Source organism: Methylobacter sp., assembly GCF_023227905.1.
Classification (GTDB): domain Bacteria; phylum Pseudomonadota; class Gammaproteobacteria; order Methylococcales; family Methylomonadaceae; genus Methylobacter_A.
Genome location: NZ_JALOCF010000004.1, coordinates 115,344 through 157,016, shown reverse-complemented (window position 1 = coordinate 157,016; position 41,673 = coordinate 115,344). Strand labels below are relative to the sequence as shown.

At 49.8% G+C, this 41,673-nt stretch carries 39 protein-coding genes and 3 tRNA genes (1 of these 42 cut by a window edge); 13 read left to right on the top strand and 29 right to left on the bottom strand.

All coding sequences use genetic code 11. The features are described from left to right. Both trxB and aat read left to right on the top strand, forming a co-directional pair. A partial coding sequence (trxB, locus tag M0R47_RS03075; protein WP_292550146.1) for a thioredoxin-disulfide reductase occupies positions 1-835 on the top strand: 835 nt, incomplete at its 5' end. 58 nt (positions 836-893) lie between these two features. Then, positions 894-1,589 (top strand): leucyl/phenylalanyl-tRNA--protein transferase, encoded by a 696-nt coding sequence (gene aat / locus M0R47_RS03070; protein ID WP_292550143.1) that lies wholly within the window; start codon positions 894-896, stop codon positions 1,587-1,589. A gap of 7 nt (positions 1,590-1,596) precedes the next feature. Here the strand turns inward: aat and M0R47_RS03065 are convergent, their stop codons facing one another. Beyond that, positions 1,597-3,111 carry an HDOD domain-containing protein gene (locus M0R47_RS03065; RefSeq protein ID WP_292550140.1) on the bottom strand — a complete coding sequence of 505 codons (1,515 nt, stop codon included), beginning with the start codon at positions 3,109-3,111 and terminating at the stop codon, positions 1,597-1,599. An 859-nt stretch (positions 3,112-3,970) separates the two neighbouring features. Here M0R47_RS03065 and fusA point away from each other — a divergent pair. Next, complete coding sequence (gene fusA / locus M0R47_RS03060) at positions 3,971-6,055, top strand: elongation factor G (RefSeq protein ID WP_292550137.1); 2,085 nt, start codon at positions 3,971-3,973, stop codon at positions 6,053-6,055. 442 nt (positions 6,056-6,497) lie between these two features. Here the strand turns inward: fusA and M0R47_RS03055 are convergent, their stop codons facing one another. Then, the gene (locus M0R47_RS03055; protein ID WP_292550134.1) at positions 6,498-7,160 is read right to left on the bottom strand and encodes a protein-L-isoaspartate(D-aspartate) O-methyltransferase; all 663 of its coding nucleotides are present in this window, start codon (positions 7,158-7,160) and stop codon (positions 6,498-6,500) included. Continuing rightward, positions 7,157-7,909 (bottom strand): 5'/3'-nucleotidase SurE, encoded by a 753-nt coding sequence (surE, locus tag M0R47_RS03050; RefSeq protein ID WP_292550132.1) that lies wholly within the window; start codon positions 7,907-7,909, stop codon positions 7,157-7,159. Before surE ends, M0R47_RS03055 begins: the two co-directional genes overlap by 4 nt. Before the next feature lie 74 nt (positions 7,910-7,983). Here surE and M0R47_RS03045 point away from each other — a divergent pair, with 74 nt between their 5' ends. Next, positions 7,984-8,535, top strand: a complete 552-nt coding sequence (locus M0R47_RS03045) for a Smr/MutS family protein (protein ID WP_292550129.1) — start codon at positions 7,984-7,986, stop codon at positions 8,533-8,535. A gap of 25 nt (positions 8,536-8,560) precedes the next feature. Here M0R47_RS03045 and M0R47_RS03040 read toward each other — a convergent pair whose 3' ends face one another. The 14 genes from M0R47_RS03040 to rnr form a co-directional block, all read right to left on the bottom strand. Next, positions 8,561-9,619: a phosphotransferase gene (locus M0R47_RS03040; RefSeq protein ID WP_292550126.1), complete on the bottom strand. Its 1,059-nt coding sequence runs from the start codon at positions 9,617-9,619 to the stop codon at positions 8,561-8,563. A gap of 86 nt (positions 9,620-9,705) precedes the next feature. Further along, entirely contained in the window at positions 9,706-9,912 is a 207-nt protein-coding gene (locus M0R47_RS03035) for a SlyX family protein (RefSeq protein WP_292550123.1), read from the bottom strand. A gap of 8 nt (positions 9,913-9,920) precedes the next feature. Continuing rightward, positions 9,921-11,300: an oxygen-independent coproporphyrinogen III oxidase gene (hemN, locus tag M0R47_RS03030; protein ID WP_292550171.1), complete on the bottom strand. Its 1,380-nt coding sequence runs from the start codon at positions 11,298-11,300 to the stop codon at positions 9,921-9,923. Continuing rightward, on the bottom strand, positions 11,300-12,550 hold the full coding sequence (ccmI, locus tag M0R47_RS03025) for a c-type cytochrome biogenesis protein CcmI (RefSeq protein WP_292550168.1): 1,251 nt from the start codon (positions 12,548-12,550) through the stop codon (positions 11,300-11,302). The genes hemN and ccmI overlap by 1 nt, the downstream gene beginning before the upstream one ends. Before the next feature lie 2 nt (positions 12,551-12,552). After that, a complete protein-coding gene (locus M0R47_RS03020; RefSeq protein ID WP_292550119.1) occupies positions 12,553-13,011 on the bottom strand; it encodes a cytochrome c-type biogenesis protein in 459 nt (152 codons plus the stop codon). Beyond that, positions 13,011-13,541: a DsbE family thiol:disulfide interchange protein gene (locus tag M0R47_RS03015; protein ID WP_292550116.1), complete on the bottom strand. Its 531-nt coding sequence runs from the start codon at positions 13,539-13,541 to the stop codon at positions 13,011-13,013. Before M0R47_RS03015 ends, M0R47_RS03020 begins: the two co-directional genes overlap by 1 nt. A gap of 89 nt (positions 13,542-13,630) precedes the next feature. Beyond that, entirely contained in the window at positions 13,631-15,562 is a 1,932-nt protein-coding gene (locus tag M0R47_RS03010) for a heme lyase CcmF/NrfE family subunit (RefSeq protein ID WP_292550113.1), read from the bottom strand. 2 nt (positions 15,563-15,564) lie between these two features. Continuing rightward, positions 15,565-16,008, bottom strand: a complete 444-nt coding sequence (gene ccmE / locus M0R47_RS03005; protein WP_292550111.1) for a cytochrome c maturation protein CcmE — start codon at positions 16,006-16,008, stop codon at positions 15,565-15,567. A 3-nt stretch (positions 16,009-16,011) separates the two neighbouring features. Next, positions 16,012-16,170 carry a heme exporter protein CcmD gene (ccmD, locus tag M0R47_RS03000; RefSeq protein WP_292550109.1) on the bottom strand — a complete coding sequence of 53 codons (159 nt, stop codon included), beginning with the start codon at positions 16,168-16,170 and terminating at the stop codon, positions 16,012-16,014. Then, positions 16,170-16,931 carry a heme ABC transporter permease gene (locus M0R47_RS02995; RefSeq protein ID WP_292550106.1) on the bottom strand — a complete coding sequence of 254 codons (762 nt, stop codon included), beginning with the start codon at positions 16,929-16,931 and terminating at the stop codon, positions 16,170-16,172. Before M0R47_RS02995 ends, ccmD begins: the two co-directional genes overlap by 1 nt. Before the next feature lie 124 nt (positions 16,932-17,055). After that, the gene (gene ccmB / locus M0R47_RS02990) at positions 17,056-17,730 is read right to left on the bottom strand and encodes a heme exporter protein CcmB (RefSeq protein WP_292550103.1); all 675 of its coding nucleotides are present in this window, start codon (positions 17,728-17,730) and stop codon (positions 17,056-17,058) included. Further along, on the bottom strand, positions 17,730-18,353 hold the full coding sequence (gene ccmA, locus M0R47_RS02985) for a cytochrome c biogenesis heme-transporting ATPase CcmA (RefSeq protein WP_292550100.1): 624 nt from the start codon (positions 18,351-18,353) through the stop codon (positions 17,730-17,732). Before ccmA ends, ccmB begins: the two co-directional genes overlap by 1 nt. 15 nt (positions 18,354-18,368) lie before the next feature. Then, positions 18,369-19,115, bottom strand: a complete 747-nt coding sequence (rlmB, locus tag M0R47_RS02980) for a 23S rRNA (guanosine(2251)-2'-O)-methyltransferase RlmB (protein WP_292550097.1) — start codon at positions 19,113-19,115, stop codon at positions 18,369-18,371. Further along, on the bottom strand, positions 19,112-21,349 hold the full coding sequence (gene rnr / locus M0R47_RS02975; RefSeq protein WP_292550093.1) for a ribonuclease R: 2,238 nt from the start codon (positions 21,347-21,349) through the stop codon (positions 19,112-19,114). The genes rlmB and rnr overlap by 4 nt, the downstream gene beginning before the upstream one ends. Positions 21,350-21,598: 249 nt before the next feature. On the opposite strand from rnr, the gene M0R47_RS02970 reads away from it, so the two are divergent. Together M0R47_RS02970 and M0R47_RS02965 are read left to right on the top strand one after the other, a co-directional pair. Further along, a tRNA-Leu gene (locus M0R47_RS02970) sits at positions 21,599-21,685 on the top strand. Positions 21,686-22,440: 755 nt separating this feature from the next. Then, positions 22,441-23,328 (top strand): GGDEF domain-containing protein, encoded by an 888-nt coding sequence (locus M0R47_RS02965; RefSeq protein WP_292550090.1) that lies wholly within the window; start codon positions 22,441-22,443, stop codon positions 23,326-23,328. Positions 23,329-23,399: 71 nt separating this feature from the next. Here M0R47_RS02965 and rluB read toward each other — a convergent pair whose 3' ends face one another. The 5 genes from rluB to M0R47_RS02940 form a co-directional block, all read right to left on the bottom strand. Beyond that, entirely contained in the window at positions 23,400-24,218 is an 819-nt protein-coding gene (gene rluB / locus M0R47_RS02960) for a 23S rRNA pseudouridine(2605) synthase RluB (protein ID WP_292550165.1), read from the bottom strand. A gap of 28 nt (positions 24,219-24,246) precedes the next feature. After that, positions 24,247-24,912 carry an SMC-Scp complex subunit ScpB gene (gene scpB / locus M0R47_RS02955; protein WP_292550087.1) on the bottom strand — a complete coding sequence of 222 codons (666 nt, stop codon included), beginning with the start codon at positions 24,910-24,912 and terminating at the stop codon, positions 24,247-24,249. A gap of 109 nt (positions 24,913-25,021) precedes the next feature. Then, positions 25,022-25,858, bottom strand: coding sequence for a ScpA family protein (locus M0R47_RS02950; RefSeq protein ID WP_292550084.1), 837 nt, complete (start codon positions 25,856-25,858; stop codon positions 25,022-25,024). Between the two features lie 72 nt (positions 25,859-25,930). Further along, on the bottom strand, positions 25,931-26,590 hold the full coding sequence (locus M0R47_RS02945) for a site-2 protease family protein (RefSeq protein WP_292550082.1): 660 nt from the start codon (positions 26,588-26,590) through the stop codon (positions 25,931-25,933). A 10-nt stretch (positions 26,591-26,600) separates the two neighbouring features. Continuing rightward, a complete protein-coding gene (locus M0R47_RS02940; protein ID WP_292550080.1) occupies positions 26,601-27,224 on the bottom strand; it encodes an L-threonylcarbamoyladenylate synthase in 624 nt (207 codons plus the stop codon). A 439-nt stretch (positions 27,225-27,663) separates the two neighbouring features. Here M0R47_RS02940 and M0R47_RS02935 point away from each other — a divergent pair, with 439 nt between their 5' ends. Continuing rightward, positions 27,664-29,085, top strand: a complete 1,422-nt coding sequence (locus M0R47_RS02935) for a glycoside hydrolase family 30 beta sandwich domain-containing protein (RefSeq protein WP_292550078.1) — start codon at positions 27,664-27,666, stop codon at positions 29,083-29,085. 341 nt (positions 29,086-29,426) lie between these two features. On the opposite strand, the gene M0R47_RS02930 is transcribed toward M0R47_RS02935, so the two are convergent. The 7 genes from M0R47_RS02930 to M0R47_RS02900 form a co-directional block, all read right to left on the bottom strand. Then, a complete protein-coding gene (locus tag M0R47_RS02930) occupies positions 29,427-30,701 on the bottom strand; it encodes an alpha/beta fold hydrolase (RefSeq protein WP_292550076.1) in 1,275 nt (424 codons plus the stop codon). A 346-nt stretch (positions 30,702-31,047) separates the two neighbouring features. Beyond that, complete coding sequence (locus tag M0R47_RS02925) at positions 31,048-32,202, bottom strand: hypothetical protein (protein WP_292550074.1); 1,155 nt, start codon at positions 32,200-32,202, stop codon at positions 31,048-31,050. Between the two features lie 238 nt (positions 32,203-32,440). Next, complete coding sequence (locus M0R47_RS02920; protein ID WP_292550072.1) at positions 32,441-32,656, bottom strand: type II toxin-antitoxin system HicB family antitoxin; 216 nt, start codon at positions 32,654-32,656, stop codon at positions 32,441-32,443. A gap of 278 nt (positions 32,657-32,934) precedes the next feature. After that, a complete protein-coding gene (locus M0R47_RS02915) occupies positions 32,935-36,099 on the bottom strand; it encodes a hypothetical protein (protein WP_292550070.1) in 3,165 nt (1,054 codons plus the stop codon). A gap of 204 nt (positions 36,100-36,303) precedes the next feature. Further along, positions 36,304-36,379 (bottom strand) — tRNA-Phe (locus M0R47_RS02910). 30 nt (positions 36,380-36,409) lie between these two features. After that, positions 36,410-36,485 (bottom strand) — tRNA-Phe (locus M0R47_RS02905). A 60-nt stretch (positions 36,486-36,545) separates the two neighbouring features. Next, complete coding sequence (locus M0R47_RS02900) at positions 36,546-37,184, bottom strand: DUF4126 domain-containing protein (RefSeq protein WP_292550067.1); 639 nt, start codon at positions 37,182-37,184, stop codon at positions 36,546-36,548. 165 nt (positions 37,185-37,349) lie between these two features. Here M0R47_RS02900 and hslV point away from each other — a divergent pair, with 165 nt between their 5' ends. The 6 genes from hslV to ubiB all read left to right on the top strand — a co-directional run. Next, a complete protein-coding gene (hslV, locus tag M0R47_RS02895) occupies positions 37,350-37,898 on the top strand; it encodes an ATP-dependent protease subunit HslV (RefSeq protein ID WP_292550064.1) in 549 nt (182 codons plus the stop codon). Positions 37,899-37,902: 4 nt separating this feature from the next. Beyond that, a complete protein-coding gene (gene hslU, locus M0R47_RS02890) occupies positions 37,903-39,228 on the top strand; it encodes an ATP-dependent protease ATPase subunit HslU (RefSeq protein ID WP_292550061.1) in 1,326 nt (441 codons plus the stop codon). A gap of 65 nt (positions 39,229-39,293) precedes the next feature. After that, the gene (locus tag M0R47_RS02885; RefSeq protein ID WP_292550058.1) at positions 39,294-39,683 is read left to right on the top strand and encodes a DUF971 domain-containing protein; all 390 of its coding nucleotides are present in this window, start codon (positions 39,294-39,296) and stop codon (positions 39,681-39,683) included. A gap of 54 nt (positions 39,684-39,737) precedes the next feature. After that, on the top strand, positions 39,738-40,481 hold the full coding sequence (gene ubiE, locus M0R47_RS02880; RefSeq protein ID WP_292550055.1) for a bifunctional demethylmenaquinone methyltransferase/2-methoxy-6-polyprenyl-1,4-benzoquinol methylase UbiE: 744 nt from the start codon (positions 39,738-39,740) through the stop codon (positions 40,479-40,481). Between the two features lies 1 nt (position 40,482). Next, positions 40,483-41,103, top strand: coding sequence for an SCP2 sterol-binding domain-containing protein (locus M0R47_RS02875; RefSeq protein WP_292550053.1), 621 nt, complete (start codon positions 40,483-40,485; stop codon positions 41,101-41,103). A 118-nt stretch (positions 41,104-41,221) separates the two neighbouring features. Further along, on the top strand, positions 41,222-41,673 hold the 5' portion of the coding sequence (gene ubiB, locus M0R47_RS02870) for a ubiquinone biosynthesis regulatory protein kinase UbiB (RefSeq protein ID WP_292550050.1). It continues 1,099 nt past the right edge of the window; the window shows 452 of its 1,551 coding nt (coding positions 1-452); it begins with the start codon at positions 41,222-41,224; the stop codon falls past the right edge of the window.

Sequence of the window (41,673 nt, the reverse complement as noted above, 5' to 3'; positions counted from 1 at the left end):
CGGCCAGTTGACGACCACAACCGAAGTCGACAACTGGCCCGGCGATATCGAGGGTTTGCAAGGACCGGCGCTGATGGAAAGAATGCTTAATCATGCCGAACGCTTCAATACCGAGATAATTTTCGACCACATTCACACGGCCGACTTGTCCGCCCGCCCTTTCACCTTGACCGGCGATTCCGGCACCTATACCTGCGATGCGCTGATTATTGCAACCGGCGCTTCGGCGCGATATTTGGGCCTGGAATCCGAGGATGCTTTCAAAGGCAAGGGGGTGTCAGCTTGCGCCACCTGCGACGGCTTTTTCTACAGGAATAAACCCGTTGCGGTCATCGGCGGCGGCAATACGGCTGTTGAAGAAGCGCTGTATTTGTCCAATATCGCATCGAAGGTCACTGTCGTGCATCGCCGCGACAAATTCCGCTCCGAAAAAATCCTCTCCGACAAGCTCCTTGAAAAATCGCAAAACGGCAATGTCGCCATTGAATGGAATCATCAGCTGGACGAAGTGCTGGGAGACGACATGGGCGTTACCGGCCTCAGGATTAAAAACGCTCTGGACGGTTCAACCAAAGAACTGGATGTGCACGGCGTATTCATAGCCATTGGTCACACGCCCAATACCGGTCTTTTTGAGGGTCAACTGGAAATGGAGCACGGCTATATTAAAGTCAAAAGCGGCATTCACGGAAACGTCACTGCCACCAGCGTTGAAGGTGTATTTGCTGCCGGCGATGTGATGGACTCTGTTTATAAGCAAGCCATTACTTCAGCGGGCGCAGGCTGTATGGCGGCACTGGATGCGGAAAAATTCCTTGACGAGTTAGTCGGTTAAACTACATTTGGACATAATGACTGCTCTAGTCTTTCCGCTCCATACTTTAAATTAGACCATGCGACTGACCGTTCTTGACCCCTTAAATCCTGAGCAGGATTTCCCCTTGGCGCACCAAGCTCTCCGCGAACCGGACGGCTTGATTGCGGTCGGCGGCTGCCTGTCCCAGCATCGACTGTTGAACGCCTATCGCCATGGAATATTTCCTTGGTATAACCCCGATGAGCCTATCTTGTGGTGGTCGCCGGACCCGCGCCTGGTTTTATTTCCGGATAAACTGATTATTTCCCGTAGTTTGCGCAAAACCCTGCGTAAAAGCATTTTTTCAGTAACCTTTGACCAAGCCTTTAATGAAGTTATTGCCGCCTGCGCAAACCCCCGTAAGGACACCGCAGGCACTTGGATAACAGCAGAAATCAATGTCGCTTATAATCAGCTGCATCAGGCCGGATTTGCTCATTCGGTTGAAACCTGGATTGGCGACGAACTGGTTGGCGGATTATACGGCGTCGCGCTGGGACAGGTTTTTTTTGGCGAGTCCATGTTTCATACCAGAACCGACGCCTCTAAAGTAGCTTTTGCCACCCTGGTTCAGCAACTTAAATCCTGGGATTACCAGTTGATAGACTGCCAAGTGCATACAACGCATTTGGAAGGCTTTGGCGCCCAAGAGATTGAGCGGGACTGGTTCATAAAACTACTTGATCAATACTGCGATAGCCCTGCCAGCCCATCCGCCTGGCACGCTCAATAACCGCCGTTTAATCAATTTTCCCATTGACTGTGCGCTGCATACGGTAAACGGTAAGACCTATATTCGCCTGCTGGGAAAAGTATTTAAAGGCGCTAAAATCTTCTTCAGTTAACGGTTGGTTAGTAATCCCTCGATCGGCATAAATTAGCCCGATCGGTATATTATTGGAAAAAACCGGCATCATAAAACATTCATTTTTTCCGACCACATTGATATCCCTGAGCATGTAAAGCTTAGTGTTAACCAAAGGTTTGGCCCAGAACGCTTGAGTACCGGCCAGAGCATGGAAAAAAATATTGGGGGGTGTTTCCGAAACATTGAAAACGACCTTGTTTTCATACGAATCCTTGCGCCAGCCCAATGACAGCTTTTCTTTAAGTGACTGTTTATCGGAGACTAACAGGGAAAAGATAGTTCGATCCATGCCGATACCCCGATGAATCCCCTCAAGCACCGTTTCAAGCAACAAATTGATATCGATTTGGTCGCTTATTATTGAGACTATGTCTTGCGAAATATGAAGTTGCAGTTGTTTTTTATCAATATCCGGCGCTGGCTCTTCCAAGTCGACAGCATTATTTAGACGGCTTTGAATGAGCATGGCGGCATCGGTGGCGCCAAATTGGCAAGCCATATCAGAGGCATTAGCCGTATTATTTTGGAGCTTTTCAATTATGTCTTTTTGAGGCTCCTTGGTAAGAGCCTCGATCTTCCTGATACAAGCATTATACTTTGCTGAACTTGCTCCTTCTTTTAACGCCTCGGTAATTTCATACCCTAAGTGAACCAAACCAACTCTGGGATTTTTAGACTTTACCCCCGGCTTGATAGATTCCTCAATCAAGCCGCCTAATTTCCAGGCTTTACTTAAGCAAGTGCCCAGTTCCGTCAATTTAAAGCCTAGCACTTGTATTTCCGCTTCTTCGCGACTGCACTTTCCTTTATTTATTAAAGCTTGAATGCGCTCTCCCTGTTCACCGCAAAAACACCAGAAAGAGATACTGCCGATATGATTAAGTAACGTGGCAATAAAAATTTCTTCCGGCAGTGAATCGTTTGCCGCTATCGCTATGGACTTTGCATGCACCGCAGCATGAATAGCTTGAGCTATTTCTTCACTGGCCTGCTGTTTGTTGATCGCAGATAGGATGCATTCTAAAAAGGAACAAACCAGTGTTAACTCACGAATAACCTCGGAACCAAGCATAATAATGGCCCGTGATACAGTAACCATTTTCTGGCGCGACGGATTGTAATGAGGCGTGTTACTGATTTTTAATAACTTAACCGTCAGATTCGGATCCTGCAAAATAACAGAAGCCAATTCCATAGCACCTTTCCTATCATCGCTCAACACGTCATGAACACTTAATGCAGTATTGGAAAATATCGGCATTTCTTCATTACATAACACGTGCGTCCACTCACTAAGGGAGCGGGGCTCCGCTATAGTTTTGGAAGAAACCGTTTCCGTGTCCATTTCGATTAAATTAAGTTCTAGAGGATTATTCTTTGGTGTCATTTGGTAGTTTACCAGTCATACTTCACTTTAAGCCTTGCCAAGCAAGCGGCATTTTTCTCGTGCCGACAAAACGGCTTTTGCGGCTTGGTTATTGATCCGTTCTCGCTAAAAGCTTTGTAACAGGACATTTATAAGGCCCTAATATCAGGCTCAATCTTATCCTTCCGCTTTGAAGCGAATGTTTCACAATAACATATCAACAAATGTAGCTGTTTTTGCGAGACTTTAGCTCAATTATATATAGAATAAATCTCTATTCATATTACTTTCATACGGCACTTCTTTAATCTTTAGTTTTTGAAAGAATGCGGCAGCCGAAGCTGGCTGCCCCTCGTATTAAAGGACATTAAAAGCATATTCCATGCCTACCCTTGCCGTTCGACAATGCCAAAAACCAACAGAACTACAGCTAAAAATAATTGGATACTGCAGCTTAATCTTACGCATCTAAAAACGGCTGGGACTGTCCCGCCAAGGCTTCAAGGTTATCCTTATCCAATATACCGACACTAAATGATCAAACAGATTAACCGTTTTAACGCAGCCACAACATAACACATGGGTTTTCTATGTTTTTATAACGTTTTTTAGGTTAAAATAGAAAACTTTCGAAGCTGGACGAGTGAGCAGCGATGGTGACCCAAAAAATGCACCTCACTCGGCTTTGAGCTATCAGCATGTACCTGACGCATTTCATCCACTCCGATGGCTACCGCCACCGCGGTCTTAGGTTGTATGACTGCGATTATGATATGTAGCCCACCGCCCCGGTACGAGTCCTCAGTAGACGTTCATAATTTGAGCGTTTATCGAGAACGGTCACCAAAAAGTTTTTTATGCCCAACTTTAGAGTAAAAACATGACAGATTTAGCGCATTACAGAAACATCGGCATCTTCGCTCACGTCGATGCCGGCAAAACAACGACTACCGAGCGAATTTTAAAACTCACCGGTAAAATCCACAAAATCGGCGAAGTGCACGATGGCGCGGCGACCACAGACTTCATGGAACAGGAGCAGGAGCGCGGTATTACCATTCAGTCGGCTGCAACGACTTGTTTCTGGAAAGATCACCGTTTTAATATCATCGATACTCCGGGACACGTTGACTTTACTATTGAAGTTTATCGTTCATTGAAAGTTCTTGACGGCGGTATCGGCGTCTTCTGTGGTTCCGGCGGTGTTGAACCTCAGTCAGAAACCAACTGGCGCTATGCCAACGATTCTGAAGTATCCCGTGTTATCTATATCAACAAACTGGATCGCATCGGTGCCGACTTCTACCGCGTAGTTAAACAGGTTGAAGAAGTGCTCGGCGCTGTGCCATTAGTTATGACTTTGCCTATCGGTACTGAAGATCAATTCTCCGGCGTGGTCGACCTGCTGACCCGCAAAGCCTGGATATGGGATGATTCCGGGGATCCAATGAACTACGAGATCAAAGACATTCCTGCCGACATGGTGGCTGATGCTGAAAAATGGCGCGAAAAAATGATCGACCAAGTTGCCGATCAGTATGACGATGTCATGGAAAAATACCTGGAAGGTGAAGAACCTGATATCGACACTATCAAACGTTGTATTCGCAAAGGTACGATTAACCTGGATTTCTTCCCGACTTACTGCGGTTCGTCTTTTAAAAATAAAGGCGTGCAGTTGGTACTTGACGCGGTTATCGATTACCTGCCTTGCCCAACTGAAGTTAAACCACAGCCCGAAGTTGATCTGGAAGGTAACCCAACAGGCACTTTTGCTATCGTTGATGCCGACAAACCGCTACGCGCGTTGGCATTCAAGATTATGGACGATCGTTTTGGTGCGTTAACCTTCTTGCGTATCTACTCAGGCAAACTGGAAAAAGGCACTTCCGTACTGAATACTTTCACCGGTAAAACCGAGCGTATCGGCCGTATCGTGGAAATGCATGCCGATGCCCGTAATGAACTTGATTCAGCTCAAGCGGGTGACATTGTTGCCGTATTGGGTATGAAGAATGTACAAACCGGTCACACGCTGTGCGACCCTAAATTCCCTGCAACACTGGAACCGATGGTCTTCCCTGATCCCGTTATCTCATTAGCGATTTCACCAAAAGACAAAGCGGCTTCCGAAAAAATGGGTATCGCGCTGGGTAAAATGATTCAGGAAGATCCGTCTTTCCACGTTGAAACCGATGAAGACAGTGGCGAAACCATTCTTAAAGGTATGGGCGAGCTGCATCTTGATATTAAAGTCGACATCTTAAGACGTACTCACGGCGTTGACGTTATCGTTGGTAAACCTCAAGTGGCCTACCGCGAAACCATTACCAAATCGGTTGAAGACGAGTACACCCACAAGAAGCAATCAGGTGGTTCCGGTCAATACGGTAAGATCAATTACATTATCGAGCCAGGCGAGCCAGGCAGCGGTTTTGTGTTTGAATCAGCGGTTACCGGCGGTAACGTGCCACGCGAATACTGGCCGGCGGTTGAAAAAGGCTTTAAGAGCATGTTGGATAAAGGCGTATTGGCCGGCTTCCCTTGCTTGGACTTTAAAGTTATCTTAACCGACGGTGCTTTCCACGCGGTTGACTCATCTGCTATAGCGTTTGAAATTGCTGCGAAAGCGGCTTTCCGTCAATCGATTCCAAAAGCAGGACCGCAATTGATCGAGCCAATCATGAAGGTTGATACTTTTACGCCGGCTGATCATGTTGGTGATGTTATCGGTGACCTTAACCGTCGCCGCGGCATGATCAAATCTCAAGATGCAGGCGCAACCGGTGTTCGTATCAAGTCGGATGTACCGTTGAGTGAGATGTTCGGTTACATCGGCGACTTGCGCACCATGACTTCAGGTCGCGGTCAGTTCTCCATGGAATTCTCGCACTACTTACCGTGCCCGAAGAACGTGTCAGAAGAAGTTATCAAAGAAGTGAACGAACGCAACAAAAAGAAATAAGCTAGAAAGAGGTACGTCGGGCAGCTCGCCTGCCCGGCTACATCCTCCCCCATCGCTATTCCTCTATTCCAACAGTGCTCCCGCAATCAAGCGCACTCGCTTTTTCAAGCTCATAATTTCCTGCTACGTTTTATAGCCTGTAGCCATTAACGGGTGCTGGAGTTATATAAACTGTTGGCATAATGTTGAGGCCGACACATACCATCACTCCAAAAATGAGTGATGACATACATCGAAAACTACTCATGCCTTAAGTCGGCCGAGACAGTTTTGATGTTCATTGAAGCTAACGCCTGCGTCAGGCATTGCCTGAAAACAGGGTTTGTTAGACGAACGATCTGGCGAGTATAAGAGAAAAATCAAGCATCCTGACTTTGCAATCCTTGACCACGCACCAGGTTAAGGCCGCCGCAGGATTTTGTCGTACCGTTTTAAAACAAGCTTATTTCCTTCCGGACAAAAAAGGCACAAAAACAACCGGTTCCAACTTTTCAACCTCATAGCCGCTTTCGGTACGCGTTACCCTCTGTAACCGCTGGCTGCCGCCCTTGCCGACAGGAATAACCATCACGCCGCCGATAGCCATTTGCTGCAACAGCATTTCCGGTATTTCGGGAGGTGCCGCAGCAACCAGAATGCCATCATACGGCGCATGATCCAGCCACCCCCAGCCGCCGTCACTGTGCACGTAGCTGACATTTTTTAATTTTAAATCCCATAGCCGATCTTTGGCCTTTTTTTGCAAGGGCGCGATTCTTTCAACGGAATACACATGATCGACTAGTTGGGCCAATATTGCCGTTTGGTAACCGCAGCCGGTGCCTATCTCCAACACTTTTGGCAACCGGTTCGATGACGAAAACAACAACTCAGTCATTTTTGCGACAATATAAGGCTGAGAAATCGTCTGGTTGTAACCAATCGGCAGTGCAGTATCTTCATAAGCCCGGCTGGACAAAGCCTCATCCATAAAAATATGCCGAGGCGTATCGCGCATGACAGCCAGAACTTTATGATTTCTGATGCCTTGATCCATTAACCGCTTAATCATGCGCTCACGGGTGCGCAAAGAGGTCATGCCTATGCCTTGCAGGCTCTGAATCATATTGCACGCTCCGGCAACCAGGCCTTTAAATCATTGATTCGTTCATATCGGGTCAAATCCAGCTGTAACGGCGTAACCGACACGAAACCTGCATTAACCGCGTGAAAATCCGTTCCGGGACCGGCATCCTGCTCCGCTCCTGGCGGCCCTACCCAATAAATAATACGCCCGCGAGGATCTTCGCTTTTGATGACCGGCTCCGATTTATGACGCTGACCCAGCCGGGTTGCCTGATAGCCCTTTAAGTCTTTAATAGTGACATCCGGCACATTGACATTAAGGATGGTATCTTCCGGCAAGGGATTATTAATCAATTGCCGGAGCAGCGTCACAGCAACGTAGGCAGCGGTATCAAAATGAACCGGGTTACTGCCCACCAGCGAAATAGCAAGGGCAGGCAAACCTAAAAATCGACCTTCGGACGCCGCTGCGACAGTACCCGAATAAAGCACGTCATCGCCCAAATTGGAGCCATGATTAATCCCCGCAAAAACCATATCCGGCTCGTTTTTCAATAAGCCGGTTATTGCCAAATGCACGCAATCGGTGGGCGTTCCGTCAACTTTTATGAACCCGTTGTCCGCAACATAAGCACGCAACGGCATTTCCAGTGTTAACGAATTACTTGCCGCACTACGGTTTCTATCCGGTGCGACTACCGATATATCAGCATGCGCGCTCAATGCATTGGCTAATGCATTGAGTCCTTCAGCCAAGTACCCGTCATCATTACTTAACAAAATATGCATTATCAATCGCCCTGAAGCCGATTAAGCTATAAAATCAGACATATTAGCAACAATACACAACAAAATCAGCTTTCGTGGCAAAAAAAAACCTTACTCCAGAAGATAGAGATCTATTTCGTCAAGCCATTGGCAAAGTACACGTTGTAAAAAGCGATAAAGTGCTATTAACAGCGGATATCAGACCCAAACCCTACCCTAAGTCCCAAGCTGTTAACGTAGAAGAACACTTGAACGCCACGGCTGAGTTTGATATTGAAAAAGTCGGGCTTGAAGACTCACTGAGCTATATGGCTGCCGGGCTACAACATAATGTGCTAAAAAAGCTGCGCAAAGGGCAATTCGGACTGGATGCGGAAATCGACCTGCATGGGCTCAGCAGCACTGATGCAAAACGGCAACTGCTGCATTTTCTGCATGACTGCGTAGAAGACGGCTGCCGCTGCGTGCATATCGTCCACGGTAAAGGCTATCGTTCGGCCGACAACCATCCCGTACTGAAAAACAACCTGAACTTATGGCTGAGACAGCATAAAGACGTACAGGCTTTTTGCTCCGCACCACCCAAAGACGGCGGAACCGGGGCGGTTTTTGTGCTGCTTCAGTTAGCTGAAAAGTATGGCGCTTAGAAGCATGCCCTGCCTTACTCTTATTTCAAATCGGCAGAGCGGAGAAAGCGTCTAATTCTTCCACAGCGGTAGCCGTTCGGCGTATCAGCTCCAGGTTACAATCCAGCTTCATCATGCCGCCCACCGCAAGCGTGACGACCATCGCTTCAAAGGCATAAACCAGATGAGCGCGATACCGTTGCGCCAACTGGGTGTTATCGACATCTACCACCCCATTGTCCGCCAACGCTTGAGCATATTTGACCAGCAACTCCGCCTCATAAAGCCTCCGGGTTTCCGCACTCAGCGCAGTAGCCAGAAAATAAGCCACATCGCTGACGCCTTCGCCTATGCGAACCAGCTGCCAGTCAAGAAAACCGACCTTGGACCTGTTATTGTTCCAGAACAAGTTACCCGGATGACAGTCATGATGAACCAGCGTTTTGGGTGCGTCGGAAAGAAAACGCATCGCGGCCCGACGATGCCGCGCATAATGAATAGCGGGAACGTGCAGAGTCGAAGGTATATGTGTTCCGGCCAACCGTAAGCCGCGTTTCATCAGCGGTACGGCCAAAGCCGTGCCCAGAAAATCTTCCAAAAACCGGATCGGTCCCGCCAGCCAGCGGTATTTAGGATCGAGATGCACGCTGTTCCAAAACCGCGCATGGCTACAGGCAAGCTGCTCGACAACCAAAGCCGCTTGTTCAAACGTCAAGGTATCGCTGGCGGCACTGGGAACTCCGTCGAATTCAGCGATATCGGCAAGCACCAGCGTCGAGCCTCGGCCGAACCGGCTTTGCGCCGCCAGACAGACAGGCTTGCTAAGAGGAACCGCCTCCGCCAATTCATTATAAAAACGCACTTCGGTCTGAAGCAGCCTGGGTAACGCAGTAATCAACCACGCCCGCCACGTCAATGACGGCAACTTTACAAACCACCGGTTCGGCAGCGTGTTCGGGCCATTATGCCCGACAGCGACGCAAACACGCGTTGTCGTGCCAATGTCTACGGCAACCACATCCACATTGGCAACGATGGTGTTGTCGTCATGTTGATTAACAATGTGCTGGGCCCAGGAAACCGTTAAGTCGTCTGGATGGCGCACGAGAATGTTCTGCTTCATTTTTGTTATTAGTAGCTTTTGACGCTGTTTGCAGCTGATTTGAGCTATAGCGATGACTCAAGCAGCTCTTAGTAATGCGGAGGGGCTTCCTCGACATTCTCTCCGGCACTGCCCTCGACGGACAGGCTTTTAATCCGCTCATTAAGCATTTTGCACGTAGCTTCCAGGCGGTCGATCTGCTGCTGCTGCCCGGCGACTATCTTGTTCAATTCTTGCAGCAAATCTTCCTGATAAGCGACCTTTATTTCCAATTCAATGATTCGTTCGTCATTCATACAGGGACTTAGATAACTTTTGAAAATTGTTGTTGTTTTTGTGCCAGATATTTATCGAACACCATGCAGATATTGCGGATCAGCAAGCGACCGGCGGATAACACTTTAATGCCTTGTGCCGACAGCATCAGCAAACCGTCGGCTTGCATCGGTGCTAATGCTTCAATTTCCTTGGCGAAGTAATCGCTAAAGTTAATGTCGAATTGCTGCTCGATAGCGGCAAAGCTCAAGTCGAAATGGCAAATCAGTTGGGTGATCACGGCGCGGCGCAGTTTGTCGTCATCGTCCAGCTCGACGCCTTTAAAGACCGGCAATTGTCCTTGGCTGATCAGTTGATCGTATTCGTCCAGCTCTTTGACATTCTGGATATAGGCATCGCCTACCCGGCCTATCGAAGTAATGCCCAAGCCCACCAGATCGCAATCCGAATGCGTGGAATAGCCCTGGAAGTTACGGTACAAGTGTCCCTCGCGCTGCGCGACGGCAAGTTCGTCATCGGGTTTGGCGAAATGATCCATGCCGATATAGACATAGCCCGCTTCGGTCAGTCTTTGCCCCACCATCTGCAAAATAGCCAGCTTGACGTCGGGCGTCGGCATATCGGCATCGTTGATTTGGCGCTGGGTTTTAAACCGTGCCGGCATGTGAGCGTAGTTGAAGATCGAGAAGCGGTCCGGTTCTACCGCCAGGATTTTATCCAAGGTCTTGGCGAAGGTATCGACCGTTTGCAGCGGCAATCCATAGATCAAATCGATATTGGTTGAGCGGAAACCTTCGGCTCTGGCCGCTTCTAAAACGCTGAACGTCTGCTCTTCGCTTTGCAGGCGGTTGACGGCTTTTTGCACGCCCGGATCGAAATCCTGTAGACCTAAACTGACCCGGTTAAAGCCCAGTTCGCGAAGCTGTCTCATGGTCTGGCCGTTGGTTTCGCGAGGATCGACTTCGATTGAATATTCGCCCTTATCGTCGTCCCTTAACTGAAAATGCTCGCGGGTTACCGCCATCAGGGTAAGCATCTGCTCGTAACTTAAAAAAGTCGGCGTGCCGCCGCCCCAGTGCAACTGATTGACGACCCGGCCGGAGTCGAACAAATCGCCCTGCATCGCAATTTCCTTGCACAGATTCGCCAAATAAGGTTCCGCATGTTTGCGGTTTTTAGTAACGATTTTGTTGCAGGCGCAGTAAAAACAGACAGTGTCGCAAAATGGGATATGGAAATACAGCGACAGCGGCCCGCCTGCGGCATTGGATTTTGCGATGTGCTGCCGATATTCCCTGTCGCCGAAGCCTTCATGCAGCTCCAGTGCAGTCGGATACGAGGTATAACGGGGGCCGGCCTTATCGTAACGGTTGATCAGACCCAAATTGAATTTTATAGACTGATCCATCATTTTACTTGGCTGTTAATGATTACTTTATGCGGGCTTTTATCGTTCAGAGCCACCTGCTCAACAACGCCGATCAAATCGCCGGGTTGTTGCATCGCATCGCCGGATTTGGAAATGCGCGCCAGCAATTTGACTTGCTCGAAATTCGATAACTTCATGGTCGGCATCATTGCCATCGCATCCGTCAAACTGACGGTTAACGGCAATTCAAAAACCTGTTTACGCACGATAGCCAGCGGCATTTTGGGGCCGGACAAGGCCTGAGCATAAATAAAGACGGTGTCGTTAGGGCTGGCCGATTTTTGCAACTCGGGTGCCAAGCTTACCTGAACATTAATACTCGCGATTGGCGAGGAGGGCGGAAGCGTCGCAATCGGTTGCTCAGGTTTTGATTCCGCTTGCTCGGCAGCGCCTTCCGGTATCTGGGTGGCAAGTTTTGCCAGCAGGCCTTGTATTTCCTGCTGGGCTTCGGATCCCGGCGGCAGCTGCGCCTCAAGTTTTGTCCACAAATCCATTGCCGCCGCAAAATCGCCTGTTTGCGCTTTGGCCATGCCGCCAAGCCACAGGCCGGTCACGTTATTAGGCTCCATCGCCAAGGCTTTAAACACCAGTTCCGTGGGTTTTCCGGCCATCTGCTCATTGTTGGAAAAAGCCAGGGCATCGGCGTAAAGCAGCATGATTTCCGGCTGCTCGCCTATTAACTTGTAGGCGTGTTCAAACGCTTCGGCAGCTTGAGGATATTGTTGCAAATACTTGTAGGATCGGCCTAACATCGTCCAGCCCATCGCATCGTCCGGCTGTTTTTTCAGGCGCTCCGCAAGCCCGGCAACCATGCTTTTCATCTTCTCCAGTTCGGGTACTGCCGGATTTGCCGCGGCTGTTTGATTTTCCTGCGTTAATGACTGATAGTTGCCGAGTGTCCAATAAAGCGAACCCGCCACAAAAGGGATTGCTAAAACCAGCACCAGCGCTATCCACCGGCCGGGCGACGTTGCTTCATTGACATGACTCTCTATATCGAGATCATCGCTCAAAGCCTGTTCAAGTTCGACCAACTGCTCATCGTAAAGCGCCTGAGTTAATGCGCCTGCTTGCAGCTGTTCCTTAAGCTCAGCCAATCGCTGCCTAGCAATGGCGATATTACGCTGGTCCTGGTCGGCTGCTGCAACCGAATGTTTCCGCCACAACGGCGGCAGCACAATCAAGAAAGCGACCAAGATCATTACGCTGGCAATCAGCAAAAATAACATATTCAAGACTGATCACCTTTTTCCAATAAGCTGCGGATTTTTTGCTGCTTTTCCGCGCTGATTTCAACCGTTGCAGCGGTCTTTTTTCGGCGCGTAAACAAAAACACTGCGATCAAACCGATTAACAGGAACATCACCGGTCCTATCCACAACAGGCCGGTTTTAAGCTTAAACGGCGGATTATACAAAACAAAATCGCCGTATCTATCGGTCATAAATTGGGCTATGTCTTGCTTTGATTTGCCTTGTTGCAGCATTTCGTAGACTTGCCTGCGCAAATCCGCGGCCAGTTCCGCATTGGAATCGGCGATGGTCTGGTTTTGACAGACCAGACAGCGCAATTCCGAAGTCAGGCTTTCGTAAGCCTCTTGCTGCTCAGGGCTGGCAAATTGCCGGTATTCGACACCGGCGCAAGCCATGCCGGACAGTACCAATAACAAAACAATGGATAAACGCTTCATTAATTTTCAGCCTGTAACTTGGCAATCAAAGGCAGGAAAGTCTGCTGCACATCTTCAGGCGTGACGGGGCCGGTATGCTTGTAGCGGATCACACCCCGCTTATCGATGACGAAGGTCTCCGGTACGCCGTAAACGCCCCAATCGATACCGATGCGTCCATCCTGATCCATAATGCTGACATCGTAAGGGTTGCCCAATTGCGCCAGCCAGCCTTTCGCTGCTTCCGGCTCGTCCTTGTAGTTCAAGCCGACGATAACCGCGGCTTTTTGCTGAGCCAATTGGTTCAGCACCGGATGTTCGGAGCGGCAAGACGCGCACCACGACGCCCAGACATTAAACAGCCAGACTTTGCCTTTTAAATCGGTTGGGGATAATTTTTCTTCAGGTGCTTGAAGCTTCGGCGCGGAGAATGCCGGAGCCGGTTTGTCGATCAACGGCGAAGGAATCTCACTGGGATGAAGGTTTAAGCCCAGCGCCAGGAACACCGCAAGAACGATAAATAATATTAAAGGGAGGATGTATTTAAGCATTATATTTATTTAGGGTTACACATGGATTCACTACGAAGGACACGAAGATATAAAACTTCGCGTCCTTCTTCCTGGTGGTAATCTTTAAACTATTTTGCAATTCGATATCGTCTATCACAAGCCGCACACAAGCCGCCCGCCGCCATGAACAGCGCGCCCAGCCAAATCCAGCGGATAAATGACTTGTAGTAAATCCTGAGGCTCCACGCGCCCTTATCGCCGAGCGGCTCGCCTATCGCAACAAACAAATCCCGAAACAATCCGGCATCGATAGCCGCTTCGGTCATCGGCATTTTTTGCACCCGGTAAACCCGTTTTTGCGGTTCCAGTTTAGCGACCTGTTTGCCGTCGTAACTGACGGTCACAAACGCCTGTTCGGCAACATAGTTAGGCCCTTGGGTTTGTTTAACGCCGTGAAATTCAAAAATATAGCCGGACATATCCAGCTTGTCGGAGGGTGCCATGCGGACATCTTTTTCGACGCTGTAAACGGAGGTCAGGGTAATGCCGACCACGAATACCGCTATACCTAAATGCGCCACAGTCATACCGTAAAAACCGGCCGGTACGGTTTGCAAGCGTTGCCAGGAAAACCCTTGCGACCCCATGCGGTCGACAAAAGACATCGCGGTGATCGCAACCGTCCACAACGCCAGCGTTAAGCCCAATACTGCGCCCCACGAATAAAACGGCATCAGCAACGGAATCAGCAGTCCGCCTGCAACGCAAGCCAAAACAAGCCAGCGCACCCGCAAGGCAATCGCGTTGATATTGTCTCTTTTCCAGCGCAGCAACATGCCCAAACCCACGGCAATCGCCAGCGGCGCCATCAGTGGAATGAATACGGCATTAAAATATGGAGGCCCGACTGAGATCTTGCCCAGTCCCAACGCGTCAATTACCAGAGGATACAGCGTGCCGAGCAAAATACTGGAAGCCGTTACCACCAACAACACGTTGTTCAGCAATATCGCCGATTCTTTGGACACCAATTCAAAGGTCGCGCTGCTCTTGACGTAAGGCGCTCTTATCGCATACAGCAATAACGATCCCCCCACCACGACGGCCAGAAATATCAGAATAAACAAACCTCTTGCAGGGTCGCTGGCAAACGCATGCACCGAAGTCAATACGCCGGACCGGACCAGAAATGTACCGAGCAGGCTTAACGAAAAAGCAAAAATCGCCAGCAACACCGTCCAGGTCTTGAACACGCCGCGTTTTTCGGTGGCGGCTAACGAATGGATCAGCGCGGTGCCGACCAGCCAGGGCATGAAGGAAGCGTTTTCGACCGGGTCCCAGAACCACCAGCCGCCCCAGCCCAATTCGTAATAAGCCCACCAGCTGCCCAAGGCTATGCCCAGCGTCAAAAACATCCAGGCGATGTTGGTCCAGGGTCTTGACCAGCGCGCCCAGGCTGCATCCAGCCGACCTTCCAGCAACGCGGCAATGGCAAAAGCAAAGGCCACGGAAAAGCCGACATAGCCCATATAAAGCATCGGCGGGTGTATTGCCAGACCAGGATCTTGCAGTAATGGGTTTAAATCGCGCCCTTCCAGCGGCACTGGAAATAGCCGCTCAAACGGATTGGATGTCAGTAATAAAAACAGGATAAAGCCGATAGAGACCAGCCCCATCACGCCTAAAACGCGAGCGACGGTAGCCTCAGGAATCGCACGACTGAACATCGCCACCAAGCCTGTCCAGCAGGACAGCACCAGCGCCCAAAGCAGTAACGAGCCTTCATGCGCGCCCCAGACCCCGGAAACCAAATACAAAACCGGCAATGCGGTATTGGAATTTGTCGCAATGTATTTGACCGAAAAATCATGGGTTAAGAACCCATAAGTCAGACAGCCGTAGGAAATAACCATGAAGAACAGTTGCCCAAACGCGGCAGGCCTTGCCACAGCGATCCAGCCGGATATGGATCGGGAAGCGCCGATGATCGGCAGCCCCCCTAAAATAACGGCCATGCATAGGGCTAAGATCAGCGAAAAATGTCCGAGTTCTGCAATCATTATTATTGGCCTGCAACCGGCGCCGGCTGATTTTTTAAACTGCTTTTCACTTCCGGCGGCATGTAATTTTCATCATGTTTGGCCAACACTTCTTCGGCGATAAACACGCCCTGTGCATTTAGTTTCCCGTGCGCAACGATGCCCTGCCCTTCTCTGAACAAATCCGGCAGGATGCCCGTGTATTCGACGGTCACATCCTTACTGAAATCAGTCAGTTTAAAGCGCACCATCAGCCCGTCATTCGGCCTTTCCACAGAGCCTTTAATGACCATGCCGCCCAGGCGAAATAAGGTGTCTTTTGGCGCCTTGCCTGCCACGACATCGGTAGTGGAAAAAAAATACATCAAATTTTCATTAAAGGACTTAAGCGCAAACCCGGTGGCAAGCCCGGCTCCGATGACCATCAGGCCGATAAGCATTAATCGCTGTTTTCTGGCTGGTTTCATGATTTAGTGCCGTTTTTGCTTAAGCGCCAGGGAGCGTAATAACTGTCTGCGCTGTGCCACCGGGATAATAATATTGGCAAGCAGCACGATTAAGGTCAGGCCGTAAGAGGTCCAGACATAAAAGGCATAGCCGCCCATTGCGAAAAATTCCTGCATTGTCATTATTTGGACTCCGAAATCATGTTCTTAACCCACTGTGCATTGCGTTCGCGCTGCAACAATTCGGTACGCGCCCGCTGCAACATCGCGATCAGGTAATAAAATTTGAACGCTACCGCCATCAGCAATAACGGGATCAACATGCTGACATGAATCGACGGCTTATCCATTTTGGTTACCGTCGGCCCTTGGTGTAGCGTATTCCACCACTCGACGGAATAATGAATAATCGGAATGTTGACCACGCCGACCAAGGCTAAAATAGCCACGGCCCTGGACGCGGTGCGCTTATCGTCTATCGCGCCGTACAGCCCGATGACGCCGAGATACAAAAACAGCAATATCAATTCGGACGTTAACCGCGCATCCCAAACCCACCAGGTTCCCCACATCGGTTTGCCCCACAAGGAACCGGTCACCAGCGCGATAAAGGTAAAGCTTGCGCCGACCGGCGCACTACTGATCGCGACAATCTCCGCCAGCTTGATGCGCCAAACCAGACCTATTGCTCCGGCAATTGCCATGACCACATAAATGAATAACGACATCCAGGCGCTGGGCACATGGATATAGATAATGCGATAGCTATCGCCCTGCTGGTAATCGGCTGGCGCAAGATACAAACCGCCATATAGACCTGCGGCCGTTAACAGTAGAAAAATAACCACCAGCCACGGCATCAAGCGCTGGCTAAAAGCGTAAAAATGCGGCGGCGAAGCCATGCGGTGAAAGAAGCGGACTACGGGATCAGGAATTAAAAACATAGAAAATCAGGCAAAGGTTCAAACTAAAAGTGTATGGACGGTCTGTTTTTAAGCAAATATTTAGCCGACACCATCATCATTGATTCCAGGTCGATAATATGGCCGATTATTCTACGAGATATTATCAATTAATACTCATTTTTAATGCGGCCGCTGTCGGCAAAGGCGTTAACACCAAAGCCATCAATAAAATGGCAACCAGAATATTAATTTGCGCATCGACCGGCAATCCGCTGCCGGCCATCTGCACTGCATTACCGGCAAAGATCAGCACCGGCACATACAATGGCAAAACCAGCAGCGACAAAATCATGCCGCCCCGGCGAAGTCCTACGGTCAGCGCAACGCCAATGGCTCCTATTAAGCTTAATACCGGCGTTCCAAGCAACAAGGTCAACAACAAAATTCCCAGAGCATGATTGGGCAAGCCCAAAAAAACTGCCAGCAGCGGCGCCACAATCAATAATGGCAATCCGGTCACCAACCAATGGGCAACGATTTTAGCCAATACCAATACCGATGTCGGATGCGGACTTAATAGAATCTGTTCCAAGGAACCGTCATCAAAATCCGAACGAAACAGGCTGTCGAGGGACAGCATCGCCGCCAATAATGCGGAAACCCAGATAATCCCCGGCGCAATGGCTTGCAATAGATGCGGCTGCGCGCCGATCCCCAACGGAAACAGAGTTATCACCAGGATAAAAAACAGTAGCGGGTTGGCTATCTCCGAACGCCGCCGCAAAGCCAACACCAGATCGCGCCGAATAACGGCAAAAAAAGCTCGGGATAAAGACATCAGGATAAATTAATACGCTGGACATCGACATCAGGCAGATCGATATCATGGTGTGAGGTGAGGACTATCATGCCGCCATTGCCGCAATGTTCGGTCATTAACGATTCGATCAGGGCAATGCCTTGCCTGTCCAATGAGGTAAAAGGCTCATCCAGAATCCACAACACATTTTCGGTAATCAGCAATCTGGCTAAAGACAGCCGTCTTTTCTGGCCTGCCGATAAAGTTTGCACAAGGACATCGTCGTAGCCCGACAAATGCACTTTCGTTAAAGCCTGATCAATGGAGTAGCGACCGGAACTGCTCAGGGCCAAAGACATCTTTAGATTTTCCAGAACCGTCAGTTCTTTTTTAATGCCATCCAAGTGGCCGACATAAGCCATATCCGCATAGAACTGACTATCTTTAACAGCCTCGCCGCACCAGTCAATTCTACCTGCATCAGGCTCGCGAAATCCGCATAAAATACGCAGTAACGAGGTTTTGCCGCTGCCATTTTTACCTTCGAGCAGTAAAACCTGCCCTGAAACCAATTCAAAAGCCAGCTCTTCAAACAGTATCCGGTCATCGCGTATACAGCTTAAGCCTCTGCCTTCAAGAGAATGTGTTGCTTGTGCTTGCATGATGCAACAAATAAATCAGCCGACCAGTGACCGCTGACGCACGGCCTCATAAAGCAGCACACCGGTTGCAACAGACAGATTAAGGCTTTCTACCTTGCCCAGCATCGGCAATTTGACCAGCATGTCGCATTGCTCCTTGGTCAACCGTCTTAAACCCTTGCCCTCAGCGCCGACGACCAAAGCCAGAGGCACCGTAAAATCGGTTTGATAGGCGGTTTGCGTTGCTTCGCCCGCTGCCCCCATGACCCAGACGCCTTGTTCTTTGAGCCAGCGCAAGGTTCTTGCTAAATTGGTGACTTGATAGACCGGTACCGTTTCTGCAGCACCGCTAGCCACCTTACAGACTGTCGGGGTAATACCGGTAGCGTTATCTTTAGTGATAATGACTCCATGCACGCCGGTAGCGTCCGCGGTTCTAAGGCAGGCCCCGAAATTGTGCGGGTCCTGAACATTGTCCAACACCAGAAATAAAGGCGTTCCCGACACCGTTAACACGGCATCCTTGAGATGACTTTCCGATAACTCTTCCGGCATTTCAACTTCAATAACAATGCCTTGATGATTATTGCTGTCCGCAAAACGATCCAGCTTTTTCCGGTCAGTTTTTTCGGGTTCTATGCCCAAATCCAATAAATCCTCGACCAGTTGCGTTAAGCGCTTGTCTTGTCTTTGGCTGTCAATCCAGGCTTTATTAATTTTTTTAGGGGAATAATCCAACGCCGACTGTACTGAATGTATGCCGTATACTTTGCTTAATTTCATTTTTTACGGCGTCTCTTTTTAGGCTTCTTCATTACGTCTTGTTTTTTCGTCAGCTCAAAGTCAATCTTCTTTTCATCCAGATCAACACGCGCGACTCTGACGATGACACTGTCACCCAGGCGATAATTAACACCGGTACGCTCGCCTCTTAACTGATGGCTGGTCGCATCAAAATGAAAATAATCCTGCGCCAGGTTGCTGATATGAACCAAGCCTTCTACATAGATTTCGTCAAGCTCAACAAAGAAGCCAAATGAGGTAACCGCTGAAATAATGCCCGGAAATTCCTCGCCGACCTTATCCATCATATATTCGCATTTGAGCCAGCTCACCACATCCCGCGTCGCTTCGTCAGCTCGCCGCTCATTGGCGGAGCATTGCTCGCCCAACACCACCATATCAGGGAGCCCGTAGAAAAAGCTTTCGACCGACTTGCCCTGCAAACAATGCCTGATCGCGCGATGCACCAGCAAATCAGGATAACGGCGGATCGGCGAAGTAAAGTGCGCGTAAGCTTCCAACGCCAAACCGAAATGGCCTTTTAATTCTGGGCTGTAGACGGCTTGCGACATCGAACGTAACAATACGGTCTGTATCAAATGCGCATCGGGCCGGTCTTTGATTGATTCGATCAAATACATATAATCCAGCGGCGTCGGTTTAGCGCCCCCGCCCAAGCTTAAACCCAATTCGCCGAGAAACGTTTTCAGGTTAAGCAGCTTGTCGGCACTCGGACCGTCATGTATCCGCAGCAGCTTGGGCATTTTTTTGTTATTTAAAAAACGAGCTGCCGCCATGTTCGCGGTGATCATAAACTCTTCAATCAATTTATGAGCATCGTTACGCACCACCGGCACTATCTTTTCAATCTTACGCTCTGGGCCGAAAATAATGCGGGTTTCCTGGGTGTCAAAATCCATCGCGCCGCGCTTTTCCCGGCTTACTCGCATAACCTTGTAAAGCGCGTACAACTCCTGTAAATGCGGCATCAACGCGTTGTATTGCTCGGCTAATGACTTATCGCCCTCGACCAGCATTTTTGCGACTTCGGTATAGGTCAATCTGGCATGAGAACTCATCACCGCATCAAAAAAGCGCGACCGCGTGACCAAACCTTGCTCGTTAATAAGCAGCTCACATACCATGCATAAGCGGTCTACCTGAGGATTAAGCGAACACAAGCCATTAGACAAGATTTCCGGCAACATGGGTATGACCCGTTCCGGAAAATAGACCGACGTGCTGCGTTTTTGAGCCTCTTTGTCCAATTCCGAATTAATCTGTACATAATGCGAAACATCGGCAATTGCCACCAGCAGCTTCCAGCCTTTGGGGGTTTTCTGGCAATAGACGGCATCGTCAAAATCGCGAGCATCTTCGCCATCAATTGTAACTAATGGAGTTTGCCGTAAATCGACCCGGTTTTGTTTTGCTGACTCCGGCACCTCATTTTTAAGCGGCTTGATTTCTTCCAGCAGCTCATCAGGCCAATGGTTTGGCAGATTATAGGAGCGGATCGCCATATCGATTTCCATCCCCGGCGCCATGTGTTCACCCATGACTTCGATGATCCGGCCGATCGGCTGGTGAAGCTGCGTCGGCTGCTCGGTAACTTCCGCAACGACAATCTGCCCTTGCTTGGCTTTGCCGATGCCGCCTTTCTGAATCAGGACGGTTTGCGCTATATTTTTATTATCCGGCACCACATAGGTAAAACCATTTTCCTTATAAAGCCGCCCTACAATCTGGTGAGTGTTTCTCTGTAGAACCTCAACAACCGCGCCTTCCCGGCGGCCTTTTTTATCGATCCCGGCAATACGCACCAGCGCCCGGTCATTGTGCAGCAACGGATTCATTTCCCGCGGCGATAAGAACAGGTCATCCGACCCATCATCCGGCTTAAGAAAGCCAAAACCGTCCGCATGGCCGATGACGCGCCCGGCAATTAAATCCTCATTGTTAACCAGGCAATATTTTTTGCCGCGATTAAACAATAATTGCCCGTCTCTTTCCATGGCCCGCAAACGGCGTCGTAAGGCCTCTAGCTGATCTTCATCTTCAAGAGAAAAGGCCTCGGCGATTTCTTCGCGGCGCAACGGTTTTCCAGCATGTTCGATCAATTGGAGAATTAATTCGCGGCTGGGAATCGGGTTCTCATATTTCTCAGCTTCGCGCTGAGCATATGGATCATTTGTTGATTTAAAATCAACGTCTTTTTTAGACTTCAATGTCATTTAAATAATTAACTAGGAGAATGGATATTATTAAACATATCTTAATATATAGGCTTAGTATATCGATTAGGATTGAAAGAGAAAAGTTTTTGGGTCTTATGCGAAAAACTATTTCCCGTTAGCTCGAGGTGACGCTACGGCGTCTATCTCGAAATCATTTAAGTTTATATAAAAACTTCGCACTTAATTGACAAAAGCAAAGAGGATAGGTATAGTGCGCGCTCACTTTAGCTTTTACAGCTAACCTTTGCCGAGGTGGTGAAATTGGTAGACACGCCAGCTTCAGGTGCTGGTGGGGGCAACCCCGTGGAGGTTCAAGTCCTCTCCTCGGCACCATTCGATTATATCCCTTCCTTATTGATTTTACCCGTTTTTTAACAAAACGAGGCGAGTAAATTTCTCCGCGCCACATAAACTGCTACACACGATATACCGAGCAGAAGGGCCATCATGTTCACCCTTTCGTCCCAATACCTCATTAAACGCCTTCAGAACTACTACAAACACTGCATTCCGATCGCGTCCAGGCCCGTATTCGGCCGCCTTGAATTCATTATTTTCCTGCAAACCAAGCATTTTCAGGATACAAAGACTGGCAACCCGTCAGCCGGATCAGTCTTGTCAACTATGAGATAAACTCAACGCCGGTTGAGTGAGCCGAAAGACACTTTGCGCTCACGAGTAATCCGGTCATGACCAAGACGACGGAGACCGTTCGCTTTCCTCAACAATGACTGGCCTAACCCACTGCTCAGGGAACAGCCATCCATTCAGCGCCACATCGGCCAGTCATTGCCATCACTCAACATCTTAATTGACCATGCCAACCATTATTGTGTTGTTTTTTGTGGATTATCTTTCGGAGCGTCCGCTGAAAGCAGTCGATTTTTCACGCTTATTTATAAGAACAAGCGCTTAAGCCGCTCTTCGGCAATCCTTTGCCGCTTTGTAACGTCAACTTTATGGCGCCGAACCAATTAAAATCAAAACATATTTGCTAAGACACTAATTACTATTAATATTTTAATAAATGGCACATCCTTCGCTTTAGTTACTGCAACGTAATAGCTCCAATCCATGAGGAAGCGTCCATGAACCGTAAATCAGCAAACCTGGCGATTATCAGCAACAACACTTTTGAAGCGACAAAAGCGGTTAACCTTCATAATTATGACATCAGCAGCGCTTTGCAAACGACATTGGAATTTAATGAACTGATAGCTATTTTCAGCACTAAGATCGCAAATAAGATCCCCCATAGCGCCTTTATTTATACAAACACAGAATTTGATCTGGAGGTCAAAAGTGGGGTTTTTACGCGGCATTCCTGCAATTACGCACTTAAAGTTGAACAGCAACAATTGGGTGAATTAAAGCTGATGCGTAACCATAGATTCAGCGATTCGGATCTCCGGCTGCTGGAAACGCTGCTTTGCTGTTTGATTTATCCGCTGAAAAATGCAACTTTATTTCATCAGGCTTTAAAAAAGGCTTATACGGACCCACTCACCCAAACCCACAACAGAACTTCATTTGATGATTCCATTAAACGGGAAATGAGCCTTGCGATACGCAATACTCAGAGTTTATCGCTGATTTTCCTTGATATCGATCATTTCAAAGCCATCAATGACACTTATGGTCACGAGTGCGGCGATACGACACTGGTTTTGAGCGCAAAATGGATTAAGGAAAGTCTAAGAGATAGCGATATTGTGTTCCGCTATGGCGGGGAAGAATTCGTGATGTTATTAAGCGGTACCGACGCCAGCGGCGCAGAGTTGCTGGCAGAGCGAATTCGCGCCTCAATTGAGAACCATACAATAGCGTACGGCATGGAAATCCTCAAGATCACTGCCAGCTTGGGCGTTAGCACTTTACGCGAAAATGATACTCTCAAGTCTTTCGTCCAGCGCGCAGATAAAGCCATGTATATAGCCAAAAACAAAGGCAGAAACCAAGTTGTCGTGGCTAAATAAGCACCGGAGCCGGATCGCTTGATGTTGGCAGACCAGGCTCTTGTACCTTCAGGGCAATCCGGACTGCGCCGTTAACGTTTACCCGGCTTATGCGCTTTAGATTCGGGCTTGGCGTTAATAGCCGGTTTTTCATTGGCCATACCCGCAAATTCAAACAGCAATTCCAGCTCTTTATCGTTCAATTCATAAAACGTGCGGGCTTTCAACCGTTCCGGCAACACCACCGGCCCATAGCGCACCCGCATTAAACGGCTGACGACTACCTCCTGCGATTCCCACAACCGCCTTACCAGCCTGTTGCGACCTTCGGCAACGGTAACGTTGAACCATTTATTGGCGCCTTCGCCACCGTAGAATTTAATATCGTCAAACTTGGCCTTACCGTCTTCAAGCTCCACGCCTTCTTTGAGCCTTGCCAAGGTGGCCTCTGAAACATTGCCCAAAATACGTACGGCGTATTCACGCTCCACTTGCGTTGACGGATGCATCAATCGATTGGCCAGCTCGCCATTATTGGTAACCAGCAATAAGCCTGACGTGTTGATATCCAGACGGCCGACAGCTATCCAGCGGCTGACCGCCAATTTCGGCAACTGCGTAAACACCACCGGGCGGCCCTCCGGGTCGCGGCGCGTTACCACTTCGCCGACCGGTTTATGGTAAAGCAGCACTCGGGTGGGCTGTTCGACAAATTTTTCCCAATTGACAATCCGGTCATTGAGAAATAGCCGATCACCCTCTTTCAATCGGTCGCCCAAGCCTACAGGGTTGCCATTTATCTTTAACCGCCCCTCACTTATCCAGCGCTCAATTTCTCGCCGGGAACCAATGCCGCCGCGCGCCAGCACTTTCTGGATACGCTCTCCGTCGACCACCCCAGTAACGCCGATTTTTTTCGGCGCTTTCGCTACCTTGTTTTCAGTCTGTGGTTTCGGAGACCGGCTCGGCTGTTTCGCTGACCTGCTCGACGGCTGTTTCGGTGATCTGTTCGGTTGTTTCTTGCTCTTCACTCTTTACCTGCATGGGTTGTTGCGTATTATTTAACGGCGGCTCATCCAATGACATGCCAAGCTCTTTAATCTCTTGCAAGGTCGGCAGCTCATTTAATGATGCGATATTAAAATAATCCAGAAATTGTTTGGTGGTACCGTATAAAGCCGGTCTGCCCGGCACCTCTTTGTGCGCTACCACTCGAATCCACTCGCGTTCAAGCAGCGTATGAATGATGTTGGAACTGACACTGACACCGCGAATATCCTCAATATCTCCGCGTGTCGCCGGTTGACGATAGGCAATAATGGCCAAAGTCTCCAGCAATGCCCGGGAGTATTTAGGCGGCTTTTCTTCAAACAGCCGCGATACCCAGCGTGACAGTTCTTGCCTGACCTGAAAACGGTAACCGCTGGCCACCTGCTTTAATTCAACCGGCCTGAACCGGTAATCCTCCATGATCGCCTCGCATGCCACCTGTATTTCCTGTAGCTCCGGCTGTTCAATTTCAGGAAAAACCTGCTGCACCTGCTTACAGGTCATGGGGCGATTTGCAGCAAATAAGATGGCTTCAACTACACGTTTAATTTCCACATTAATTTCACGTTGTTCAGTTATGAAAGACCTGTCCTGATCTCTTCGGCTGCACTCGGGACAGGCGCGGTCGAGGGGCGGCGGTGAAGGTTTGGGCTTAGGTACACGCTTAACTACCGGCGGCGGCGCCGGCGGTTCTGACTCGTATTTCGGCAAAGGGTTCTGGCTGGATAATATCGATGAGTCGTTCTTTGCTGAGTTCGAGGATTGCCAGAAACGAGACAACAACTCCGTGTCGACCTTCTTTTCGGATAAATAACTGCGAGAAAAGGAGACTATCCGCTCCTTTAAGGTTTTCCAAAATGGTTGACATGCGTTCACGGACAGATAAAGGCTCTTTGGTAATTTGATGATGGCTGAGCTGCTCAACCCTTCTAAGTACATCCTGAAATGCCAGTAGCATTTCTTTTAGATGGATATCCGGCAGGTTCTGTTTGCAATTTTTCAGCGCCGAAACATCGACGCCGACTTCAAATATATCACGCTCAATTCTAGGCAACAGATCGATTTCTTCAGCCGCATTTTTAATCAGCTCATATTCCTGCAACCTGCGTATCAACGTTGCTCTCGGGTCTTCCTCGTCCTCTTCAGCCTCTGTCTGCCTGGGCAACAGCATCCTGGACTTGATTTCCGCCAACAGCGCGGCCATGACCAGATACTCCGCCGCCAGTTCCAGGTTTAATTCACCCATAATCTGGATGTAGGCGATGTATTGATGAGTAATCTGCGCGATCGGAATATTTACAACATCCAGATTCTGCCTTCGTATCAAATACAGCAATAAATCCAGCGGTCCTTCAAAGGTATCCAGCAGCACTTCCAACGCATCCGGCGGGATATAAAGATCGTCCGGCAGCTTGTTAAACGGCGCGCCGTTAACTATTGCGAATGACGGCACGACCGCGACCAGCGAGGACTCTACAGCTTCAACCGTGTCTTGGTTCATAGTTTCGTTCATGCCATGGCTTCGCAAATACGAAAAGACGGCCGGAACTTAAACAGTCGTTTAAAAATCAACCTATAACCCGGCAATTGAAAAAAATACTTTCTGTGCCACAAACATCGGATAAGCCAAAATAGAACTCAAAACATTAGTGTATAACAGCACCAATAAAATAATAAATCCGAAACGCTCCAGACGGTTGTATTGCCACGCCCAGTAACTCGGCAAAATACCTGTCAAAATGCGACTGCCGTCCAACGGCGGAATCGGCAGCAAATTGATTAATGTCAACACCAGATTAATAGAAATGCCGGCAATCCCGGTATAAATCAGCGGCAACGAAACCGCTTCGGTTTGTGCGCCTATCGCCACCCCTAACCGGGCTATCAACGCCCAGCCGACGGCCATTAACAAATTGGCAACAGGCCCAGCCAGAGCGACTATCGCCATGTCGCGTCGCGGGTTTTTAAAATTCTGGGGATCGACAGGCACCGGCTTTGCCCAGCCGAAAATAAACCCGGTAAAAGAGATTAACAGCAAGCCGGGGATGATAATGGTTCCGAGCAAATCGATATGCTTGATCGGGTTTAAGGTCAGCCTGCCCAAGGCCGAGGCGGTGTTATCGCCGTACTTTTTTGCCACCCAGCCATGCGCCACTTCATGCACGGTAATCGCAAAAATCACCGGCAATATCCAAACCACGATACGCTGCAACAGTGTCAATTCATTCATCATGCCTGCATCCTCACCCTGCCAGCATCGGAGCAAGACCCTTGCCCTGCCTTATAATTTCACCGGCGCCGTTGGAAAATTCGATAATCGTCGTTTGCTCAAACGGAATAATACCGGCGTCAATCACCAGATCCAGTTCATGATCCAGTTTATCTTTAATCTCATAAGGGTCGGTTAACGCCTCATCCTCGCCCGGCAGCATCAAAGTGGAACTGAATAGCGGCTCGCCTAATTCCTGAACCAGCAATTGTGCAACAGGATGGTCGGGAACCCGTATGCCTACCGTTTTTTTCTTGGGATGCTGCAAGCGGCGCGGCACTTCGCGCGTAGCGTCCAAAATAAAGGTAAACGGCCCCGGCGTTAACGCCTTGATCAGCCGGTAAGCATTGTTACTGATCTTGGTAAACGTGGACACCTGAGCCAGGTCTTTGCATACCAGCGTAAAGTTGTGCTTATCGTCCAACTGCCTGATGCGGCGGATTTTATCCAGCGCCTGCTTATCGCCGATATGGCAGGCAATCGCATAAGAGGAGTCGGTCGGATAGACGATGACGCCGCCGTTACGGAGCACTTCCACCGCACGATGTATCAGACGCAGCTGTGGACTTTCCGGATGTATTTCAAAAAATTGAGCCATTTATTAGGTCAGGATAAATTTGGAAATAGCGCGATTATACCGTACATCCATCCAAACTTGCAGTTGAAAATCATATAGATATCAACAATGCCAAAATCCTATGTTAAAAGGGAGCGCGTATTATTTCGCCAAGCAAAGATGATATGCTTGCCGGGTCCGGCAAGGCATTCAATCGCATTGCCCTGATAAGTTGCGCGGCATGGGTTCAATGGATAAGGCTTTTTTAAATCATGCTACATATCTTCAAGAAAAACCATCAAAAGCCCCGGAGATAGCCAAGTTACAGGGGTTAAATCAAAGCAATTGAATCGGCTATACTAAGTTGCCTGTGTATTGCATGCAAACCTAAAGCGGCTTTCTTGCCGCACTATCCGCTTGCCTTAATATGCCACGAAGTAAAGCGTTTTCAGGCAATTATCACAATCTGTGAGACTTCATCATGTATAAACTAAAGTTACGCCGCCAAGAAGACTCTCTGCCTGAACAAACCAGCCCTGATGACCTTGTTTTTCCACTTTCAGAAGATTTTTCTGTAGCGGCCTGGCTAACTAGCGCCGACCAAACCTGTTTGTTGCACCGGCAGACCGATAACCTTCGTTTCGCCGACAATACCAACGATCTCCCTGTGATAAAGGTCGATGCCGGGCAGAAGTATCAGGTCATCGAAGGATTCGGGTTTTCGTTGACCGGCGGCAGCGCGATGCTGATCAGCCGCTTGCCTGATGCTGACAGGAGCGCATTGCTGCGGGAATTGTTCCTGCCCGACGGGGACGGTATCGGCGTTAGCTTTCTGCGCCTGAGCATCGGCGCGTCGGATTTAAGCGAGCGCTGTTTTTCCTATGACGACAGACCGGATGGACAATCCGACTTTGAGCTTGCCCATTTCGACATCGAGGCCGGGGACGTTGAAGTCATCCCCTTGTTACGGGAAATTTTGGTTATCAACCCCGAGATCAAGATCATCGCCACGGCCTGGTCGGCGCCGACCTGGATGAAGACCAACCAGGGACTCGTCGGCGGCAAACTGAGACCGGATTGCTACGCTGTTTACGCCGCTTACCTGGTCAGATACCTGCAAGCCATGCGGGAGAAAGGCATCATCATCCATTCGATCACCCCGCAGAACGAACCCTTGAATCAAAAAAACGAACCCAGCATGATCATGGAAGCGAGTGAACAGGCCGAGTTCATCAAAAACCATCTGGGACCGGCTTTATGGGAGGCTGGATTGGCTGATGTGGAACTGTTTTGTTGGGACCACAATTGCGATGTCAAAGAATATCCGTTGGCGGTTTTCGCCGATGCCGATGCGCGCCGTTATCTAAGCGGATCGGCCTGGCATTTATATGGAGGCGACATCTCGGCCCTTTCCGAGGTGCATCAGCTTTATCCGGAAATGAAATTGTATTTCACCGAGCAATGGGTAGGTTCTGACGGGCAGTTCGGGGGAGATTTGATGTGGCACGTGAAAAATGTCCTGATAGGTTCGACACGCAACTGGAGCCGGGTCGTGCTCGAATGGAACCTGGCCTCCGACCCGTTTTGCTGTCCCCATACCCCTGGAGGCGAGGCCCGTTGCGTCGGCGCTTTGACTATCGGTGAAGAACTTGCCCGCAACGTCGCCTACTATGTAATCGCCCATGCCGCGAAATTCGTCCGCCCCGGTTCGGTGAGGATTTATTCCGATGAGCAAAACTTCTCGCCGAATGTGGCTTTTCTTACCCCCGAAGGCTGTATCGTTCTGATTGCGCTCAATGGCGGCGCTGAATCGCTATCCTTTGCTATCCGATTTCGAGGAAAAAATGCAGTAGCTACATTACCGCCAAGCGCGGTGGCTACGTATGTTTGGCGGGCGGCGTAAAAATTTAAGTAGGGTGCGCACCGCGCACCATTTACGGATTTCAGCATATTAGCGACATCGAAAAGGGACGCGATGCGCCCCCTACCCGGTTGATTGCAGCTCACGCCTTTTGTAATCGAAGAACCAATCCCGAAGCAAGCTTTGGACACCAAAAGTGTGCTTGCCGGAGTTCAAAGCTTGCTTTGAACTTTCAAGTCGATTGCTTGGAGAAACTTTCAGCTTCTTCAATGATTGGGCTCTGTAGAACCCGCTGTAGGCACGGAAAATATTGTTTGCAGACTTTCGGAATAGTGATGCGATCAGCCTTAAGATATGCATAGCACGCCCACATGGCTTACATGCTATTGTAAATCCCTCAAAATCTCCGCCCCTACACCGGGATCGCTTGTCTCACAGGTATGAGTTTCGCCAATGTTGCCAAGCAATGGCACATCTATTTCATTGCCGCATTCCCGGAAAAGAATATCAATTTCGACCGATTTTTGTTGAAGCGGAAGATTCCCGGTTACCGTCGCCAAATCCTGGGAAGTACCCGAGACGATGCCATCCCCATCATCGAAAGCAACTAATCCGGTTAAAGTAGGCTGGCCCGTGCCAATGATCGACACATAAGACACATTGGCTGGGAGAGGATAAGTAGCCAAGTCATTGAGAATATTCAGCGGCGAACTATCAGGTTGCAAATCCTCGACCGCAACACTGTCCGGGTCGATGTCCAAAGATAAAAGGGCGCAAATACCGATATCTCCGGAAACGTCGAAAACATCGAACTCATTGCGGCATTGCTCGGCCCAAAACGTGCCCTGATGCGGAGCCCCGATGGTAATGAGTTTGGCGACATCGTCCCGATAGGGAATGGTCGTTTCGGCATTTGGCTGCCGCGCCAATCCTTGCAGGTATTCCCTTGCTGCAAGGCCGCCCATGCTGTGGCTCACCAGAAGAACCTTTGTCGCGCCGGGATTGGCCTCTAGAATCGCAGTAATAATTGCCGCCAGTTCGCCGCCTTGAGCATCAAAAGACAAGTTCTGATTGTCAGAAAAATTCAGCGTGTAAAAGTTGCCCGCATTGCCGGTACAGGAAACCGGCTGGCCAGGGTCCGAGGGACAGTTGATTGCTACCGTTTGCGCGGTTGGATCGTAAGCGGGGGTTCCGCCGTATACCCAACCGGCATTGTTTATCAGGTAGTCTCTAAATAGCGCCCATGTATCCGCCGAAGACGCTATGCCATGAACAAAGATCACCGGGTACGGCATCGCGCCACACCCCGATTCTTTCAGCCAAACGGATAAATCACCGACATCCCGCAGCATGGTATCGTTCGGCCCCAGGTAATAGACATGGTTATCGGCAGAGGAAACGGCCAGGTAAGAATTGGTGCCCGAATAGTAGCGATAGGTATAAGGCGGAAAAGATTGCACATCTGACACCGTCGGCGAAAACAACCTGGGGTGGAATGTTTGCGCCCAATTCAGCAGGCACTCGCTATTGGATGGCGTCGCAGTATCGGCTGCCGCCGGGAAATCGATCGCCGATGCGGTGTTGCAGAATACGGCGAAAATTATCAATGCCAATGCGCGTAATAGCGCAGAGCCGCTTTTGCGTTGTTGAATGTTCATAATATTTTCCCCCAAAGCACAAGAATAAAGTGGCTATCGATGAGCAAGTTACTCGCCTGATAACCGGCCTTCGAGGTGAGACGGAGTCTCTTCAAAACCTTAAAAATAATATGAGCTTAAAATGAGCGGCTGTCGGTACGGCGGCGCACAGATGGGATTTGAAAGAATAATGTAGTTGCGTAGCCCATAGTAGCATTGCAGAATACAAGATAACGAAGCCTTGGATTCCTCAGCGCCATCCAGGCTACACGCTGTTCATGCGCCGGTAATTATACGGGTTTGGTGGGATTGATAGATATAGACCCTTGGCGAAAGCAACGCTGGCGCGAGGGCACGATAAACGAATTCATTTCACACGGGAGTAATACTTGCCACTTAGGACATCACGCACTTGTCTAATGTTCGCTCCTACTAGATTCGCGATCAATTCAGCGCTGAAACTCCACTCATTACCATACTTTCGAATGGAAAGTATCTGTTCTCGATTTAGAGTGTTGTTCCTCTTGAATATGACCTGCTCATAGAATTCATCTTTTGACCAGTTCTCAGAAACCCAAGGAGCAACCTTGCCGACACTAGCATTTTTCAACAAATACTTCGCTGCCGCAAAGTCTCGATCATCAGCCGAGGCACGATCTCGCGACAAATACCCAAGCTTGTGAAGAAACTTCATTCCGGCGAATCCGCCTGGAATCATGTTTAGCCCGTTAGGATGCAAAGTACGCTCTACCATGCGTTCTTCAATCTGCATGGCCTCTTCATAGGTTAAGTTAATGTATTGAAGCTCTGAAAGCAGGCATGCGCCACTTCTTACCATTTCAAAGTGCCCCATCCCAGCTTGGCTAATACCGTCTTTGTTGATTACCGCAGCCAAAGACGTGTGAAATAGCAACTCGCTACCTGTCAACGCATCTCTCTGATGCTCCTTATATCGGGTTTGCCAGTTTCGCGATGTAAGGCCGATGTAACTAATGGACTTGAATTGCGGAACAGCATGATCCATTGCTGAAAGATTGTGTTCATAAATCATGTATCCAGACTCAGCATTCCCCCAATGCTTTAGAACACACTGGAGTGGTACCGAAACAATTCTGCGAGAAATTACATATGTGCCTGGGCCATTTTCTAGGGTTCCTTTAGGTGCTGAACCCGAGTTGCGATCAAAACTAAGCATTAGCATAGGCGCTTGTGGTGTGCCATGCTGCCAAGCATCGTAAGAATAAAAATATTCGCTATAGTCTTCTTGCTCGTCGAAAGTGATGAACTTGTACGTAATGCCAAGATCTACCTTCTTGCCTCCTGCAAGCCTTCCCCAAGATTTCTTTGAATATCTGCTCTTCTTATTGATCCGCATTAATGCTGTAATGCACCCCTCTCTTCCTCCCCGCTCTCCCCTATTTACAGCCTCAAGCATCACCTCAATTTCTTGAAGACATGACGCGGGAATTGGAAGAAGGGCCAGCGCGTTCTTCTCATCTAGAAATTTAAACGATTGGTTCATGGCGCTTCCTAAAGAAGTCGCAAACTAATATTAGCTATCCTGATAGACGCAAAACATTGCATCATTTGTTTGTCTAATACGTTATAAAAATTAAAAATCATTGTTTTTTCATCCGGTTGGATAAATTCATCACGCAAGTCATGTAGAGGGTGCATCGCGCCCCTTTTCGATGTCTGATCTAATAGCATTTATAATAATGGTGCGCGATGCGCCCCCTACCCAGCTAAACCCAATTATTTTAAGCATACATAAGGCGACGCCCCTTTGGTTCAGGAATTGGATCGCCGAACTCTTTTGCCGTATCCAGCCAAAGCCCAATAGCCTCATTTGTATTCGCCAGCGCTTCCTCCTGGGAGGCGCCGTGCGCCATGCAACCGGGAAGTTCCGGGACTTCGGCGATAAAAGCGTTATCTTCCTTGCTCCAATATAAAATGGTCTCGTATTTGTATGTCATATTTCATCCTCTAAATGGTATTTGATGATTATGAATCTGACTTGTCGAACCTGATAGGGTTTCGCTTTACTGTCATCCTGCTGAAGATTTAGCTTCTCTTCGACGCCTTCTTTTCGATAAACATGTGGCTTCCGCGTATCCGCTCATCAAAGCCTAAACGAATCAATAAGCCCCGAAGATCATCGAATGGAATATTTGCATCTGAAGTTCCACGAAGAATCTTATCGATTAATTTATCGTATTTTCCCATCGGAAGATGGCTAACTTATAAACCTAGATCACGCAAGCAACACATCCACTCGCCGGAATAGCCCTTGGCGAAGCGCTTCAGCGGCTTGCCCCCCCAGGTGCGGGCTTTCCGCGGTTTGCACAACACCATCCCGCCCATATAACTGATAGCGGCAGGGCCTTACGGCAGTATGGCCGAAAGTGTCTTGGAGCTCGGGATTGATATAGACCAACAACGTCGTACCCAACAACGCACAGGCCGTGCTGTGCGTCGGCAAGGTTTCTTCCGTGCCGAACGGAGTAGCTAAGCGTTCGGCCGTCGAGAACAGCGATTTTGCCAACACCGGCTCGGGCTTGAAGCGCAGTTGGCCTTGCTCGAACACAAACGGATTAGGCCCCAGAAATAGATGCGTCCAAAGATGCAGGAATTCCACCGTGGAACCTGAAAGACGGGCTACACAGCCTCTACCATGTTGCCGGGGATCGATATCGAAGCCGCTGCTAACCAGGAAGCTGGAATTTTCGACCGGGTTGCGGCCGTATTCGGCCGGGTCGCGGAACGCCACCAGCAGCCGTTCGATCTGGTCGTAAAACTCGTCGGCCAATCCGGCCCGGACCATTTCCAGCACGAATTTGTAATGCATGTGCAAAAAGATCGATCCGTTCTCCAGCCAACCGTAGTTGAACACGCCGATCCGGCCCAGTTCCAGCGCATTGTCGCCCAGCGGCGCGTTCAGGCGGTACATGCCCAGTTGCCGGTCAAACAGTTCGGACGTGCGCGCCGCTTCGTATAGCCTCCGGGCTTCGTCGGGGCCTGCGATGCGTAGCGCGTGGACAAAGCCTTCCAAAAACAACGGCAACGGTTTTTGCTTGAAGCGGGTCACAACCGGCTTGCCGTCCGCGACTTCCTGGTACTGCTCGGCCTCATAGGAAAAATAGGTGACGATACCTTCCGGCGTCCGGGCTTTGTCGATCGCAGCATTGAGATAGCCCGAAACCGCCGCCAGGAAGGTTTGAACTGCGGCAACAGAGAGAGCGTGTTCGGCACCGTCAAAGCCCATGAACACCTTGTCCCGATAGGCTTCCTTTTGGGCTCCGCTTTCCTGCCAGAATAGCTCCGGCGTCAGGTTGGGATGATTTAACAGCGCTTCCAACCCCGCTATAAAATCCGCCAGTTCGGTCGGCAGGGAAAATTCTCCCCCGACATCGGCCAGGGCTTTCAAAGCAACGTCCACCAGCCGCTTGAGTTCAATGGTTTCATTTACCGAAGACCCGAAAATGCCGGGCAGGCCGTTCAAGGCATCACACCAGCCGGGGCGGTCGGCTTCCATTTCTATGCCTACGCCGAACGGGTCCAGAGTGGACAGTTTGTTGGCGACCAGGGTCAGGATTTTTCCGAGCAGCGTGGTGTAAACGATCTCGCCGTGGCCGCGTTGCGCACGGACTTGGTGGCGGCGACGGCTACGGGAGTTGATCAGGGATTCTTTCTCAGGGCTGCCCTGTACCGCGCCGTACTGGCGAACGCCGTTGGGCGTCACCGTGTATTTTTGACAGCGCGGCACAACAAAATGGGTGGAATCGAAGAAGGCGTAGTTTTTTTCCTTGAACAAGCCGGATAGCCGATCCGGGAAAATCGCTGCATAGCTAATCAGCAAATCCACCAAATAAGTCCAGTGATCCGACCAATAACCCCGGTCGAATTCGGCATCCTCCACTTCCTGCGCTTGCGCCAGAATTTCCTTGATGATCGGTTCCGGGTTTCCCGCGCCTTGAAGCGTCTGCCATAATTCCGCGTATTTAAACTCGCGGGACAGCAGTTGTTCCAGGCCTGAAAACCGGGTGAAATGATGCGTAAGGGTTAGTGGAGCATCCACGACAAAACGCGAGTTCCGCAACGAACAAGGGTTGTAGCCGTCCGGCTGAATCAGGTTGAAGAAATAGCGGATGTTTTTGTCATCCAGCGCAGGCTCGAAAAACACGTCCATCCTGCGGTTTTGCAATACATCGCGAAAATCGCCGTTACCTTCGGAATACGGCGTATCCTGCAACAGGAAGTCGTTGTAATCCCTTTCCAGATCGCCATGCTTGCGGCCGAACAAATACAATTGCGCGCCTCCCGGTACTTCTTTAGGAAACCCGCCGCGCAAACCATTGTCCAGGTAACATTGCCGGGCATGGGCATCGAACAGCGGCTTGGCCGTCGCGGTAAAGATTTTTTGTGTGATGCTTTCGACCAAGCGGCGGATCACCTCCCGCTTGACCTCGAAGTAATCTTTCTTGTCAGCCTCAACGATGAATTGCTCAAACACCGGCTGTGACGCGGCATGGCCGTAAAAGCCGTAGAACACTTGGCTTTGTCCCGGCTGGAGTTCGACGGTCAACGCCTGGAAAGCCGAAGGCGTTTGATTACCCGTCACCTGATTAGCAAAATCCAGGCTATCGTTGGTAAAAAACCGTTCCGGTCTGGAAAAATCCCCAGCCAAGCCGAAAATTCTCTCCGCATCCACAACCACGCGGGTGCGCCTACCGTTTAAAAAACCCGCGAAGAAATTGCAGGCTATCACCGGCTCCACTTGCGGGGAGTCGGTAGGCCATACTTTCAGCCGGTAAAAAGGCAAGTTTTCCTCGACGCCTTCGACGCGCATGAAGGCTTCCGAAGTTCGGCTCATGAATTTTAAAATCCATTGGTTCATGCCAAAGGGCAGCACTTGCGGCAAGCCGTCGACGATCTCGATCTTTTTAATATGCCCGGAGGTATTAGTAATAGTGACCCGCCGCAGCAAACCGGCCACGGGCGCCTCGGGCAAGGTGAACATATCGGCCCGGATGCTGAATCCAAATTGCGGATGGATTTCTTCGACACCGACTTCATGATCGGTGATGTAAAGACGCTGCCTGACCTCGGGGCCCGCGCCGCGCTGGAACGGTTCGTGGGTCAGGGTTTGTCCGCGTTCGGCAATCTTCAGAAAAGTCCGAAACCCCCGCGACGGCGTCAGTTGATAAGCTTTATCGGCCGGGAAAAATTCCAAAAACGCTCCGTCTTTGTTGCGCACGCCGAAACTGGCGACGGCCTGTCCCCTGTTGACGTAAAACGCCCATGCGGGCCGGCCCGACACGCCGGCGATACCGGGCAGGAAACTGGCGAACGGGATAAGGTCGTTGTATTGGTCGATAACGAAGCGGTCGGCTTTCAAAGTGTAGCGGGGCAGGTTCATGAGGCGGCACCGTTTGAGTTGGATATTGAGTCAGCGGCTTTGAGTATAGAGCAAGGTCTATAGTTAAGGTTGTCAGCCTGTAAAAGAAGCCGTAGGTGCGGAACAATCCTGACTGAGCCGAAGATACAAAGTGCAGCTCCCCAGCCAAGCGCCGGAAGGCAGAAATAAAAAAGGCCCCGATCAGATCGGAGCCTTTGGTATTCATGGTGCCCAGGGGCGGAATCGAACCGTCGACACGAGGATTTTCAGTCCTCTGCTCTACCGACTGAGCTACCTGGGCATTTTGATGTATTGCTGATTTTCTTTGCAGTGGTGCCCAGGGGCGGAATCGAACCGTCGACACGAGGATTTTCAGTCCTCTGCTCTACCGACTGAGCTACCTGGGCGGAACTACAAAAGAGCGCCATTAGACTCGATTATGCGCCGTCAGTCAATAAATAATGTTTTTATTGGGGTGAATTTTGGTCGGCCGGGATGCTTTCATTTCGGAACAGGTTGATAATAAAACCAAAGACTTTTTTCACGCCCATCCACAACCGCGGCAGCAGCCAGATCATCAGCAGGATAAAACCAGCCAACCCTATTAAAAACAGTACCGGATGATTGATGCTTGCCCAGACGCCGGTAATTACGATGGCATCCTCGCTGACCGATGCAATCCAGTTGCTAAAGGGTTCCGGCGAGGTGTTAATCAACACCCGGCTTCCGGCTTTGGTGGCGTGTGAACCTGCCGCCAAACTGCCGCCCAAAATGGCGGCTGTCAATCCAACGGCGGGATTCAAGTCGCCTATCGCGCCAGCCGCGAGCATGGCTCCGGCCGGGATGCGGATAAATGTATGTATTGCATCCCAGCCGGTGTCTACGCCCGGAGTTTTATCGGCAAAAAATTCGATACAGTACATGAGCCCCGCCGCACCCATGACCATCGGGTTGGCGACTATTTGCAAATCCGGCGGCAAGTCGATATTGCCGGTATTGGCAAGGTAGCCTAAAGTAAACAGTGTTGCGTACAGGTTAATCCCGCTAGCCCACGCCAGCCCCATCGATAATGCCAAGGTTGTTGATATCTGCTCCAATGCGTCCATAAGAATGCCTCTTTTTTGACTATTTTGCCGAGCGTAGCATAGTTTCCTGAATCGAAGCTAAACCGTATCCGTATCTCCCATACGCCCTGTTCTCATTTTTTCGCACATTTAAATGCAGACCATGTAAAATTGGTTCCATGTATTTGGTAATCTTAGGGTATTAAAGTGAGTTTTAGAGGAACAACGATACTTTCCGTCCGCCGGGGCGACAAAGTTGTAATCGGCGGTGACGGTCAGGTCACTTTGGGCAATACAGTTATGAAAGGCAATGCCCGCAAGGTACGCCGTCTATATCACGACAAAGTCATCGCCGGTTTTGCCGGAGCAACGGCGGACGCGTTCACTTTGTTTGAGCATTTTGAAGGCAAGCTGGAAAAGCACCGCGGCAATTTAACGCGCGCCGCCGTGGAAATGGCCAAAGACTGGCGCACCGACCGCGCTTTGCGCAAACTGGAAGCGTTGCTAACCATTGCCGATGCAAAAACGTCCCTGATTATTTCCGGTACCGGTGATGTAATCGAACCCGAATTCGACTTAATGGCAATTGGTTCCGGCGGCTCTTTTGCCCAGGCTGCCGCACGCGCATTGCTGGAAAACACCAACCTTAGCGCCCGTGAAATTGTTGAACGGTCTTTAAATATCGCTGCGGATATCTGTATTTACACCAACCACAATTTGCGTATTGAAGAACTCGACGCCGAACCTAACGAGTAAACAAATGACTCAAATGACTCCTAAAAAAATCGTAAGCGAGCTGGACAAGCATATTGTCGGCCAAACCAATGCCAAACGCGCTGTTGCCATCGCGCTACGCAACCGCTGGCGCCGTCAACAGATTGACAATGCCCTGCGCGAAGAAATCACGCCTAAAAATATTTTAATGATCGGCCCTACCGGGGTCGGTAAGACTGAAATTGCCCGTCGTCTTGCGCGTCTGGCAAATGCGCCTTTCATTAAAATTGAAGCCACCAAATTTACCGAAGTCGGCTATGTCGGCCGCGATGTCGATTCCATTGTCCGTGATTTAGTCGATACCGCTGTCAAAATGACCCGCACGCTGGAAATGGAGAAGGTTGAAAACAAGGCTTTCGATGCCGCCGAGGAACGGATTCTGGATATTCTGCTGCCCAGGGCGAACGGCGGCATGCTGTCCGATACCGAAGAATCGACCCGCCAAAAAATGCGCAAGAAGTTACGCGAAGGCGATCTGAACGACAAGGAAATTGAAATTGACGTGCATCTTGCACCGGTGGGCGTTGAAATCATGGCCCCTCCCGGCATGGAAGAAATGACCAACCAATTGCAAGGCATGTTTCAAAACCTGGGTTCGGGCAAAACCCGCTCCCGCAAAATGAAAATTAACAAAGCCCTGAAGGTTTTACAGGATGAGGAAGCTTCCAAGCTGGTTAATGAAGATGACATCCGGACACGCGCGGTCGAATCCGTAGAGCAAAACGGCATCGTTTTTCTGGACGAAATCGACAAAATCTGCAAACGTTCCGAACTGGGCGGAGGCAGCGGCGAAGTCTCCCGCGAGGGCGTACAGCGGGATTTGTTACCGCTGGTTGAAGGCACGACGGTCAGCACCAAGTACGGATCGATTAAAACCGACCATATTTTGTTTATCGCCTCCGGTGCGTTCCATTTGACCAAACCCTCGGACTTAATCCCTGAACTGCAAGGCCGTTTCCCTATCCGTGTTGAACTGGACGCTCTTTCAGCCGATGATTTTGTGCGCATCCTGACCGAGCCTGACGCCTCGCTGACCGAACAATATACTGCTCTATTAAGCACCGAGGGCGTATCGCTGTCGTTTTCCACAGACGGCATCAAGCGCATTGCGGAACTCGGTTGGCAAGTGAATGAAACCACCGAAAACATTGGCGCACGAAGACTGCACACCATTCTGGAGCGGTTACTCGAAGACATTTCCTATAACGCCCCTGATTTGATGGGAGAAAATATCCTTATCGATGCCGCTTACGTTGACGACCACTTAACCGAGTTTGTTGAAGACGAGGATTTGAGCCGTTATATTCTGTAGACACAAGGTTAAAGACAAAAATTTACCCTTCGCCTTGCGCCCTTAGCCTTTCGCCTTATATTGCCATGCGTCTAATCGTAAAACCCGCCAACACTCATCCGACTGAGATCAAGCTGCACCAGGTTTCCAATATTGTTGAAATCAGCTTTGATGACGGCAGCGTGTTTCAATTGCCGGCCGAATATTTGCGCGTCTACACGCCTTCGGCGGAAGCATTAGGCCACGGCCCCGGACAGGAAGTTCTACAGGTCAACAAGGAGGATGTCACCATTAAAGAGATCAGGCCGGTAGGCAATTACGCCATCGCCCTGGTCTTTAGCGACGGCCACGACAGCGGCATTTATACTTGGGATTTGTTGTATAAACTGGGTGCCGAATATCAGGCTTTATGGGCTGATTATCTTCACAGGCTGGACGCTGCCGGTTATAAACGCAAACAGCCGCTACAAAATTAACCGTTTTCGTGAACCTTGCGGAAACAAAATACGATTAAACGAACAGGTACAACGATGACCGACACCACCCATTTTGGATTTAAACAAGTAGCGACAGAAGAGAAGGTCAAGCTGGTCCGCGGCGTATTTGATTCCGTTGCCGGACAATACGACATCATGAACGACCTGATGTCATTGGGCATTCACCGCATCTGGAAACGCATTGCCGTGCAACTTAGCAATGTGCGCAAAGGCGACCAAGTGCTTGATCTGGCCGGCGGCACCGGCGACCTGACCACATTGTTCGAAAAGCGCGTAGGACCGGAAGGCCAAATAGTCCTGGCCGATATTAATTCCGAAATGCTGCGCACCGGGCGCGACCGGCTGATCGATAGAGGCTTGGTCGGCAATATCCGCTATGCGCAAGTCAATGCCGAATGCCTGCCCTTTGAAGACAACACTTTCGATTGCGTGTGCATCGCCTTCGGCCTGCGCAACGTCACCGATAAAGATGCCGCATTGCGTTCCATGTACCGCGTGCTTAAGCCAGGCGGCCGCGTTATCGTTCTGGAATTCTCGCACCCGGTCGATAAAATCACTGAAAAAGTCTACGATTTTTATTCGTTCAAGCTGCTACCCAAAATTGGCAAAGTGGTTGCGAAAGATGAAGACAGTTACCGCTACCTTGCCGAATCGATCCGCATGCATCCGAAACAGGATGAACTGAAAAAAATGATGGAAGACGCAGGCCTCGAGCGCTGCGAATACTTCAACATGACGCAAGGCATCGTCGCCGTTCACAGAGGTTACAAAATCTAGCATGACCATCAAACCCTTTCTGCTTGGCGCACTGGAAGCCACGCTGAATCAATACCTTGCACTGGACCAGGACAGCGGCTATTTTTTAGCGCCGCTGGCCGGCAAAGTCATTGCCGTTACCGTTCAGCCGTTTGATGACACCATTTACCTGTGCCCGACCACCGATTCCATTCAATGCCTGGACCAATTTCCCGGCCAGCCCGACACCCGCCTGACCGGCTCGCTTTGGGCGCTTGGCTTGATGGGACTCAGCTCGACACCGATGCGTTCCGTTTTCTCGGGCGAGGTAAAAATTGAGGGCGACATGCAGACCGGTCGCAAATTCCAGGAACTGTTCGCCAAGCTGGACATTGATCTGGAAGAAAAACTGTCGCAGTTTACCGGCGACATTATTGCGCATAAGGTGGCTAATTTTTTCCGCACCGGTCAAAGCTGGGGCAAGGATTCGCTTGAAACATTCAGGTTGAACGCCAAAGAATTCTTGCAGGAAGAAACCCGCGATTTACCGTCAGCGCCTGAAGTGGACATTTATTACGCCCAGGTTGATGAACTGCGTACCGATTTCGACCGTTTGCAAATCCGGATTGATCGCCTGAAAAGTACGTTGCAAAATAAAGCTTAATTATTCACCGCGAAGGCACGAAGTTTTACCTTATTTTTCTTCGTGAACTTCGTGTCTTCGTGGTGAATTTAGTTGATGGGTTTAAAAATACCACCCACCCTACAAACAAAGGTAACTCGTGATCCGACCTAAATTATTACTGCGCCTGATCCATATCAACTGGGTCCTGGTCTTTCACGGCCTGGACGAAATCGTTTTAAAAACCCATCTATTCCGGCCTGTCCGCTATTTAGCGTTTTTCTCCCCCAATTTCTGGCTTAGAAGCTCGTCAGATTCTCGCGGCGTCAGAATCCGGCGCGCACTGGAAGACCTTGGGCCTATTTATGTCAAATTCGGCCAGGCCTTATCCACCCGCAGAGACCTGCTACCCGATGACATCGCCGATGAACTGACCAAACTGCAAGACCGAGTCCCGCCTTTTGCCAATGAACTGGCGCGCAATATTATCGAAAAAGAACTCGGCATGCCGATCAGCGAAGCGTTTTCCGCTTTTGATGCCGAACCGCTGGCCTCGGCGTCAGTCGCACAGGTTCATACCGCCGTCTTGCACAGCGGCGAAAGCGTTGTGGT

Excerpts from the sequence above, each read along its gene's own strand:
- ccmA (WP_292550100.1), bottom strand. The coding sequence starts at position 18,353 with ATGCAAGCACAAGCAACACATTCTCTTGAAGGCAGAGGCTTAAGCTGT.
- M0R47_RS02900 (WP_292550067.1), bottom strand. The coding sequence starts at position 37,184 with ATGGACGCATTGGAGCAGATATCAACAACCTTGGCATTATCGATGGGG.
- M0R47_RS03010 (WP_292550113.1), bottom strand. The coding sequence starts at position 15,562 with ATGATTGCAGAACTCGGACATTTTTCGCTGATCTTAGCCCTATGCATG.
- hslU (WP_292550061.1), top strand. The coding sequence starts at position 37,903 with ATGACTCAAATGACTCCTAAAAAAATCGTAAGCGAGCTGGACAAGCAT.
- M0R47_RS02945 (WP_292550082.1), bottom strand. The coding sequence starts at position 26,590 with ATGATGAATGAATTGACACTGTTGCAGCGTATCGTGGTTTGGATATTG.
- rnr (WP_292550093.1), bottom strand. The coding sequence starts at position 21,349 with ATGACATTGAAGTCTAAAAAAGACGTTGATTTTAAATCAACAAATGAT.
- M0R47_RS03035 (WP_292550123.1), bottom strand. The coding sequence starts at position 9,912 with ATGAATGACGAACGAATCATTGAATTGGAAATAAAGGTCGCTTATCAG.
- M0R47_RS02920 (WP_292550072.1), bottom strand. The coding sequence starts at position 32,656 with ATGACATACAAATACGAGACCATTTTATATTGGAGCAAGGAAGATAAC.
- ccmE (WP_292550111.1), bottom strand. The coding sequence starts at position 16,008 with ATGAAACCAGCCAGAAAACAGCGATTAATGCTTATCGGCCTGATGGTC.
- M0R47_RS02915 (WP_292550070.1), bottom strand. The coding sequence starts at position 36,099 with ATGAACCTGCCCCGCTACACTTTGAAAGCCGACCGCTTCGTTATCGAC.
- surE (WP_292550132.1), bottom strand. The coding sequence starts at position 7,909 with ATGCATATTTTGTTAAGTAATGATGACGGGTACTTGGCTGAAGGACTC.
- M0R47_RS02930 (WP_292550076.1), bottom strand. The coding sequence starts at position 30,701 with ATGAACATTCAACAACGCAAAAGCGGCTCTGCGCTATTACGCGCATTG.
- M0R47_RS02935 (WP_292550078.1), top strand. The coding sequence starts at position 27,664 with ATGTATAAACTAAAGTTACGCCGCCAAGAAGACTCTCTGCCTGAACAA.
- ubiE (WP_292550055.1), top strand. The coding sequence starts at position 39,738 with ATGACCGACACCACCCATTTTGGATTTAAACAAGTAGCGACAGAAGAG.
- M0R47_RS03055 (WP_292550134.1), bottom strand. The coding sequence starts at position 7,160 with ATGATTCAGAGCCTGCAAGGCATAGGCATGACCTCTTTGCGCACCCGT.
- rlmB (WP_292550097.1), bottom strand. The coding sequence starts at position 19,115 with ATGAAATTAAGCAAAGTATACGGCATACATTCAGTACAGTCGGCGTTG.
- aat (WP_292550143.1), top strand. The coding sequence starts at position 894 with ATGCGACTGACCGTTCTTGACCCCTTAAATCCTGAGCAGGATTTCCCC.
- ccmI (WP_292550168.1), bottom strand. The coding sequence starts at position 12,550 with ATGTTATTTTTGCTGATTGCCAGCGTAATGATCTTGGTCGCTTTCTTG.
- M0R47_RS02965 (WP_292550090.1), top strand. The coding sequence starts at position 22,441 with ATGAACCGTAAATCAGCAAACCTGGCGATTATCAGCAACAACACTTTT.
- M0R47_RS02940 (WP_292550080.1), bottom strand. The coding sequence starts at position 27,224 with ATGGCTCAATTTTTTGAAATACATCCGGAAAGTCCACAGCTGCGTCTG.
- M0R47_RS02925 (WP_292550074.1), bottom strand. The coding sequence starts at position 32,202 with ATGAACCAATCGTTTAAATTTCTAGATGAGAAGAACGCGCTGGCCCTT.
- M0R47_RS03020 (WP_292550119.1), bottom strand. The coding sequence starts at position 13,011 with ATGAAGCGTTTATCCATTGTTTTGTTATTGGTACTGTCCGGCATGGCT.
- ccmD (WP_292550109.1), bottom strand. The coding sequence starts at position 16,170 with ATGACAATGCAGGAATTTTTCGCAATGGGCGGCTATGCCTTTTATGTC.
- fusA (WP_292550137.1), top strand. The coding sequence starts at position 3,971 with ATGACAGATTTAGCGCATTACAGAAACATCGGCATCTTCGCTCACGTC.
- M0R47_RS02875 (WP_292550053.1), top strand. The coding sequence starts at position 40,483 with ATGACCATCAAACCCTTTCTGCTTGGCGCACTGGAAGCCACGCTGAAT.
- M0R47_RS03065 (WP_292550140.1), bottom strand. The coding sequence starts at position 3,111 with ATGACACCAAAGAATAATCCTCTAGAACTTAATTTAATCGAAATGGAC.
- M0R47_RS03015 (WP_292550116.1), bottom strand. The coding sequence starts at position 13,541 with ATGCTTAAATACATCCTCCCTTTAATATTATTTATCGTTCTTGCGGTG.
- ccmB (WP_292550103.1), bottom strand. The coding sequence starts at position 17,730 with ATGTCTTTATCCCGAGCTTTTTTTGCCGTTATTCGGCGCGATCTGGTG.
- M0R47_RS02950 (WP_292550084.1), bottom strand. The coding sequence starts at position 25,858 with ATGAACCAAGACACGGTTGAAGCTGTAGAGTCCTCGCTGGTCGCGGTC.
- hemN (WP_292550171.1), bottom strand. The coding sequence starts at position 11,300 with ATGGATCAGTCTATAAAATTCAATTTGGGTCTGATCAACCGTTACGAT.
- M0R47_RS02995 (WP_292550106.1), bottom strand. The coding sequence starts at position 16,931 with ATGTTTTTAATTCCTGATCCCGTAGTCCGCTTCTTTCACCGCATGGCT.
- M0R47_RS02885 (WP_292550058.1), top strand. The coding sequence starts at position 39,294 with ATGCGTCTAATCGTAAAACCCGCCAACACTCATCCGACTGAGATCAAG.